The following is a 57,671-nucleotide window of genomic DNA, read 5'->3' on the forward strand; positions in this document are numbered from 1 at the left end:
CACGAAAATCACGTCATTAAAAAACTATGATTTTATTCACATCACGGGCTGCTTATTTTTCCCATGATAGTTATTCACATGTTACTCCACGCTTAGTCACGACTTATCAAGAGTCTCATGTGAATAAATTAAAAGATAAATAATAACAATACATTAACTAGAGTGAGGTATCCCTATGGATATACGAAACTCAGTGATATTAATCACCTCTGCAGGCTCAGGGCTAGGCAGTACATTGGCAGTGCACTTTACCTCTTTGGGGGCACGCGTTGTTGTCGCGGACACAGATTCGATAGCGCTTTTGGATACAGTGAAACGTTGTCGGACTCTGTCTGATGGTATTTATTATTATCCGCTACCGGATCACTCTTCTGAGAGTATCCAGTCTTTGTTTAACTACATCGATGAGCGGTTCCCGAATGGTGTTGATGTACTGATCAACAATTGGCCCAGCATGCCACTACCAAGGCTGTTTGGCAGTGAACAGGGAGAGGAGTTCACTCACAAGCTGTCGTCGTTGGCTTCTTCGTTATACGGTTACGGGAAAGCCAGTGCTCTGAGAATGCGCATGCATAAAAAACCGGGAGTCATTGTAAACCTGACGTCTCACCAGCAGCAAACTCTGCCTGAAGGGCTTGAGAATGTGTCGGCGATGATCGTTGGATTTACTCAGACATGGGCTAAAGAGCTCGACCCGTTTAACATCCGAGTTGGGGGGGTTATACCCGCTCAGTTTCGCACTAGAGACAGTGCCAATGGTGATTGGGCATACGTGCAGGATGAGATGATTAGAAACACTGAATATATAGTCTCTAACGACTATTTTAACGGACGGGTAATGGCTGCTGAAGCATAGCCTGCTGAAGAGCAACATCCGACGTTAATCAGGAACGATATGTAATGAAATAGAAAAAGCTCCACCAGAGGTGGAGCTTTGTTTTTCCCGTTAAAGGTTATCGAGTGCTAGCGAAAACCTTTTTACATCTTGCTTACGCTTCAGCTTTAGCTTTCTTTGGTGCCTTCGCTGCTGCTTTAGGTGCTGCTTTCGCTGCTACCTGATCGGCTTTCTTCTTGATTACCGTAGTACCTTCGAACGTTTCACCTTCAATGTATGGCTTACCGTAGTATGCCGCTAGCATAACTTCTTTAAGCTCAGAGATTAGAGGGTAACGTGGGTTCGCACCAGTACATTGGTCATCAAACGCGTCAACTGCTAGGCGGTCAACTACTGCCAGGAAGTCTGCTTCGTTTACACCCGCAGCCTGAATAGACTTAGGAATGTCCAGGTTAGTTTTCAGTTCATCTAACCAGCTTACTAGGCGTTCAATCTTCTGAGCAGTGCGGTCACCAGGCTGAGACAGCTCTAGGTGGTCTGCAACTTCTGCGTAACGACGGCGTGCTTGTGGACGGTCGTATTGAGAGAATGCAGTTTGCTTAGTTGGGTTGTCGTTAGCGTTGTAACGTACCACGTTGTCAATCAACATTGCGTTAGTCATACCGTGTGCAAGGTGGAACTCAGCACCGATTTTGTGAGCCATTGAGTGACAAACACCTAGGAATGCGTTAGCAAACGCGATACCAGCGATAGTTGCAGCGTTGTGAACCTTCTCACGAGCGATTGGGTCGTTTGCACCGTTCGCGTAGCTTGATGGTAGGTACTCTTTCAGCATCTTAAGCGCTTGTAGAGCTTGACCGTCAGAGTATTCATTCGCAAGAACGGATACGTAAGCTTCAAGTGCGTGAGTTACTGCATCGTAACCACCGAATGCACATAGAGACTTAGGCATGTTCATTACTAGGTTAGCATCAACAATCGCCATTTGAGGTGTTAGCTCGTAGTCTGCTAGTGGGTACTTAGCACCAGTCTTGTCGTCTGTAACAACCGCGAATGGAGTAACTTCTGAACCTGTACCTGAAGTTGTTGGGATACATACCATTTCAGCTTTCTGACCCATTTTAGGGAACTTGTAGATACGTTTACGGATGTCCATAAAGCGCATTGCAAGGTCTTCAAATGCTGTTTCTGGGTGCTCGTACATTACCCACATGATTTTCGCTGCATCCATCGGAGAACCACCACCTAGTGCGATGATTACGTCTGGCTGGAAGCTGTTCATTGCATCAGCACCTTTCTGTACAGCAGACAATACTGGATCCGCTTCTACATCAAAGAAAGTTTGCACTTCCATGCCGTTGGCTTTCAGGATGTTGATGGTTTCATCAGCATAACCGTTGTTGAATAGGAAACGGTCAGTTACTAGGAACGCACGCTTCTTACCTTCTAGGTCACCTAGTGCTACAGGTAGGCTGCCGCGACGGAAGTAAACAGATTTTGGTAGTTTGTGCCACAACATGTTTTCAGCTCGCTTAGCTACAGTTTTCTTGTTGATTAGGTGCTTAGGACCTACGTTCTCAGAGATTGAGTTACCACCCCAAGAACCACAACCTAGTGTTAGTGATGGTGCAACATTGAAGTTGTACAGGTCACCGATACCGCCGTGAGTTGTTGGAATGTTGATTAGAATACGTGCTGTTTTTAGCTTGTCACCGAAGTAACGAACACGGTCTGCATTCTTATCTTGGTCAGTGTACAAGCCAGATGTGTGACCGATACCACCAATCTCAACCATAGTAACCGCTTGAGCAACTGCGTCTTCGAAGTCGTCTGCACGGAATAGACCTAGAGTCGGAGACAATTTCTCGTGAGCGAATTCATCGTCGTAAGAAACTTTACCCAGACCTTCACCAACTAGCACTTTCGTGTCTGCTGGTACAGTAACACCAGCCATTTCAGCGATTGCCGGAGCAGGCTGACCAACGATTTTCGCGTTTAGGTTGCCATCGATAAGAAGAACTTTACGTACTTTCGCTGCTTCGTCTTTGCTTAATACGTAAGCTTTGTGAGAAGCAAAACGCTCTTTCACTTCGTCGTAAACTTCATCAACAACGATTGCAGCCTGCTCAGAAGCACATACTACGCCGTTATCGAATGTCTTAGACATTAGGATAGAAGCAACAGCACGTTTGATGTCAGCACTTTCATCGATAACTACAGGAACGTTACCTGCACCTACACCGATTGCTGGCTTACCAGAAGAGTAAGCAGCTTTAACCATGCCTGGACCACCAGTAGCAAGGATAAGAGCGATGTCGTCATGCTTCATTAGCGCGTTAGAAAGCTCAACAGAAGGTTGGTCGATCCAGCCGATGATGTCTTTTGGAGCACCTGCTGCTACTGCTGCTTCCAGTACCAGTTTCGCTGCATCGTTAGTTGAGTTTTTCGCACGTGGGTGTGGCGAGAAGATGATTGCGTTACGAGTCTTCAAAGAGATTAGAGACTTGAAGATTGCTGTAGACGTTGGGTTAGTTGTTGGAACGATACCGCAAATGATACCTGCTGGTTCAGCGATAGTCATAGTACCAAGGCTTTCGTCTTCATCCAGAATGCCACAAGTTTTTTCGTCTTTATACTTGTTGTAGATGTATTCAGAAGCGAAGTGGTTTTTGATTACCTTGTCTTCAACAATACCCATACCAGACTCTTCTACCGCTTGCTGAGCTAGAGGGATACGAGCTTGGTTAGCCGCTAGAGATGCAGCGCGGAAAATTTTATCTACTTGCTCTTGAGAGTAAGTAGCAAATTCTGCTTGTGCCGCTTTAACGCGAGCAATCATTGCATCTAGTTCAGCCAAATTAGTTACAGGCATAATGAATCTCCTAAAATAGAAAAATATTAAAAACTTTTTATTAAGGTTGCTGCCTTAAGCTTTTAACGTTCAGTCAATCACTTATCAAACTACAGACTTAGTAAATTGCTTTCAGGACTGAGTATATTATTTCAAGGTATGAAAAAAATTGACTCAGATCAGTTCTGAAAAACTAAATACTACTTACTGGGTAGACAGGTTTGTAAAACAATTTTAAATGATTGATATATTTAAACTTTTAATCACAATGACAATGTGATTAAAAAAGAATCAAACAGTCTAGTGAATACAAAAAACTACAACACACTGTAATAAAATTTCATTTCAGCTCAAATTAGCAACAAGAACAGCCTGTTTTTTCGTGTTACACGCAACTGGTTACCTAATCATTTGAGCATTTCAAACAGATGAAGATGTTCGTTTTTTCACAATTTTTCATATTCGTACAAAACACATTTCATTTCCACCAATTTCACTTCCTGTAACACATACGTTACCCGATTCTAAAGACCTCATTTATATCGTTAGCTAACAGAGGAATTTGTTAGAAATCACTTGGTATTTAGAAGATAATTCCCTTACATTTACCACCCTTTTTAAGGTGGTATTTAGATACCTCTTTTTTCCACTTAAATCGCGTTTGAAGTTTTAGAGCTTGTACACAATGCAGACATTTGAAATCGCAATTTATTTGCAGTTCTTTTTAGGTCTTATAGCCGCAGTGAACCCAGTTGGCATCATGCCCATTTTTGTTTCTTTAACAGGGCATATGTCGCCAGAAGAAAAAGTGAAAACCGCCACCACTGCGAATATCGCAGTCGCGGTCATCCTTATTGTTTCTTTACTGGCTGGGCAGGCATTGCTGGATATGTTCAGTATCTCTTTGGATTCGTTCAGAATTGCTGGCGGGCTGCTGCTTATGAGCATCGCATTTTCGATGATGAGCGGTAAGCTAGGTGAAGATAAGCAGAACAAACAAGAGAAATCTGAATACGTGAGCCGAGAGCAAATTGGCGTAGTGCCACTGGCTATGCCTCTAATGGCAGGACCTGGCGCTATCAGTTCAACGATTGTATTTGGGGCGCGCTACCCAACATGGATGGACACATTTGCCATTGCAGGTACAGTGATCATTTTTGCGTTTTGCAGTTGGCTACTGTTTCGTTCAGCCCCTTTTATTGTGAGATTCTTGGGTCAGACAGGAATCAACGTAATCACTCGTATTATGGGTTTGATCCTAGCCGCTCTGGGGATCGAGTTTATCGCCAACGGCGTAAGAAACCTGTTCCCGGGTCTTGCCTAGTATCCAGTTCCCCCGACTTGCCTTAAAAGGCTAACTTTGAGGTAAGTCGCCAGTTTCGCAGATGTGGACTTTTTATATCGTCGCTTTGAGTTACTATACTGCCATTCTCTATCGTTATAGAAAGACAGTTATAAAAAGTCCATGCCCAAACACTCGTTGAAACATCACCTTTACGTCATCATCTTTGGCACGCATACAACCGCAGGTAAGCTCTTTGATATCGCCTTGATCGTTGCGATTCTGACTTCCCTCACAGTGCTTGTTATCGACTCTACCCTTCCTCAAGACAGCGTATGGGCAAATCGACTTCTGTACGCCGAGTATGTGTTTACTGCGCTTTTTACTATTGAATACTTGCTGCGACTCTACTGTTCCCCCAAGCCCAGTGCTTATGCGAAAAGTTTTTATGGTGTAATCGACCTTCTCGCCATATTGCCTACGTACTTCGTGCTACTTTTCCCATCCGCATCATTTATTGCAGTTGTGCGCCTTCTAAGGGTAATGCGGATTTTCCGAATCCTTAAATTGGTTCGCTACCTGCAAGACTCTAACCTGCTCTTACGTTCCCTTCTGATGTCCAGACGGAAGATTCTGATCTTCTTCAGTACAGTGGCCATTCTGGTCACTATCTTTGGTTCACTGATTTTTGTGATAGAGGGACCAGAGAACGGATTCACGAGCATACCGCAAAGCATCTACTGGGCGATTGTGACCATCACAACGGTTGGTTACGGTGATCTCGTTCCCCAGACACCTATTGGAAAAGCAATAGCCTCGCTTACTATGCTACTTGGTTATTCTATTCTGGCGGTTCCAACCGGAATCATTACGGCGGAACTGAACAGTGAAATGAATGCTCACCGGAATCTGGTTAAGTGTCCGAATTGCTCTCGAAATGGTCATGAGTCTGACGCGTTATATTGTAAGCATTGCGGAGGAGAGCTGGCATCGCCAGATGCGCGAGTAGTTCCTGTGGAGAATGAGGATTCTGAACTGCACTACTAGGTCAGTTAACAGCCTTGAGTAACGCTCTCTACCTGAAAGCTGTCCCCTGAATACATGGGGGCAGTGTATTTCACGTAGCATTGAGTACTTTCGATACCATTTCTACTCGGATGTTCGACCCACTCAGAACGTGTAAGAAGCCACGAGTCCTGACGATCGGTGTGAATGGCATGGTGAGCCACCCAAACCCAGGTTTTGTCGGTATGTCGATAGCCCATATCTAAATCAATAAAATTGGCTAAACCACCAATCCGTACACTTGGGTAACCGTACTGAAGCTGTCCATAACCCGGCAACATTCCAAATTCTTCCAAATCGGTTCCCTGTTTATGAGACTCAAGGTAGGCATTTTCCGCGGCATGAATTACTTTGCTGGCAAGCCCTTCGATCAGAGCCTGATTGTATTCACTTTGCATGCTAAAAAACTTGGGGGCTGCAGTCATAGCCATGATGGAAAACACCGCTGTGCTCATTAACCCATCAAACATTGAAAAGCCAAAACTTCTCTTACGCATTGCCATTTCCTTAAGCTTCCCACCTATACCTTCTAACTTGAGTATAGTTGGATGTTAAAAAATGCCAGTCAGAAGCAGGTAAGTACAAAGAAATAATAAAGACAGGATAGGTTTAAGATCTGGTTAAAAACCATTTCTCAGAAATAACTTTTAAGAAAATAAAAAAGCGCCTCTCAAATGGAGGCGCTTTTGAGAAATTATATCTCTATGAAAATATTACTTTTCTGCAAGAATAATACGAAGGGTTCTGCGTAGAGGCTCTGCTGCGCCCCAAAGTAGCTGGTCACCCACAGTAAATGCATTCAGGAAGTCATCACCCATCGACATTTTACGCAGTCGACCAACAGGGATAGACAGAGTGCCGGTAACTTTCGCAGGTGTCAGTTCTTGTGCCGTAATGTCACGGTCATTTGGAACCACTTTCACCCAGTCATTATGAGTGGCGATCATCTCTTCAATTTCATCCATTGGGATGTTTTGCTTCAGTTTGATGGTCAGTGCCTGAGCATGACAGCGCATTGCTCCGATGCGAACACATGTACCGTCAATCGGGATTGGCGTGTCCTGAGAGCCTAAGATCTTGTTGGCTTCTACACCCGCCTTCCACTCTTCCTTGCTTTGACCGTTATCGCGCTTCACATCGATCCATGGAATCAGAGAGCCCGCTAGTGGCACACCAAATTGATCCGTTGGGAAAGATGACGAGCGAAGAGTTTCTGCAACTTTCTTATCAATATCAAGAATAGAGCTTGCTGGGTTTGCCAGCTCAGTGCTTACAGAATCGTTGATCACACCCATTTGAGAAATCAGCTCGCGCATGTTTTTCGCGCCAGCACCCGATGCTGCCTGATAAGTCATGGCACTCATCCACTCAACATGACCTTTCTCATAAAGACCACCTAACGCCATAAGCATTAAGCTAACCGTACAGTTACCACCAACAAATGTGTTGGTGCCATCATGAATCCCCTGCTGGATTTGCGCAAGGTTCACAGGATCTAGTGTAATGATGGAATCTTCAGCCATGCGAAGAGTAGATGCAGCGTCAATCCAGTAGCCTTTCCAGCCTGCCTGACGAAGCGCCGGGTACACTTTCTCGGTGTAGCTGCCGCCCTGACAAGTAATCACAGCATCAAGCTGTTTTAGGCTTTCAATATCAAAAGCATCTTGCAGAACACCCGCGTCTTTACCGAAATTTGGGGCAGGAATACCTACTTGTGAGGTGCTGTAAAATACTGGTTCGATAACATCAAAGTCTTTCTCTTCGACCATACGTTGCATCAAAACCGAGCCGACCATACCACGCCAGCCTACAAGACCTACTCTCATCATTACACTCCATGTCTTACTCAAATTAAACTCCCCCATCTATAAGATTTTCTGAGGATGAAAACAAGCCTTTTTGAGCGAAAAAGGGAAAAAAGAGCAGTTAAGGGGGGATTTTTACAGGTTTACTGTTTTCGAAGGGATTTTCAGGAGGGATTCGAAATGAAAAATGCGTCCAGAGAACACCCCTCTGGACACTGATATTTATACCGCATTCACAGTGCCTAAATAAGATTCCACATCGTCAATCGTGGTCTTTAAGCTCTGTTCCAATGCAACCATATCACTTTCAGAAGGTTTAGAACCCTGCTTTAAGCCATGCTCAATGCTTGCAGTGATGTCTTTCAGGGCATTAGCACCTAAATTACCCGCGACACCTTTTAAGCTGTGGGCAATTCGATGAGCCTGTTCAGAATCTTGGTTAAGTGCCTCTTTCAGCTTGTTTACGTCTTCGCTGTGATCCTGTAGGAAAACATTTAAAACCATGAGTACAGACTCTTCGTCATGATCAAAGGTTTCAAGCATCATCTCAGGATCAAACCCTCTGCTATTGGTTGGCACCGGTTCAGGTGACTCCATCACAGGCGGCTCTTGGATTGGTTCTGGCTCCTGCATGACTTCAACCGGCTCTTCCAACTTAACGGGTTGTTCCTGTTTAACTGGAGCAGTCTGAGTTTCCTTGCTGGTTGAATCTGGGATGTTTGAACTTTGTCTTTCTGTGCTTTGGGCTTCTGTATGTTGAGGAACCGCCACACGATTAAATCCGATCCATCCTATGGCGAGCAAAAATACGCCACTCAGCACAAGACTGATGGTAAACATCCTTTGAGCAACATGCTGAAATTCAGTCCTTACCATTCCAATTTCGCGCACAACTGAGTGTTTCAGAATCTCTTCTGTAACATAACTGAGTTGGGCGTGTTCAGCCAAAATCAGAGAAGCTTTAGACAATAACCCCTGAATCTGATTCTTATAGGGAGAATCGAATCGCTCAGAGCGCAACATGATCGACTCTAGCGTCATGTAGTTTGGTGGGTTGAGGTTAGAATCGGCGTAAAAAGAGCTGAACAGATAAGCGCCAAGCTCATCGTACAAAGCGACCAACTCTTTTGGTGTCCCCTGACTGTTTTTGGTATTCAGGATTTGCTCAGATAAACCACGAATATCCAGTGCGACAGTAAGGTAGTTTTCAGCACGCTCGATAAAGCGGTCAGATAGATACACAAGTTGCGCCGTTTCTGGGCTCCATATCCCGTGCTCTGATTCGGATTCGATTTGCACTTTAACCGATTTAATCAACTCCAGGTTCAGAGATAATTGTTCAATATGTTGCGCCCGGATAGGGTCTGGAAAAGAGAGTGTATAACGAAATTCTTCTATCTGATTTGATAGTAAACCTAGCGAATCCGCTTCTTTGCGAAGTTGAATGTGCTGGAAATAGAGGATGGATGAAATAACGCCCCAAACCAATAGGAATGCGACAATGATGTACCTACGATTTCTAATGCTACTTTCTTCCATAAAATAGCTCTTCAGCCTACGTTAAGTCATTGAAAATAAGGTGGCATTAGCCACCTTATCACCGATTTACTTTATGAGCGACGCGTCAACTGATCTCGCAAATTAGGCGGTGTCCCTTTGATCGTCAGCGTATCCGTTTCCGGATCGTAAAAAATACGCTCTCCAAGAAGCATGCTATCAAAGTTGATGGTCACGCCTCCACCAGCACCAACAAACTTGGTCAGCTTGCGTACTGTTGAACGGTCTCCGGGAAAACTCTCTTCAAGATCATAGCCTTGCTCTTGAGTGTAGTCTAAGAAACTGGTTCCATCATTGCTAGTTGGCAATTCGCCAGACAGCTCACGAATTTCAACTTCATCGCCAGATTTGATTTGCTCGTTACAGTAATCGAACACCTGCTTACGGTACTGAGTGGCTTCTTCTTTCTCCAGCTTAGAATCGCTACAGAAGTCCTCAACGGCCTGCATGAGTACCTGATTCTGCACTTTCGTGTCCAGTCCAACATCAGCCTGAAGGAAATCCAGGAAGAAGTCCGAAACTTTACGTCCGACACGACCCTTGATAAAGGTGAGATAGCGATTGGATTCTTCATCAGTGGCATAGGTAGAAAGGTCAATCCTTGCCGCAATATCCATCTTACTGATATCCAGATAGTCTGTAGCACTGATTTCCAGACCTTCTGTCACTTTCAGGCTTTCATTTGACGGAAGCAGACCAACAAACAGGTACTCTGTCGCAAGCGACTGATATTCAGCAAAAACCAAGATCCCTTCGTCCGCAAACGGGTATTTAGAAAGCTCTTCTTTAAGCCGTGTTGCACTAATTTGCGAAAATTCGTAAAAGCTCTTCTCATTTTGGCGAAGTTCTTGCAACCATGTTTTAAAGTCGCTGTCTGGTTTAAAAGTACCGAAGCCTTTTCCTGCTTTGCTATTGAAAACCCGATGAAGCTCGGCAACAAGGTTCTCTGATGAACCTTCATTAGGAAGCGATTCCTGACGGAAATTGACCGTCAGCTCTTCTTGCTCGTTTTTAACCAGCTTATGAAGAATGACGTTAGAAAGATGCAGACTCATAGTAATTTTGTTTATGTTCTAGTTTCAGTTGAGAGGGAGAGTAGGTTATCATAAGCCGCTTTTACTATCATTATCAGAGTCTATATGCCGATTACATCAAAATACAGTGACGAACAGGTTGAAACTATCTTGGCTGAAATTGCAGCAGTGCTAGATAAAAACGGCGCAAATACAGAGCTTTCACTTATGATCGCAGGAAATATCGCAACGAATGTCTTAAATCAAAACGTTCCTGCTTCACAACGCAAGGCAATTGCTGAAAAATTCGCTCAGGCACTTATTTCATCCGTTGAAAACGACGTAACTCACTAATAAAACAAATAAGACTGAAAACATAAATGGTAGATAGCGAAAATACATACAGTGAACGCGTTTCTCGTCTTGTGAGTTGGGGGCACTGGTTTGCCTTTTTTAACATTATTGCCGCCATGCTTATCGGCACGCGATACATTACCCAGTCGCCTTGGCCTGACACCTTACTTGGTCAGGTTTATCTGGCAGTATCCTGGCTTGGACACTTTGCGTTTCTGATTTTTGCTATCTACATATTAGTGCTATTCCCCCTCACCTTTCTGGTGCCATCGCGCAAATTATTCCGTTTCTTATCAGCCTGTTTCGCGACGGCTGGTTTAACTGTTCTTCTGCTTGATACGCAGGTTTATCAGAACCTTCACCTTCACTTAAATCCCGTAGTCATAGATTTATTGATGAGTGAAGAAGGGAATTTCACACCAGAATGGCAACAGTTCTTTATTTTTGTACCAATCATCTTTTTGATGCAGTTGGCGCTTGCTGAGTGGGTTTGGCGTAAAAAACGCAAACTGGCTCATAAACACATTGGTAAACCTTTAGCCGCCGTTTTCTTTGTCTGCTTTATTGCCAGCCACCTGATTTACATTTGGGCAGATGCGTATTTCTATAACCCGATTACCAGCCAGAGAGCCAACTTCCCGCTGTCTTACCCGATGACAGCAAAAAGCTTTATGGAAAAACACGGGCTGTTGGACAAAGAAGACTATCTCGACAGGCTGGACAGTTACTCTGGTGACGTGAAGCTGGTGCAATACCCAATTGAACCACTGACTTACGAAAGCAGAGGCAACAAGCTAAATGTTCTGATGGTGATGGTAGATAACCTTCGTGCCGACGCTGTTTCAGCTGAAGCCATGCCAACATTACATGCTTTTGCAGACCAGAATCTCAACTACACCAACCACTACAGTGCCAGCAATGATATGTATGGCGTGTTTGGTCTGTTTTACGGGTTACCAAGCAGCTATGCAGAAAGCATAAAAGCGCAGGGCGACGCGCCGCTCTTTATTCAGCACCTACAAAAGAAAGATTACAACTTCGGTCTGTTCAGCGGCGACAACTTTGCTGACAAGCTGTACCGTGATGTCGTGTTTACAGATTTACTGGCTCAGGATCTTCAACCTCTTGAAAAAACCAACGACACGCAAGCTATTGAAAACTGGAAAGCATGGCTACAAGCCAAACCAGATGAACCTTGGTTCAGCTATCTGGAGCTCAACAGCCTGGCAGACTTCGAAGCAACACACGCCACCATTCCGGGCAGCCAGTTGGAAGCTCAACTAAAAGATGGTTACATGAAGTCGACGCTTCAAGCCGACGAGTCACTCAAGAGCATACTGGAAGAACTTGATAGCCTGAACCTAACTGAAAAAACCGTGGTAATCGTCACCTCAAATCACGGAACTGAGTTTAATGAAACCAAGAGCAGCTCTTGGGGTTCAAGTACCAACTACAGCCGCTTCCAGCTTCAGGTGCCAATGATTATTCAATGGCCGGGGAAAGAAGCAGCCAAAATCGAAACGAAAACCAGTCATCTGGATTTATCTCCGACCTTAATGCACCAGATTTTGGGCGTCAGCTCTAACCCTACTGACTACAGCAGCGGAAGAAGCTTATTTGATACCGATGAAAGGCTGTGGATCATCGCGGGTAACCGCCGAGAAGTCGCCATGATTACCGACGACGAAACGACGGTAGTGGATAAGTTTGGTAACTACAAAGTCTACGACGCAGATTACAACCGCAAACGCGAAGACAACCCTAAGCTTTCTATCCTGATGCAGGGCTTAACGGAGCAGAAAAGGTTCTACACTGAGCAGTAAGTCGAATAAATATCAATCACTTGCTCATGTTAATGATTGAAAACCATTGACTCACCCTCTTGAAAGGGATTACATTGGTTTTATCGGACTGTAGCGCAGCTTGGTAGCGCACTGTCATGGGGTGTCAGGGGTCGCTGGTTCAAATCCAGTCAGTCCGACCATGTTATAAAAAACCGCTGTTTTTACAGCGGTTTTTTGCGTTTGGGCTAAGACAACTGTTTTAGTACCTCATTGACTTTATCCACTGCCTCCATTTGCGGCATATGTCCAACATCTGGCAGAAGTTCAATTCGAATTTGAGTACCTAAGCTCAAATCCTCGACTTCTGGTGTAAGAGGCACTATCTGATCTTGTTGCCCCCATATCACGGTGACTGGCAGTACTAGATTTTGAAGTTGTTCAACCAAGTTAATCGTCTGCTGACCGTTGACTGACATGGCTTTACGGAGAGTATGCAGGGCTTCCTCAACACCATCCAACCGCTTGTACTTCAATAAATCATCGACCATAGAGCGATTTACCAAGCTTTGGTCAGCGAACAGCAGCGAAACGGTTATTTTCATGGCTTTGCGATAATCTGCCTCGGAAAACTTAACTAGATAATCTTCATTGATTTTCGAGGTTAGCCCAGCAGGAGACAGCAAGGTCAGCGATACTGCCAAACTGGGGTTCTCAATGGCAAACTTCGCCGCCAGTAACCCACCCATGGAATGCCCGACAAGATGACACTGACTGATATTTTTAGCGCTGACGAACTCGGAAATGGTTTGGCTCAGACATTCGATCGGGTCGCCATTGAGCGCCTTTGTCGATTGCCCGTGCCCTGGCAAGTCCAACGCATACACCGGATTGGCAGACACCTCAAGGTTGAACAACCAGTTGTCGAGATCGCCGCCAAATCCGTGAATAAACAGCAAAGGCGTGCCTTCACCGTCTCGATGCACATAACGAATAGTGCCCGTGCTCAGTTCGATGTATTGGGAACGAAGTGCCTCTTCGACTTCCTCCTCCTCGTCGCCCACAGTGGATTCAAACAGCTCAATATAGGCATCAATCTCGTCCTCCGATACTGAATCGTCAGCTAGCACGCCCAGTAAAGCCTTCACATCGTAAAGTTCACCTTCTTCCGCCACTTTACGCCTGAGCAAACCCGCATCGGGCGCTTCCACCATGCTGGCGATTTTGTCAGTCTCAACATCCATGATCGCCTGACCGACTTCAATGTTGTCCCCTACTTCCACCAGCCACTCGTTGAGGGTGCCTTCGGTCATGGAAAGTCCCCATTTGGGCATAACAATGGGGATAATCGCTGTGTTCTCTGAACTCATAGCCCCTCCTTCATCACGTGCTCAATGCGTTTCAAAATCGTATCGGCACTCGGCACATACGCATCTTCAAGGCTGGGAGAAAACGGGACGGGCGTATGAGGCGCAGTGACCATTTGTGCAGGTGCTTTCAGATACGAAAACCCTTGTTCAAAGACTTTGGCGCAGATATCGGCGGCTATAGAGCACCTTTCGTTGGCTTCATCTACGCACACAATGCGACCCGTGACTTCGACACTTTCCAGCACTGTATCCATATCGATGGGAGAAAGTGTTCGCAAGTCGATGACCTCACACGAAATGCCCTTTTTCGCTGCTAGGTTCGCAGCCTCCATTGCTCGGTGGACGGTTAACCCGTAAGAAACCAGCGTAACGTCGTTCCCTTCTCGCAGTACATTAGCTTCACCAAATGGGATGGCATAAGCCTCTTGAGGCACATCGTCTTCCATCTGATAAAGGCTTTTATGTTCCAAAAAGATGACCGGATCGTTATCGCGGATGGATTGCGCCAGCAGCCCCTTGGCGTCGTAGGCATTTGACGGGCATACCACCTTCACCCCCGGTAAGTTAGTAAACATCGGGGTCAACATCTGGCTGTGCTGTGCCGCAGCGCGAAAGCCAGCACCACACATAGCGCGGATGACGACAGGCGTCTCCGCTCGGCCACCAAACATATAACGAAACTTCGCCGCCTGATTGAGGATCTGGTCGTAACACACGCCAATAAAATCGATAAACATCAGTTCGGCTATCGGTCTTAACCCACAGGTTGCCGCCCCAATCGCCGCGCCTACATAAGCGGATTCCGATAACGGGGTATCGACCATCTGTTTCGGGTGTTTAGCATAAAGCCCTTTGGTGACTCCCAGCACGCCGCCCCAAGCGTCTTCTTCGCCCGGTGCGCCCGTGCCGCCGACGATGTCTTCCCCCATCATCACCACATTTTCATCTCGCGTCATTTCCAGGTCGACCGCTTCATTGATCGCGTCTTTAAAGGTTAATTGTCTGCTCATCTTTCACTCCTTGAATTCGATTAGTAGCTCACGTAAACATCGCGGTGCAGCGCATCTGGCGACGGTTCAGGTGCATCTTTCGCTTGCTGAACCGCATCATCAATCAGCGCCAACACTTCGCTATCAATGGCAGAAAAATCGCTTTCTTCTACTAAACCAGCTTTGAGTACCTGCGCTTTAAATTTCTTGATGCAGTCATGATTTTCCCGCAAATCTTCAACCTCTCCTTTAGGGCGATAGGTTTGCGCGTCCCCTTCAAAGTGCCCATAGAAGCGAACGGTTTTGCACTCCATTAGCGATGGACCTTCGCTGTTTCTGGCTTTCTGAATGATTTCGCCTGCCGCTTCATATACCGCGAAGAAGTCGGTGCCATCTACGCTAATACCCGGTAAACCAAACCCTGTTGCCCGATCGATGTAAGATTTAGACGCCACCGCCCAATCCACCGCAGTCGACTCGGCATAACCGTTATTTTCAATGATGAAAATGACTGGTAACTCCCAAATCGCAGCCAGGTTTAAGCTTTCTAAAAACATACCTTGGTTGGATGCACCATCGCCGGTAAAGCTGATGCCCACACCGTCGTGACCTAAATGTTTCGCAGCCAAACCAGCACCACATACTAAAGGCGACCCTGCGCCCAAGATCCCGTTAGCTCCCATCATGCCTTTTGATAGGTCGGCAATATGCATGGAACCGCCTTTCCCTTTGCATGCACCCGTTTCTTTTCCGTAGATCTCCGCCATCATGGCGTGTACATCTACCCCTTTGGCGATACAGTGCCCGTGCCCACGATGGGTAGACGCAATTCGGTCTTTATCGTGAAGATGCATCATGATCCCCACTGCGACCGACTCCTCCCCCGCGTACAAGTGGACAAATCCCGGGATGTCACCCCGCGAAAAGTCCACATGCAGACGTTCTTCAAACTCTCGAATGGTTTTCATCATTCGATAAGCGTCGAGCAATTTCTCTTTGCTCAGTGATTCGCTGATACTAGGCATCACATTCTCCTTGTTGATTACGCAAAAGCATCCTTGCAGCGCATGCGTTCATGCAGGCTTCTACATTGATGGTAAAAAAAGCATTAGGAATAAGTTCGAGGGTCACATCGTCTTGCGCTTCGACGATGTGTTCTCTCTCGCCATCCAAAGCAATGGCGACGCTGCCATAGTCAACGGTGACGGGCTGATTCGGGTTCAGAGTTGAAAGGGTTTGAATCGCAACGGGCAAAAACGCACCGGGGATCAGTGGCACGGTCAGACAAGATGCGTTCGCATCACCTGATAATTCGGCAAACCGCCCGCACGGTTCAGTGCGTTCAACGGTTGCACTCAAACCAATGATCGAAGAAAGCCCAACCTGCATGGCAGACGCAAAGGTCACGTATACCGCGCGTAGCGTATCCGGTTGCCACACGGCTTTGCTGCCGACAAATCGATCAGAGGTGATCGCCACATCCACCAGCGCGATGTCTTCTATTGGTACAGTTTTGCCTTCTGCGCCAGATTGAGATTTCTCTTGAATACGAAGCCGCAAAAGCTTATTGGGCGAAAGCGCAGTCTCTTTCGGGATTTGACCACTGGCGTACAGTGCCGTCGCCAAGCCAATCAAGCTCGGCTCTATGGTTTCGGGAAAGGCGTTATTGGTGCCCGTGGAATAACCGGTAATGGGTGTGTTTCTGGCATGTTTCACCACCAGCCGATGCGTTCCATCTCCACCTAGCACCACTATTGTGCTAACCTTAAAATCTTCGCACTCACGTGCCGCATTGATGGTGTCTTGCTCGGTTCCAGTTATCGGGATAGGCAGTAATTTGAGTTCCGGAAAGCCTTGTTGCTCTCTCATTTTTTTAGATCCAGCTTGTCTAGATCTGGCTGGTTTAGCTAAAGCAGCTTGCCCGCGATCCACCTCTCGCTGCACCATGTCCGACAGCCCGGTTTTATCGGGCATCATCCACACCTGATGCACGCCGCCAGCTTTCAAACCGGACAGTATTTTCAATACGATACTCACGCGATCATTCAGCGTCAGGCTTCCGGAAGCCGCGACGACACGTCTTATGTCTCTCGCCGATACGGGATTGGCAATCATGCCAACAACACCTTGATTCACAACATCTCTCCTTGATGGCTCTCATCAATATAGCAAGCGAGATGCCGACTTTGAAATAAACTTATCTACATGATTTTTATGAATAATCTTAAAACCCGAGAAAAAAGTTTGTAGCACCGCCACGTGGTGCTGCAACAGGTGTTGCATGAGGGCGTTTCAAGGTTGAGAAACTGGAAAAACTGCCGATTTCGACGCTGTTCAAAGGTGCAATCGAATCCCTTCAGTGCTAGATCTTAATTCACTAAACCGAAAGGAATCGGTCATGAGAAGTTCAGAAACCAAAGCGATCAGAAACAGCACTTTTATCCGCTCTCACATTCAGGAGGTAGAAAGTGCCGTAAGCGGAAACGAGGTAGAGCGCGACCACATGATCCTCAATTCATGGAAGCGCTGCGTCGAAACCCACCGTCTGGAGCCTTCAAGCTTAAAAGAAGCCTACATACTGCCCGGCTATGAGCTCAAACTTCATCAGGAACGAACCGATCGATTAATTCACACTGCTCGCCATGCCCTAGAAATGCTGTACAAGCAGATATCGGGGCAGAACTACGTGCTGCTCCTGACCGATCACGAAGGCGTCACCGTCGATTACATTGGCAACACTTCTCAACAGAGTGAGCTGAAATCTGCCGGGTTGTATTTGGGGTCGTCTTGGTCGGAAGAACGGGCAGGCACCTGTGGCGTTGGGTCTTGTATTTACACTGGTCAGTCAATTACGGTTCACCAGACCGACCACTTCGATGCCACGCACGGGCAGCTTACGTGCAGCGCTTCCCCCATTTATGGTGTGGATGGGCACCTCGCTGCGGTGTTGGACATTTCAGCCCTACACTCGCCCGAGCCAAAAAGCAGCCAGTGGCTTTCATTGCAGTTGATTCGCAACGTCACCAAACGTATCGAGATGACCACCTTGCTCACCAGTTTTCGCCACCAGTGGGTACTGAAGCTGAGTAAAACCCCCGAGTTTTTAGAACTCGACCCAGATTGCGCCCTCGCGGTGAATGACGACGGTCAAATTGTGGGTTTAACCCATTCGGCTTACGGCATATTAATGAAAGGGTATTCCGCCACAGCCAATCCGTTAAACGCCCATCAACTCGGCGGTGTGCCATTAGATAGCCTGCTGGACTTGGACATCAATGACCTGCCGAAATACTCAAGGCGCTACTGCCCCAATCCGGTTGCCGTTACTACCCAATCGGGTGACTTGCTCTACATTCAGGCGATTGAACCCGTTCCGGTCACACCCAAATCCGTTCCTACAGAACGCCCCATCGCCAAACCGCTTGAAAGGCTGTTCTTTCGCGACCCGATCATGAAATCGATGGCAGAAAAGGCTTCAACCCTTGCCAATTCCTCTATCTCGATTTTGATCTCGGGCGAAACGGGTGCAGGCAAAGAGTACCTTGCCAAAGCGATCCACGACGCTTCAAGAGGCAAGCGTCCTTTTGTGGCGATAAACTGTGCGGCGATTCCAGAAAGCCTGATTGAAAGCGAGCTGTTCGGCTACACCGCTGGCTCGTTTACGGGCGCAGACCGAAAGGGCAAAAAAGGGTTAATCGAACGCGCCAATGGAGGCACGTTGTTTTTGGATGAAATTGGCGACATGCCCCTCGCCTTGCAAGCCCGATTGCTGCGCGTGATTGCCGAGAAAGAAGTGACCCCTGTGGGCGGGCACACCCCCGTTCCCGTTACCTTTCGGGTATTGGCGGCATCGCACCAAAACCTTGAAGACTTAGTGAAGCAAGGGCGATTCCGAGAGGATTTGTACTACCGCATTTCCGGTGCCAAATTAGAGATGCCGCCCCTGCGGGTAAGAAAGGATATTAAATGGCTATCGAGCAAACTGTTGTTGGAATACGCCGACCAGCCCGTGCCCATCAGCCAGGGCACCACTCAACTGCTGAACAAGCATTACTGGCCGGGAAACATTCGCGAGCTGAGTAATGTATTGCAGTTTGCGCTGGCATTCAGCCAAGGGGAAAAGATTCACCCAGAGCACCTGCCCGACTCGTTCTCGAAATACCAACAGGACGCGCCCACCCTGCCCGTGGATACCCAACTTGAAACCCTGCTGAATAACCTGAACTGGAACATTACCGCAGCGGCCAACTACTTGGGGGTTAACCGCAGCACGGTACACAGACGAATGAAACGCTGTGGATTGATCCCACCCAACCGGCGATAAAACCCACAAACTGATCGCCACTCAACCAGCCGAACTTCTTTTTTGATGGTTTTGACGTTTTTTCAATCAAACAAACCACTTAGGGGTTTACAAGGTTTCCAACCCTAGCTAATATGCGCCTCAACAACGGAGAGATGGCTGAGTGGTTGAAAGCACCGGTCTTGAAAACCGGCATACGTTAATAGCGTATCTAGGGTTCAAATCCCTATCTCTCCGCCACATTCTAAAAAGCCGCTGATTTTTCAGCGGCTTTTTTTGTTTTTGAATTAACATTCAAGAAACTTTCTCACTGAGGATTTCAATTTGTTGCAACCAAGCGTCTATAATAGTCGGACTCTAGAGAGTAGAACTTTAAAGTCCTGATACTCAACATAACTAAGGTTTCTAAACTTAATAACTGTTTTTATATACATACTGAATATATACTTTTGAGTGTGTTAGGGTAATGTAGTAATACATAATCACTAACAATCATTTTCTTCGCGTTAAACTGCAACAACGTTACGCCAAGTTAAAGAAAAAATCGAGTATTCGGCGCACATACATTTTTTAATTTTCTGATATACTCCCCAACCAGTTTTTTAGGTAGTTGGATTAAATGATTAAAGCTGTTGATTTATTTTGTGGGGCTGGTGGACTAACTCATGGCTTAGAGCAAGCAGGGATAGACGTAGTCGCTGGTTATGATATTGAAGAATCATGTCGCTTCGCATATGAACAGAATAACGAATCAATTTTTATACAAAAAGACGTTGCCTTAGTATCCAAAGAAGAAATTTTTGAGCACTTTGAAAACGCGAAATACACCCTCTTAGCTGGCTGTGCTCCATGTCAACCATTTTCAAGATATAATGTAGGTAAAGACGCCACTAAGGATAAAAAATGGCCGCTCTTATATCACTTTGCAAGATTGATAAAGGATACCCTTCCTGATTTTGTAACAATGGAAAATGTACCCGACGTAGTACGACACTCGGTATACGACGATTTTGTCCAAGAGTTAAAGGAACTGGGATATCATGTATCAGCTCAAAAAGTCTTTTGTCCGGACTACGGAATGCCTCAAGAGCGTAAGCGCCATGTATTGCTAGCGTCTAGGATTGAATTAATCGAACTAATACCTGCAACACACAAAAAATGCGAGTATATTACTGTGCGGGATGCAATATCCAAGCTCCCTCGATTGCAAGCTGGCAAACAAAGCAAAAGCGATCCTTTACATAGATGCGCAAGTCTATCCGAAATCAATATGAAACGAATGAAAGCATCACGACAAGGCGGAACATGGATGGACTGGCCAGAAGAACTTAGAGCACCTTGCCACAGAAAATCAACTGGCTCTACTTATAAGAGTGTGTACGCTAGAATGTCATACGATGCCCCAAGCCCAACGATGACAACTCAATGTTTTGGATATGGCAATGGTCGTTTTGGACACCCAACTCAGAATAGAGCGATATCCTTGAGAGAGGCGGCTATCTTTCAAACATTTCCTCCAAACTACCAATTTACACCTGAAAATGAAACGCCGAGCTTATCTACACTTGGCAGAATGATTGGAAATGCTGTACCAGTAAAGCTAGGTGAAGTCATCGGCGTATCAATATTGAAGGGGCTAGTTTAAGCCTTGTACTCTCTCTTGAAGGTGTATTGTTCAAACGAATCAACTACAGTTTTGACATAAATTGAGGCCCGTTCACTCATATCTATGATGTCACTACTAGTGTTTTTACTTCCATAATCAGAAAAAGTAAACACACCATGAGCTAAGTTATTTCTAGCGTACTTAAACTTGTCGATATCTTGACCATCTCGACAAGTTGACGGGAAGACTGTACTTACATCATATTTACTTAAGATTTCCCTAATATTTTCTAACTTGATGTTCCCGTTGAATATTTTTCGGACGTTGAGAGATGTTGACGGGGCAGATAGGCTTAAAGGTCCGTCTGGAAGATTTTCTTTCAATTTTGAACCTGATTCGAAGTTCCTCAGCAGACCCCGTAAAATTTCAGTCTTTATGGTCTCTTTCAGATCATCATATCCCACCCCGGCATCAGTAATGTCATCATACAGCTCTTCAATACAACCACGCATAGAGGCCTCTATCTGATTGTAAGTAAGTAGGTAAACAACAGAGTTTAGAACATGTATTAATCTTTCTGAATAATCCAACTTACAGATTTCACCTGTTCTTTCGTCTAAAACATCAAGGCAGCGACCTTTATTCAAAGCATCAAGTAACTCATTAAATAGATCGATATCTTCTTGGCGAAGATCAAATTCATCTCGTGTTAAACTACTCATTACTCACCTATAAGTAGCTTATTTTTTACGAAATTAATTCTAGCTAATAGCTGTGTTGTATTATTAGCACTGTCAGCACCTACAACTGCTTGGAACTCATCAGAAAGGATCCATTCAGAGACTGGTACTGCGGGTTCCAAATCCGGGACTTCTTTAAGTGCATTACCAACACCAACTGCAATAGCTTCATAACGAGCTCTAGTAGTAGTTTTACTTGTGATTGTTTTCTTGAATCCCATATTTCCAAAGTACTGATCAACGAAATCAAGAACACGTTTAAACTCATTCTTATACTCTAGTAATCGGTCTTCAGAATGAGTTTCTGTTGCGTTACTAACTTTCGTCAAGTATGCGTCTAAAAATGGTTTTACAGTACCTTTGTAATTATCCAAATCGTACGAATAAGCAAAATAGCGTAAGACCAACTCTAGGTGATCTCTGTTTGCTTTTTTCTTGTCGGATAATGGAGCAAGTTTTGCAAATAGTTCACTCGTCGCTAAGTTTTCTAACACATCAGTGTAGAATGGCTTAGCTGCGTCTTCTGAACCGTGTCGAACCTCCATGCTCTCGAGGGGTTTGACACCAGAGTTAATGCGCTCAAATAGATCACGCCTATTACTTTCAGATACTTCACCGATAAGTTCAACAAAGCGGAGAGAAGTTCTCAATAATCGGCGTTGTCTAGCTTTAGGGAAATCTTCAAAACAGAACCCCTCAAGTTCTTTCAGTTCCTTAAGTTGTTCTAAGTGGAATTTATTGTTAACAAAGTAATAAAGAGTTCTTATACGCTGAGAGCCATCAATAATCTCAACACGACCATCTTTCTCAGGATCTTCATCATTAACATCCGAGATGTATAAGTATGGGATTGGAAAGCCAAGTAAAAGTGACTCTATAAATCTTGACCCAATCTTATTGTTATTTTCATCCCATTTATAATCTCGCTGATAATCAGGAATAAATAATTCATTCTCATCCTCTTTTAGACCATCTCCATACTTCTGAATTATAGTAGTGATGTCCCAATCTTTGACGTTGTATATGATGTCTCGCCCAAGCGTCCGAATCCTCGCTTCAGCCTTATCTTGAAGGACTTTGATTTGAGAGGTAATCTCAATTTTTCTTATCGAATCAGTTTCTGAATCCAACCGTTTTTTAAGTTTAAGTAGTTCTGGTAATTCTCTAGCCATTTTTCCAACTTACGATTTTAGTTAGTTTGACAACCATGGGGTTGTTCACAATTGTGTTTAGGTATACGCATCAAAAAAAAGTGATTGCGACTTTCTTACATTCTCGACCTATTGAGACCTAGGCAACGTATAGTAGTTAACCTATTTAGGTTGACACCACGTTCTTAACACCTAAAATCCCCTACCAACTATGGGGCTTTAACATGTTTAAGTCTGAACTTTTTATTACCTTCCGCACCTCGTGGTTAAATAATAAGCTCCATACTAAACTCAAATATCAATATCTTTTGAATTATTCATGAGTTCCAATTAAAGAACACTCAAAATGACCAATTTTCAACCAAGCTAAGCAGGTTTCATTTCAGTTTTGAGTAGCCATTAACATTTTAAATAACCATGACCTACATTTCTACTAGGTAAGTGAAATGAATAGCAATAATAGACTAAATCTAAAAAGTAATATAAGCATATGATATTAATAAAAATAAAACTCAAGTAAGTTGTTCAATTTGCACATCCCTATTGATTCCAAATTTCACTCTCCCCTCTAGGATTTCTCTCCCATTTCAGGCACTTTAGAGTTATATCAATAATAACGTCTGCCTCAATAAGGAAATTCTTTGGACTTCGAGCTCGATAACTTCAATGGCATCATCCTTTCTGCCGAAAATGTTCCTAATAGCAATGCCGTGTTTGCCAGTGAGCTGCGCGAGGTACTTGGCTATGCCACAGATAACCGCAAAAACCTGATTTGGTTAACCTTACCCATTGAGCAATCCCACCTTATTGGCGAAGCGACAGCGCAGGGTTTTACCTTTCACAACAGTGAAGAACGCACTATAACCCTTATTCACAAACCGAAGCCTGATACTTTTGTGCCGTTTATTCCTACCCACACCGTAGGTGCTGGGGCGCTGATTCAAAACGACCAGCAAGAGATTTTGCTGATCAAAGAACACGGCATGCAGGGTTACAAACTGCCCGGCGGGCATGTGGAACTGGGTGAGCCTATTGGTGAATCGGTGGTGCGAGAAGTGTGGGAAGAAACAGGGGTGACGGCAGAATTTGAGTCCATTTTGGGTATCACCACCAAGCACCCATTTCAGTTTGGTAAATCGAATATGTACATCGTCTGCAAACTAACAGCGACGGATGAAACCATCAACATTCAGGATGTCGATGAAATTGCCGAAGCGAAATGGGTTCCGGTGAATGATTTTTTGCAAGATGAAGTCAGCTACCCGTTTAATCGCCAAATGGTCGCAGCGCTGCTCAATCAAGACGGATTGGCACTGGTGGAATTGGCAGGCAATACTGGCAGGCACAAAAAACAAGAGACTTTCTTTGCTCAAACCAGCAGTGCGGTTCATTCACCGCTGTCGTTGAATTCCGAGCCAGCATTGAACCTGATGCCCGTTTTGCAGCAGCTGTTTATCCGTGAAGTCCAAGGAGAGCTGGTTGAGCAGCCTGAAATCAATTCCGATGCCCTGAACAGCGAACCATTCCAAAACTGGCTTGAATCGAAGCGTGGTTTCACGAGTCAAGATGTGGTGAATACCCGCTGGATAAAAACCTGTATTGGCGGTTACATTACCGAGGTGATGTTCCATGAAAACGGCACGTTAGACGAGTTTCGATTGTTCGACCGTTTCCAAACCCAAGGCACATGGCGGCTGGAACATGGGTTATTAGAAGTCAGTATTACCAAGGGCGATAACACCTATCAGTTCACCATTGTCGGTAATCAGGATCACAATGTTCACTCTGCGGTTGAGCACAAAAACGGCGAGCTGCATTCTTACTTGAAATTTGCACAAGTGAAATAAGGAGAGGCGAAATAGCGGGCGCTTACTCGGTAAATAGCGGATCGTCATCCAATACGCGCTTTTTGTATTGATTGGGGGTAATGCCAAACATGCCTTTAAAGGTTTTGATGTAGGAAGAGTCGTTCTCGTACCCGATTTGGCTCGCGACTGCTTGGATAGGCAGATCGTTATCCAGCAGCGCAAGGGAATGCACCATTCGGATGTGCTGACGCCATAAGGCAAACGACATACTGAATTCGCTGGCGAACAAGCGAGATAAGGTTCTTTCCGATGCGCCAACTTCTTCCCCCCACTCTGCCAGTGTCTGGTTTTGCGCTGGCGCTTCGCTTAGGCGTTCAAATATTGTTTTAAGCCGTCTGTCTCTTGGTAGCATCGTTTTAAACTGAAAGGGCTCTCCTAGCGAAAATTGGTCGTTTAATACCGCAACCAAATTGCGCAGTATGGAGTCTGATTCTGGTTTCTCACAAAAACGCTCTATCTCAAGCAGTAAGTGGCGTAAGAACGGAGAAAGCGACACTGCCTGAACCTCGGTTGGGCATCTTATATCTGACTCTGAATGTTCTGGGTTTAGCCGCGCAGGGTTGAGGTAAATACCAATAAACTGGGTGTCGCTAAGTGCTATGGATTCGTGCTCTACCCCTGCTGGCACAAACAAAATAGAGGTGTGCGGAACCAGAAATCGGGCGTGTTCGGTTTGGGTTTGCAGTAAGCCTTTTAGCGGAAAAATCACCTGATGCCAGTCGTGACCATGCCATGCATCCACGTAACCTTTTTCCATTGAGATGCGTTTGAACAGTGCCACACTGTGCTGCCGAACCTTTATGACTTGGTTAATGGAAACGTCTTGTCGGGTTGGCGTCATCATGTGTCTGGCTATCCTTATCAGCTTTGGTCTTCCACCACTAAGATTGTCCTGTAACTTAAAGGAGACAATCTATGAAAGTGCATTTTATCATCCACGAATATTTTGAAAGTGAAGGCTACTTCGGAACGTGGGCCAAAAACAACCGATTTACCACTCAATATTCCAAACGTTACCTTGGCGTCGCGCTACCCAGCAACAGCGACGAGTTCGATTTACTGGTAGTACTTGGCGGTCCGCAATCCCCCGCTACCACAACCCAAGAATGCCCCTACTTTGATGCTCAAAAAGAGCGTTCGCTTATCCTACACACCATTGAATCAGGCAAGCCTGTGGTGGGCGTATGTTTGGGGGCGCAGTTAATTGGCGAAGCGTTGGGAGCAAAACATCAAACCAGCCCAGAACCCGAAATCGGCAGCTTCACTATTCAACTCACCCCTGAAGGTATTAAAGACCCTTTACTGGCTGGCTTTAGCCTAGAAGAACAGGTCGGACACTGGCATGGCGATATGCCGGGGCTGACCGCCGATGCGAAAGTGCTTGCTGCAAGCCAAGGTTGCCCAAGACAAATTGTTCGCTATGGCGATCTGGTGTTTGGATTTCAATGCCATCTAGAATTTGTGCCGGAGCAGTTTGAAGCGCTGATTGAAAACAGCCAGAAGGATCTGACCTCGCTGAAAGACAAACCATTCGTGCAATCCCCAAGCGAGATCAAAGCCATGCCCACTCAACATATGAACGCCTTACTGGGGCAGTTCTTAGATGGGCTTGTAGCACTGTACCAAGCAACAAAAGCGGAACAAGGTTGATTCCCCATTAAGCCCATAACAGTAACACTCTGACATCACAGCAGTGCGAGGCGCCCGTACTTCTGCCATTCTTACCTTGGTTCTCCGTAAAGCCGATAGCTCCAGTCTTCGAGTTTTCCGGTTGATAAACGGCGTTCCACCAGCTTTCTCCATGAATCCACCAAAGGAGCATTCAGCAACAACTTAAGCTTTTCCTGCTCCAGACAACCAGTAAAAATCAAGCCCGTGACTCTGGATATCGGCCATTCTGGGAAAGGTCGCTCACATAAACAGATGTCGTCCCCCGCGCCAATATTGCCCTCGCGCAGGATTCGAAAATACCACCCTGTCCATAACGTTTCCTGAAGCAGAAGAGACATATCAGGGCGACCGAAACGGATATTGAGTTTCCAGCAAGGCATTCTTCCCTGAGAAACCTGAACTAAGCACTCACCTATCTGGTAAACGTCACCCAGACAAACGGAATTTTCATCCAGCCCCTGAGTACTCAGGTTTTCACCAAACACACCAACTCGATGAAACATAGGTGCATCACCCAGTTTGGCTACCCAGCGGTCGTAATGTTCGCTGGCATAGGCGTGAAGCGCTTTCTCCACTCCGCCGTGATAACGCTTGTCGGCTTGTTCATCGCCAACTAACCCCTGAAGATTGACCCAATGACGAGTATCCACAGGGTGTTTGTCTATGCCGCTGGTAACACCCTGTGTTATTGAACTGACCTTACCCGTCAGCAGCGATGTGACCGTTCCTACTTTGCGCATGCTCCTTCCCTCCATCCATTCACTGGCGAATACGAAATTACATTGAACCTAACGGCTGATATACCGGATTGATCGCCAGCACCTCAATGCGCGAATTCGTGCTTTTTAAGATTCTTTCTTCACTGTCGGATACGAATACCTGTCGCTCAAACCCGGCTGTCACGGGGAACGCTTCCAGCGCTATTTCGAGCTTTTCCTTACTGGCAGCCTGACTTAACGCTTCGATGTGAATGGAAAAAAGCGTCGTGTTGTTTTGGGAAATGTCCACGCGATATCTCATTGCTTCTCCTGCTTCTTACCAAAAAGCCGTGTTCTCAAAGGGTTGAGCTTACGGTTAAGAATTCTCTTAGTATGCTATTGCTCAACATTTAATATTAGGATACGTTATTCACCAATAGTGTACAACTAACGATTTTAAGAAACGAGTGAACATTTTTTAGCCAATAAGAAACATGAGAAGTTGTGAGGTAGAAGTGAGATGGGAAAGGTATACAGTTTCTCGGCGGGACCGGCGATGCTGCCTAGAGAAGTTCTCTTAAAGGCGCAAAGCGAATTACTGGACTGGCAGCAAACGGGTATGTCAGTTATGGAGTTCAGCCATCAAAGTGATGAGTTCGCCACTATTAGGGAAGAAACCGAAGCAAGGCTGCGAACCTTGATGTCGATTCCCGACGACTACCACGTGCTGTTTTCTCACGGCGGTGGCAGTGGTCAGTTCTCTGCGGTGCCATTGAATTTGATCGACCAGCGAGAAGCAATGAGCCGACAACGCGCCGACTTTCTGGTATACGGGCACTGGGCAAGCGGTGCTTATGAAGAGGCGAAAAAGTTTTGCCTGCCTCGTAAGCTGGATATCGCCTGTACCCGGGGAGGATTGCGCGCCATTTCACCAGAGCAAGACTGGCACATCGACCCGAGCGCCCAGTTTGTCTTTGTCTGCCCTAATGAAACCGTCAATGGTATCGAATATCACGCACTGCCTGAAACGAACGTGCCCATCGTGGCGGATATGTCGTCTTCGATTCTCTCGCGCCCTATCGATGTTTCCCGTTACGGTTTAATTTACGCCGGTACTCAGAAGAACATTGGTCCTTCTGGGCTGACGATTACCATTATCAGAAAAGATTTGATCAGGAATGACCGCCACAACATTCCAAAAATTCTGGACTATCGCCGTCAGGTTGAACAGCTTTCCATGGCGAACACGCCCCCAACTTTTGCCTGGTATCTGTGTGGGGAAGTGTTGAAGTGGGTAGAACAGCAAGGTGGTGTGTCAGCACTGTTTGCGCAAATCAGGCAAAAGCCAGCGCCTTATACCGATGTATTGATGAATCCGACTTGTACATCAATGACATTCACCCAGATTACCGCTCAATCATGAACGTGACGTTTCGGATTGCCTGCCCCAAAACGGAACAGCGATTTTTAGATCGCGCTCATCAGGCGGGACTGAAAGGATTGAAGGGGCACAAAGTGACCGGAGGCATTCGCGCCTCCATCTATAACGCGATGCCTTATGAAGGAGTGGAGGCGTTAATCCAGTTTATGAAAGCGTTTGAAATAGAGCATTCGCAGCGTGTGCACTCTGCGGTTAGTTCGACAAGTACCCCAACTGCTTAGAGATGTCTCGCGCTGCATTGCAGATCAAATCTAAGCTGCTTTGTTCTACGGTTTCAGAGCTGTCAAAACCGATAAGGATCAGGCTGGCTGCCATTTGCCCGACGGCGTCAAAAATAGGGGCGGCGACGGCTTTGGCACCGGGGATCACAGGGTTTACCTCTTCTCGCACCGAGACAAAATCGGCTTTAATCTGCTCGCAGCTTTCGGTAAAAGCTTGCCACTGCTGCGAACTGTCGCCCAGCTCTTTCTTAGCGAGAAATTCATACGCCGATGTCGGCAGGTTAGCCGCGAAACAGCGTCCCACGGCACTGCTGGTGACAGGTGCGTAAAAACCAATTTTGAAATTGACCGATACAGGGGACGGGTGATCGAGAAAGCGTATGATCATCGGCCCTTGAGTTGTCCAAACCGCCAACGCCGCCGCTTGCTGGCTGCTTTGCCTTAGTGCATGAAGAAACGGTTCGCAGGTTTGCACAATATCCGTTCTGCCAAGAATTTTTGCACCCAGCTCCAGCAACTTAGAACCGTGAAGGTAATTCCCCGATTCGTCTTGCACTACTATGCCCACCCTTAACAGACTTGCCAAGTATTTGTGCAGTTTGCTTTTCGACATCTCCAACTGCCCTGCGGCATCGCTCAGTGACATCGCCTGTTTTTGGTCGGCAAAAAAATCGATGATGTCGAACGCTTGTTCAACAGACTGAATGCCTTGGTTTTTCTTTTCCATAGTGTGTCTTCTGGGCGTACTCGAAAGAAGGATTGGACGAGGTACATACTACCGCGAGATGGGCGTTTTACAACGCTGAGTGTAAAGGCAAGAGCAAACAAAAGCCTCGGCATTCACCGAGGCATCGAAACTTGAGTTTACGCTTCAAGCCAGTTTTTGGATTCGTTTTCCCCTTGAACATAGCTGCCAAGGTGGGTGCTGAAGCGTTTGTTAATGGCGTCTTCAATCAAGGTACTTTTCAGCTCCGCTGGGTAAACTCTGAGGTTTTTGATGGTGTCTAGCCTTACCCATTCGACATCCTGGATGTATTCCTGATCGTTCAATCCGATAAGGTTTTCTTTGCTCGGTTCGCCTTCGTAGCTTTCAATCAGGTAGAAAAACTCGGCGTGATAACGCAGTGGGTGCTGCTCCTGAAACTCTCGCACACATATCAAATCGCCCACTTTTACTCGTAAGTTGGTCTCTTCACGAAATTCTCGACGCAGCGCATCTTTGGTAGTGGCGTCTTCATTTTCCATTCCACCGCCGGGTGGGATCCAATAAACACCAGTGTGGTCTTTGACTCTCACTAGGAGAATCTTGTCATCTTCGATAAGAATGCCTGCAGCTCGGATTCTGTGTTCCATCAATCATCCTTAAACACGTTAATGGCGGCTTGAATCAGCTGCCTGTGAATGGGAACCAAGTCTTGGTGCTCGGTTCGATAACCGCCGCCCACAACCGATGCGATGGGAATACCAGCGTTTTTAGCTGTTAAAAATATAAAATGGTCGCGTTGGTAAATACCTTCCGCGCTCACTTGCAAATAGCCTAGTTCATCATCGGTATGAATATCCACACCCGCATCGTAAATGATCAGATCCGGTTGATGAATGTTGATCGCCATCTCAACCACTTGCTTAAAGCTTGAAAGAAATTCCTCGTCTCCGATTTCGCGGGCAAGTGGCACATCCATATCCGACGTCGGCTTTCTGGCAGGGAAATTTTTATCACAATGGAATGACAGCGTGATGATGTCCTCTCTGCCTTCACATAGGGTTGCCGTTCCATCGCCGTGGTGGACATCGGCATCGACGATTAAGACTTTATCAATGTTCTCGTTTTTAAGTGCTTCATGCGCCGCCAGAACCAAATCGTTGATCAGGCAAAATCCGCTGCCAAAATCTTTGTGCGCATGATGGTAACCTCCACTCAAATGCAGCGCGATACCGTGTTCAATCGCCTGTTTCGCGGTTTCTACCGTGCCCCCTGCCGAGGTTAGAGTTCGGGTGATCAGTTGTTCACTCCACGGAAAACCGATTCGTCGCATTTTTGCTGCGGGCATTTCGCCAGAAAACAGCAGTTGAATGTACTCTTCATCATGCACTTCCAATACTTGCTCGGTGCTCAGCGCCGTTGGCTCCACAAAGGACAGACCTTCGCGCCACTGCGCATCGTGTTCCAGTGTTTGAACTACGTTTTCGTACAGTCTGCGGTATTTGGTTATCGGGTATCGGTGCTTCGGTGGAAGAGAAAGCTCTGAATAGATCGGATGATAAATAACCGGAATCATTAATAAATCGTTGTGAGATTGTTTGGAAAGATTGTATACCCAAGTGATATTGAGATTCTAGGAAGTTTATAGAGAAACTTAGCCTACTCCGTATTGATAATAGCTCTCATTTACAACCATATGCAATTCAACTAAAGTGATGCACCTTAACTGGTAATTGGAGGTTCAATATGGCTAAAAATCTGATGCTTATCTCAGGAACATTGTGCGGCGCATTCGCGGCCATCATTTTGTTCGCCATGATTTGCTTTGGTAGCTGGCTTGCCGTTACTCTACTTCTATTCAAGTAACCTCAATCGGAAGTCTTCATGTCACACGTTGTCATTACGGGCGCAAACCGTGGAATTGGTTTAGCCCTTGTTAAACAATACCTAGCATTAAATTGGACCATTACCGCCACCTATCGCTCTAAAGAGACCGCACAGGATCTTATTGAACTTGCCGATGCGAACCCTCAACTGACCGCTCAATTATTGGATGTGACCGACTACAACGCAGTATCGGAATTAGCGACTCAGTTAGGTACCGTCGATATGTTGATCAACAACGCAGGCTACTACGGTCCGAAAGGCTACGGGTTTGGTAATACTGACCCGGAAGAGTGGCGTAAAGTTATTGAAATCAACACCATTGCCCCCCTTAAGCTGGTGGAATTGCTGTATGACAACCTTAAAGATTCCGATGCCAAAACGGTGATCTGTGTGTCGTCGAAAGTAGGCAGTATGGCAGAGAATACATCCGGAGGCGGGTACATTTATCGCTCTTCAAAAGCCGCATTGAACTCGGTGGTAAAAAGCCTGCACAACGATTTAAGTGCTCAGGGTTTTAAGGTTGCCGCCGTTCACCCTGGTTGGGTACTCACCGAAATGGGTGGACCAAATGCCTTGATTACCACCGAGGTATCGGCTGAAGGGTTAGTGAAGGTGATTGCGTCCATCGACGAAGAAAAGAGTGGTGGCTTCTTCGATTACCAAGGCAATCCCATTCCTTGGTAAGCGTTCCCTGTTAATCGTCCAGCCAGCGCTTTAAATGCGACACCAGCTTTTGAGGAGCTTCAGAGAGTTGACGCCCGAGTCTGGTAATCAAATGCACCTCACCTTGTTTTAAGATGGGGTGTTCAACGGGCAGAGCGACCAATTGCCCGTCCGCTACTTCCCTCGCGACGACAAACTCAGGCAGCAAGGTGATCCCCATTCCTGAGCGGGCAAATTGCTTTAAGACGGCAATGGAGTCGGTGGTAAGTTTGGGGTGAATGCGAACCCGCTGCTGAAATTCTGCCATCCCGATAATCTGGCGAACGCCATAGTCTACGTCCTGTAACCCAATGGGGTAATCCAGAAGTGATTCAAAAGTGACCGCATCACGAATTTGAGTGAGGGGGTGATTCGGCGGAACTACAGCGCAGATAGGTCGCTGAACTCGGCTTTGGGTGCGAATATTGAGGTGCTTGCTCGGGTGAAACAACAACCCGATGTGCGCCTCGTCTTGCTCGACTTTTCGAATCACATCGTTTGATCCGCCAAGCATGACAGAATAGGTCAATTCGGGAAATTTGGCTTCAAATTGGGGAAGTGCTTCCGACATTAATTCGCCAACAAACCCTTCCCCCACAGCAAGTTTGATATGACCGCTTTGCAGCCCTTGTAACGCTTCAAGCTTTTGAAGACAAGCTTCCTGACTGGAGACGGTTTCGCGGTGGTACTTAAGCAGTACTTCACCCGCTTCAGTTGCCGCAACGCCTTTTCGGTGCCTTTCTAACAACACGCTTCCCAACTCTTCTTCGAGCATGGAAATCTGGCGGCTCACCGCTGACGGGGCAACGTTCAGTTTGTCTGCTGCTGCGCGAACGCTGCCCAGCTTGACCGCTTCGTAAAAATAGGCAACGCGCTTGTCGTTAATCGGCTTCAAAGCGTCGCCTTACTTGAGTTCCGATTTCACAAGCTCGACCCAGTAACTTGCGCCAAGGGCAAGAATATCGTCATTAAAATCGTAATGTGGATTGTGCAGTTCCGCGCTTTCTTCGCCAACACCGTTCCCCACCCAAATGTACGCTCCGGGTTTTTCTTGTAGCATAAAGGCAAAGTCCTCAGCGCCCATGCTCGGTGCCATGCAATGCTTAACATTGTCTGACCCCACCAAAGATTCTGCGACCTTTGAACACCTGTCGGCATACTCTGGCACGTTAATGGTCGGTGGATACATGCGGCGATAGTCGACTTCTCCATTCGCCCCGTAAGCTTCGCAAATATGATGAACCTGAGTGCGAATGCGGGATTCCAATAACTCTTGTACTTCGGTCGAAAAGGCACGACAGGTGCCAGAGAGAGTCACGCTGTCTGGGATGACGTTATAGGCTTCGCCCCCTTGCATCTTAGTAATGCTCACCACGCCCGATTCCAACGAACTGAGGGTACGCCCGACAATACTCTGTAGTGATGAGATAAGCTGACCCGCAATCACTACAGGATCGACGCCAAGATGTGGCATCGCCGCATGGCAGCCTTTGCCCGTGATGGAGATATCGAAAAGATCCATGGAGGCCATAACCGCATCAGAATGCACCGCGAATTTGCCGACTTCTAAGCCCGGCCAGTTGTGCATACCATAGACTGCATCAACGGGAAACTTCTCGAACAAGCCTTGCTCGACCATGGCTCTGCCACCCGCTTCACCTTCTTCGGCGGGCTGAAATATCACCACAACTGTGCCCGCAAAGTCACGATTCTCAGCCAGATATTTAGCCGCGCCAAGCAGCATAGCAGTGTGACCATCGTGGCCACAGGCGTGCATCTTACCTTCGTTTTTTGAGCGGTATTCAAAGTCGTTGGCTTCGGTTAAGTTCAGGGCGTCCATATCGGCACGCAGCGCAATGGCTTTTTCACCAGGCAAGTTACCTTTGATTGCCGTGACGACTCCGGTTCCACCTAAACCTTGGTCTACTTCCAGACCGAAACTTGTTAATAAGGTCGCCACTTTTTCAGATGTGCGATGCTCCTGATAAGCGGTTTCTGGATGGGCATGAATATCTCTGCGCCACTCTCGCATGTCATTGTGCAAGCTCTGTCCAATTGGCAATTCTGACTTCATGCTTATCTCTCTTCTTCCGGATATATTTCTATTATGGTATTACCCGCGAATTTAGCGGGGATTCGTACCCCGCCTTCCTCTGTCTGAACGTATGTTACGCCATTACTATCAAGATGTTGCATCGCTTTCTGCACAGAATGAGAACTTACGCGAATGGCAACACCCGTTGGCAGTTCACTTTCTTTACAAGGCAATGCCACGCCTTCAAAACGGCGACGCGCCCTTTCAGGTGACAGAACCTCAAATATGCCTCTGTCGGTCTGAACGTTTAAGTACCCCTCTTCAAGAGTGACCGCCTCTTCACCATAAATACCCTTGAACCTAGCTTCAAGATCAGCCGGGTCGCTCGCAATGTAGCTCACACAGGTAATGCCATTGGCACCATTGGGGTGGTTCATCCAGTCTTCGACCCACACCAGTTCGGGTTTGTGTTGGTGACAAAAGAAATGGGAAATAGAAGGGGTTTTGGAGTTAATCAGCATGACCAATGAGACAATCGCCTCTTCTTCCGTGCCATCTGGGCGGTGTGCTACACGGCGAAAATCGACAATGCCGTTATTTTCAACGCCACGCTCTTCCATCAATTGATGGTCTTGGCGTGCGTCTTCACTGTGCAGCGCCACCAGCGAAATACCTTCTCTTCTTTCTATGGAATCGCTAATGAAACGACCAAAGGCAAAGCCTCGCTCATTTTTCATATCGAGTTTGCTGTGATCATAAATGCTGATGAGTTCGATAAAGTTATCAGGAAACATCAAGAGATGGTTGTCGGTTCCCCATGGGTGGTGATGACGCGGGTTGATGTAAAACCCCAGCCTGGCGAAATCGTCACTGACTTTGTCCATATCTTTAACAGCAACCAAAGGATGGTCTATCCCTAAATGATTGTTACTCATGACTTGTTTTCCTTTCTTCCAACAGGTTGAGCCAATGTGCCCACGACGGTGGTGTTAGGCGCGACCGATTTGACGACCACGGCACCACCTGCCACTTTGGCATTCTGACCAATTTCAATGTTCCCAAAAATAACGGCACCCGAACCAATAAATGCCCCTTTACGGACTTTCGGGTGGCGGTCGCCCTCACCTTTCCCAGTACCACCTAAAGTGACACTCTGGAACAGGGTTACGTCATCTTCCACCACGGCAGTTTCACCAACGACAATCCCGACAGCGTGATCGAGAAAGATACCCTGACCGATTTTGGCAGCGGGGTGAATATCGACGCCAAATACCGCGACTACTTTCCCTTGAATGTAGTTTGCCATAGGTTGCATACCATTCTGCCAACAAAAGTGCGCAAAACGATAGCTCTGTAACGCTTGGTAGCCCCCAAAATAGAGCAGTGGTGTGGAATGGTCTTTAATACTGGCGTTACTTTCTAACTGACACAGCAAATCCTTGGTGAGCGCCTGAGCAATATTTTCGGATTGCTGCACCAGACCACAAAGAAAAGCGTGCCATTCGTGTTCATCGCCTTGGGTATCAACCAGTTTTTCTGCCAAAACCGAGCATAAAGCGTCGCTCAAACTGCCTCGGCTTAGAATGTGCTTTTGGTAGAAACTGGCAAGCAATGGCTGAGATTGCACAATGTCTCGCGCTTCTTGTTGAATGGTCACCCAAAGGTTATCGACATCAATATCGCGCTGGTAATCCGACATACCCTCTCCTTCTCTATTCGACCGAGTAGCCAAACGTCATGGCAGGATCTTGCGCGGTTTCTACCCAAACGCTCTTGGTTTGCATGTATTCCATAAGACCTGCATGCCCGCTGGAGCGACCGTAGCCGCTTTCCCCAAAGCCCCCAAATGGCGACATCACGTTGATCGCTTTGTAGCTATTGACCCAAAAAGTACCGGCATTCACTTGGGAGGCGATGCGGTGTGCTCGCCCAACGTCTTTGGTCCATACTGCACCCGCCAGTCCAAACTTGCTGTCATTCGCAATGGCGACCGCTTCTTCTTCGTCAGAAAACGGAATCACGGACACAACAGGACCGAATATCTCTTCCTGCGCCACCGACATTTGATTATTCACATTTGCCAGCACCGTGGGCGTATAGAAAAACCCTGACTCTCCTCCCTCGACGATGGCTTGTCTGCCACCAGCGGCGAGCGACGCACCGTCCGATATGCCTTGCTGAACCAGTGACTGGATATGGGAGAATTGAGGTGCATTATTGATGGGACCAACCATGGTGTCTTCCTGCCAGGGCAGCCCTTGCTGGATTTTTGTGGCAGCAGACGCCAGGCGCTCAGTCAGTTGATCGTATACCTTTTGTTGTACCAATAATCGCGCCCCAGATACGCAGCTTTGACCTGCCGCAGAGAAAACCGCCGCTTGTGCTCCGATGACGGCTCGGTCGAGATCGGCATCGTCGAAAACGATATTGGCAGACTTTCCACCCAGTTCAAGGACGCAAGGAATGACCCGCTGGGCGGCGGCAGAAGCGATAAGGCTTCCGGTTTTAGGCGAGCCAACAAAGACGACTTTTTTCGTTACTTTGTGCGCAATAGCGGCAGCCCCTGTGGTTTGTCCGAGTCCGTTGATCACATTCACCAGCCCTTTGGGTACTCCAGCCGTTTCAATCAATTTGACCAACGCGGTGGTGCTCAGTGGTGTGAGTTCACTGGGTTTGATCAGTACGCCATTGCCTGCGCATATGGCAGGTGCGATTTGCCAACCGCCAGTGAATATGGGAGCGTTCCAAGGCGTAATTTGAGTCACCACTCCATAAGGTTCGTGGCGAGTGTAATTCAGATGGCTGGTCGGGACAGGTATCACTTCTCCTGTGAGTTTGTCGCACCAACCGGCATAGTACTCGAACATCTCCGCCACTTTCGCGACTTCAATTCGGCAGTCCCGAACGGGCTTTCCAGCGGAAATGGATTCCAGCCACGCCAGATCATCCGCATGCTGGCGAATTGCTTCACCGCATTTCCACATTACCTGAGCACGGGCAAACGCAGTGAGGCTCCACCACGCTTTCTGAGCACGTTGCGCTGCATCCGCAGCGGCGTCCACAGGGCTTTCACCGGCATCTTTATAGGTAAGAAAGCTCCCGCCAGTCGCGGGGTTCGTCAGCGAGATGTCATCACCCTGACCTTGCACCAACTCTCCGTTGATCCAACTGCCAAATGCATCGCTGCCCAATAAGGTTTTAAGCAACGCCTGAACCTGAACACGACCATGTTCCTGAATATCTACTTTCATGATTCAGACTCCTTTTTCACGTATTGGGTAATACGATTAAAATCTTCACTGCCTTCGACCGACTCTTCGCTCTGAGACCAGATTTGGGTAACGTTCTCTGAGATGGGTAGGGACAATCCGCATTCGTCTAACAAAGCTTTGGCGAGCCCCAAATCTTTGCGCATCAGTTGCATGGTGAAACCAGAATCAAACTGCTCGTTCAATATCCAACGCGGAAAGTTCACTTCACTGATTGCACTTCGACCGGAACCCGCATTCAACCCCTCAATCAAAAGTGCAGGATCCAATCCGGCTTTTTCACCTAAAGTGATGGCTTCAGCAGTCGTCACCAGATGGGCGGCGCACAACAGGTTGTTTACTAGTTTCGCGACATGCCCGTTGCCCGACTCCCCTAAGTGCACCGCTTTTGCGCTTAACGCATCCAAGAATGGTGTGGCGCGCATCAACGCTTCTTCGCTACCACCCACGAGAATCACCATAGTGCCAGCAGACGCACCTGCTGCTCCGCCACTCAAGGGGCAATCCAGCATGGCGTGACCCAATCGGCTCAATTTGTCTGCTAACCTGCGGGTGACTTCTGGCTCGGAGGTTGTGGTGTCCATGATCAAAGTGTTTGGCTGAGCATGTTCAATAATGCCGCCTTCGCCTTCAATTACAGCCATCACGTGTTTCGCAGTAGGGAGGGAAAGAATAATGTTATTGACCGACTGGCAGAGCGATTCAATATCTTGCACCACCACAACCCCAAGAGTTCGAGCTGCTTGCTGTTGCTGCGCTGACGGGTCGAGACCAAATACTTCGAAACCTTCACGAGTCAGGGTTTCTGCCATGCCCAACCCCATGCTGCCAAGACCGATTAATCCAATACGTTTTTGAGTGTCCACTGTTACATTCCATTAACAACCATAGCTACATAGTAGGCGTTAATAAGAAATAGAAGAATGACAACATAGACACTTTATTGTTCTAATTTTGGCAACACTAAATTGCACAACTCTGCAAAGTGAGTTACGGGGGTAAATGTGGGTGGACAAAATGCGGAAAGAAAAAGAGACGTCACTGGAACGCCCCTTTGATTGGTATTATGAAACGCTGTTACGCTTCAAACAAATAGAGGTAGTCGCCGTAGCCTTGGCTATCCATTTGCTCAACTGGAACAAATTTCATCGCGGCGGAGTTCATGCAGTAACGCAGACCTGTTGGTTGCGGTCCGTCTTTAAACACATGACCTAGGTGAGAATCACCAAACTTGCTGCGAATCTCGGTTCTTGGGTAAACCAGTTTAAAGTCGGTTTTCTCTACCACATAGCTGGTGTTGATCGGCTTGGTAAAGCTTGGCCAGCCGGTGCCCGATTTGTATTTGTCGGTAGACGAAAACAGAGGCTCACCAGTAACGATATCAACATAAATACCCGCTTCTTTGTTATCCCAATACTTGTTGTTAAATGGGCGTTCTGTGCCGTCTTCTTGGGTTACGTAGTATTGAAGTTTGGTCAGCTTCCCTTTGATTTCCTCGTCCGAAGGCTTTTCGTATACCTTGGCAGTAGGCGCATTTTTCGCATTAATCAACTGGCGCAATGTTTTGGGGTTGGCTTTGCGATCATCACCAAACACTTCGTCTAAATACTGGTCGCGACCCGAAGCGAAACGGTAGTATTTGTATTTCAGGCTGCTCTTTTTGTAATAGTCTTGATGGTAGGCTTCCGCTGGATAAAACTTATCAAACTCGATCAGTTCGGTTTTCAAAGGTTTTGGGAAGATCATCGCCTTGTCGATTTCCATCATAAATTGCTCGGCAATCTGTTTTTGCTCGATATTGTGATAGAAAACTGCAGGCCGGTAGTGCACACCGCGATCAACGAATGATCCTTTGTTGTCTGTTGGGTCGATATGGCGGAAAAAGTGATCCAACACTTCTTCATAGCTCACCACGTTCGTATCGAACTTAACGCTAATGACTTCGATGTGCCCCGTTCTTCCAGAAGCGACTTGTCGATAGGTTGGGTTTTCTTCTTTGCCACCAGAATACCCAGACACTACATCCAGCACACCCGGCAGTTTTTCTAAATCGGATTCAGTACACCAGAAACAACCGCCCGCTAACGTTGTGACTTCCGTTTTACCCGATGCGACTTTGGCTTCCATCGTATCTGCGGTTCCGGTTTGACTGAGTAAGATAAACAGCACTGGGACAGAGAATCCCACCAATAGTTTTGAGACTGTATTCATAACTTCCTTCAACGGCTTTTTTATCAATGGAGTTACTTAAAAAGACAGACCTATCGGGGAAAAAGTTACAACGGGAATGAAAAATTCTCTGTCCGCCAGGGGGCAGTGAACACCTAAGACTTTTTCGACCCAGAGCTGCGTTTTCTCGTTGAACCTGGCTTCTTCGCCGAACTTTTACCTGTGCTGCGGCGCTTTTTGTAGGCTGGGCGTTCGACTTTAGGTAGGTGCCTGAGCGATTCAGGGACAGGACCAAACTTCACTTTCTCCATCAGGGTATTGATCTTGGTTTCAAGTGCTTGCATGAAAGGCTGATACGCCTGATTGCGTTCCGCCATGCCCTGCAACTGATGCTCCCAATGGGCGGTCATGTCTGGGTAAGTGGAGTCGTTGGGCAGCGCATGCACCAGTCCCCGACCCGCAGGCGAACTGAGAATGGATTTACCTTGTCGAGTCAGTAGCTTTCGTTTAAACAGGGTATCCAGTATTCCGGCGCGAGTCGCCTCCGTACCTAAGCCGTCAGTCTCGCGCAGAATCTTTTTCAATTCTTTATCTTCCACAAATCGGGCAATTCCCGTCATGGCTTGCAACAATGTTGCTTCGGTAAAATGCTTAGGTGGCTCGGTTTTTCTGTCTTTTATCTGCCCCTCTCGGCAGGTTAATACGGTTCCTTCTGGCAGCGGTGGCACCGTATCGACGCCATCGTCCTGTTCTGTCTTCTCTTTGCCCATCAGAACTTTCCAACCCGGCTCGACCAGTTGCTTTCCCGATGCTATGAAAGTGCCGCCTGCGATATCAAAAATTAACTTAGCCTCGGCGTACACCGCTGGTGGGTAAAACTGCATCAGGTATTGTCTGGCGATCTGCTGATAGATTTTCATTTCATTGCCAGAAAGCGCATTGACCGAAGCTTTTTTTGGCGTTGGAATGATGGCGTGGTGAGCATCGACTTTGCTGTCGTTCCACGCTTTGGATTTACGAGAAAGATCCGCCCCCTGAACCGCTTGGGACAATTCACCGCAGTTGTTGGCAATGGCATCCGATACGGCTTTCGCCTGCCCAAAATGTTCCATGGGCAAATAGCGGCTGTCGGATCGAGGGTAAGTGATCAGCTTGTGCTTTTCATAAAGCGACTGACAGACGTTAAGCACGTCTTGAGCACTCATACCAAATCGCTTGGCGGCATCAATTTGGAGTGCCGAAAGGGAATAAGGCAAAGAGGCAGCTTGCTTGGTCTGCTTCTGCTCTGATTTGGTAACAGTTGCTGGCTGACCCGCAATGCGCGAAGCTACGTTTTCCACCAGCTTTCGGTTCAGGACTCGCCCTTCTTCATCCTGCCAGGGTTTGCAGGCTTCGCTTGGTTTCCAACGAGCTCGGATGTCAAAGCTGCCATTCTGGTCTTGATAAGGGATAAGGGCATGAAGGGTGAAATAGTCTCGCGGGACAAAATTTTCGATTTCTTCGTCTCGGCGAACCACCAAACCCAGCACCGGGGTCTGTACACGCCCTACCGATAATACCCCCTGATAACCGGCTTTTTGACCAAGCAATGTGTACGCGCGTGACATGTTCATGCCATACAGCCAATCGGCACGGGAACGAGCCAGAGCTGAGACAGACAAAGGAATGAAATCTCGGTTACTACGAAGTTGCGAGAGCGCGCGCTTTACCGCAGGCAAGTTCAGGTCGCTGATCAGTAACCTTTCCATGTTCTCTTTTTTGCCTTTAGGGACTTTGCAGTAATCAATCACTTCATCCACCAGCAACTGACCTTCGCGATCAGGATCGCCTGCATGAACGATGTGGCTGCTTTCTTTTAAGAGCTTTCGGATCACCGTGAGCTGTTTGCTTGAAGTCTTGCGAGGTCTGAGTTGCCATTGGTCTGGAACAATCGGCAGGTCATTCATGTTCCATTTTTTGTAACGCTCATCGTAGGCGTCGGGTTCCACTTGCTCCAGCAAATGACCAATGCACCAAGTCACGATGTCACCATTACCACACCGAATACACCCGTTTTCATTCTTTTGAGGTTTTGGAAGTGCCGCAGCAATCGCGCGCCCTAAACTGGGTTTTTCGGCAATGATGAGTCGAGACATAAATGGATGAAGTTCACTAGATAAAACAAAGCCACATTATCTAATGTGGCTTTGAGAATGCAAGGAAAGAAACTGTATTTTTATACAGTTATAAAAATTCCACGAACTGACTGAGATCACGCTCTGGCACTTTCATTGGCGTACAACCTGGGGTGCCCACATAAAGGAAACCGACGATCTCGTCTTTGCCTTCTAACCCAAAGGCTTCATGCACTTTCGGGTGGAACATCCAGCTACCTGAACGCCAGAATGCCTGAAAACCTTGCGCGACCGCTGCCATCTGCATAGCTTGAACTGCGCAGCCTGCAGAAAGGTATTGCTCCAGAGCAGGCACTTTTTCGTTTTCTGTGACCTTGGCGATCACCGTGATCACCATAGGAGCACGGAAAGGGGCATTTTTCAGTTTTTCGATGACAGCTTCTTCGCTATTTTCTGCTTCGGCCGCAGAAACCAGAATGTCAGCCAGTTTTGCCAAACCTTCACCTTGTGAAATCACAAAGCGCCAAGGCGTTAAGCCAGCATGGTCAGGCGCTCGAAGCCCGGCTTTAATGATGTTTTGAAGTGCTTCACCTTCTGGTGCAGGAGCAGAAAGCTTGGCAATTGAGCGACGATTCAGTAAGAGGTCTAACGCTTCCATTTGAAGTCCTTATTCGTTTTTTCCAAATGTAGCACAATCCAGCAAAAATTTAGCCCCTGCGAGTGAGGGGCTAATTGGATTTGAATTTGAGAGCTTAAATAGCCACCGCAAGCTTCACACCTTGTCGAATAGCGCGTACCGCGTCCAGTTCACCGGCATGATCCGCACCACCGATAATATGAAGTTTATCACCCAGCTTGCTCCAATCTGATTCAAATGGGCGAACGGACTCTTGTCCTGCACAAACGATAACTGTATCGGCATCTAGAAGCTTTTCATCACCTTTGTGCTCGATATACAGACCTTTGCCATTCAGGCGTTGGTACTTCACGCCACCAATCAGGTTCACTCCGCGTTTTTCCAGAGTACGTTTGTGGATCCAGCCTGTGGTTTTGCCCGGTCCTTTCCCCACTTTGCCTTGGCGGCGTTGAAGTACCCAGACGGTTTTGTCGCTTACCGAATCTGGGTAAGGGAACAGCCCGCCGGGATGTTCGATATTCTTGTCAATGCCCCATTCGTGCAGCCAATCGTCCAAATCGTGGCTATTTGGTTCAGTTAGCATAGTGGCGACATCGATTCCGATGCCTCCTGCTCCGATAATTGCGACTTTTTCACCTACTGGTGTCTTTTCACGAATCAGTGTCTGATAATCCACCACTTTCTCGGCATTATCGAAACCCTCAATGTTGACTTCACGGGGAGCTACGCCTGAGGCCATAACCACTTCGTCGTAACCTTCCAGCATGTCAAAGGTGACTTCGGTTTCCAGCTTGAGGTTGACGCCCGTGGTGTCAATGCGATTAGCAAAGTAGCGAATGGTTTCGCGAAATTCCTCTTTTCCGGGGATTTGCATGGCCAGACGGAACTGCCCTCCAATGCGATCGTTTCTTTCGAACAGGTCAACATGATGACCCCGCTCGGAAGCCGTAGTTGCAAACGACAGACCAGCAGGACCTGCGCCCACGACGGCAATTTTCTTTTTCTTGGTCGCAGGTTGCACCACAATTTCTGATTCGTAGCATGCTCTTGGATTCACCAGGCAGCTTGCACGCTTGCCTTTAAAGACGTTATCCAGACACGCTTGGTTGCAACCAATACAGGTGTTGATCAGTTGGCTTTGATTGGCTGCCGCTTTATTGACAAAGTCTGGGTCGGCTAAGAATGGTCTTGCCATGGACACCATATCAGCTTGCCCCGATGCAATGATTTTCTCGCCTTCGTCTGGCGTGTTGATTCGGTTACAGGTGATCACAGGAACATTGATGTGTGGTTTCACTTTCTCGGTCACCCAGGCAAAGGCACTCCGCGGAACCTGTGTGGCAATGGTGGGGATTCGCGCTTCGTGCCAGCCGATTCCAGTATTGATGATGGAAACGCCGGCTTTTTCCAGCTCTTTGGCCAGCATGATCACTTCTTCAAACGTGCTCCCCTCTTCAACCAAATCCAGCATGGAAAGCCGAAAGATGATGATGAACTCTTCACCCACTTTTTCACGAATTGCTCTCACCACTTCTAACGGAAATCGCATCCGATTTTCGTAGGTTCCACCCCATTCGTCATAACGCATGTTAGTGCGCTTACAGATGAACTGGTTAAGGAGATAACCCTCTGAACCCATCACTTCCACGCCGTCGTATCCCGCTTGTTTGGCAAGAGATGCAGAATTAGCGAAAGCATCGATGGTTTTTAGAATCTGACGATGACTCATCTCGCTTGGTGCAAACTTGGCTATAGGAGCACGAATACCCGAAGCGCTCTGAGAGAATGGGTGCATGGCGTATCGACCTGCGTGCAGAAGTTGCAGCGCAATTTTTCCTCCATGCTCGTGCACTGCATTTGTGACTACCTTGTGTGCATTGGCATGTTTGGGTTTACTGAACTCTGCGCTGAACGGGTGAAGCCTTCCACGCAGGTTTGGCGAGAATCCTCCAGTGACGATCAGACCGACTCCCCCTTTCGCACGCTCGGCATAGAAGGCTGCAAGCTTATGTAAGCCTTTCTTATCCTCTTCCAGACCAGTATGCATTGAACCCATCAATACTCGGTTTCTGAGCTGGGTAAAACCCAGATCCAGCGGTGAAAGTAAATTTGAATACATAGGGAGAGCTCACTTTAGTTTTATTGTAATGGTCTGACCACTCTAGAACCCTTAAAACAAAAAATCAAACACCTGTTTACATTTATTCAACAACGATCAATCTTCTGTGTTTTTCTGCCTCAAGATGACGTAGGATGGAGAAATTACATAAGTACTTGTATTGGAAAGACATGAAAAAGTTATTTCGAGTTATAGGTCTGATTTTTAAGTGGATATGGAAGGCAATTTCCTTCCTGCGTCTCGCGATTATCAACCTGTTCTTTTTGTTTTCCCTGGCGATCATCTACTTCGTCTATACCCAAGCAGATACAGAAGGTCCTGTTGTTCAGGAACGTTCAGCATTAGTGATGAATTTATCTGGTCCTATCGTTGAACAAAGCACCTACGTCGCACCAATGGATTCCTTTACGGGTTCGCTGTTGGGGAACGAATTACCAAAAGAAAACGTTTTGTTCGAAATCGTTGATGCCATTCGATATGCACAAAATGACGATCAGGTATCTGGATTGGTTTTGGCTCTTCGTGAAATGCCAGAAACGAATCTGACTAAGCTGCGATACATCGCTAAGGCGATCAACGAATTCAAAACCTCTGGCAAGCCTGTTTACGCGGTTGGCGATTTCTACAATCAGAGCCAGTATTACTTAGCCAGCTATGCAGATAAGATCTACATGGCACCTGATGGTGCAGTGCTACTCCAAGGTTATGGCGCTTACAACCTGTACTACAAAGACATGCTGGAGAAACTGGACGTTAACACGCATGTTTTCCGCGTTGGCACCTACAAATCCGCCATTGAGCCATTCACTCGTAATGACATGTCCGATGAAGCAAAAGAGTCGGCTTCCCGTTGGCTTACTCAGCTTTGGGATGCCTTTGTTCATGATGTCGCCTTAAATCGTAAGATTGAAGCGGCAACACTGGCACCAAGTGAAGACGAAATGCTGAATCTGCTTCAGGAAGCGAAAGGTGATTTAGCCTTACTTTCCCATAAAGTAGGGTTGGTTGATGAACTAGCAACTCGCCAGCAAGTGCGTAAAGCGCTGGTCGAAGAGTTTGGCAGTAACGGTAATGATAGCTTCAACCATGTGGGTTACTACGAGTACCTAGCCACCATGAACCCATTGCCTAGCTTTGCTGCTGACGACGTCGCTATTGTGGTAGCCAGCGGCGCTATTATGGATGGTTATCAGCCTCGCGGAACTATTGGCGGCGATACGGTCGCATCACTACTTCGCGACGCCCGTATTGACGACAAAGTGAAATCCGTCGTATTGCGCGTTGACAGCCCTGGCGGCAGCGCATTTGCATCTGAAGTGATTCGAAATGAGGTTCAGGCTCTGCGTGATGCAGGAAAACCAGTTGTGGTTTCCATGTCTAGCCTAGCTGCATCGGGTGGTTACTGGATTTCGATGAGCGCAGACAAGATTGTTGCTCAGCCGACGACGCTAACGGGTTCTATTGGTATCTTTAGCGTGATTACAACCTTTGAAAAAGGCTTGAATAATCTTGGTATCTACAATGATGGTATTGGTACTTCGCCATTCTCTGGTGTAGGCATTACACGTGGACTGACTCCTGCGGCTTCTGAAGCCATTCAGCTTGGTATAGAACACGGTTACCAGCGCTTCATCGGGCTGGTTGGTGAAAACCGTGAAATGAGTATTGAAGATGTAGATAAAGTTGCTCAGGGTCGTGTCTGGACAGCAAAAGACGCCATGTCGTTTGGTTTGGTTGATCAGATGGGTGACTTTGACGACGCCGTTAAACTGGCTGCCGAACTCGCTGGTCTTGAGTCTTACAATATCTACTGGGTTGAAGAACAGCTGTCTTCAACTGAGCAGTTCATTCAGGAAATCATGAAGAACATCTCTGTAAAACTGGGCATTGATATGAACAGTATGGTTCCTGAGTCGCTGCGTCCGGTAGCAAAACAGCTATCACAGGACTTCAGCGTTATGCAAAGCTTCAATGACCCCAAAGGGCATTACGCATTCTGCTTAAACTGCCAAGTTCAATAGGCATCTCTTCAATCAAAAAATAGACGCTTCGGCGTCTATTTTTTTAGGTAAGAGCTACCCAACAATAAAAGAGAATCCTTCTGGGGTTTTGCCTAAAATCAGATATAATCCCCGCCAACACCATGACGTATAACAACTAGAAACGTAGCCCTATGCCAAAGAAACACATTTACATCGCTTACACTGGTGGCACCATTGGAATGCAGAAGTCTGACCAAGGGTACATCCCAGTCGCCGGGTTTATGGAAAAACAGCTACAGAGCATGCCGGAATTTCATCGCCCTGAGATGCCGGATTACACCATCCATGAATACGACCCTCTGATTGATTCTTCCGACATGACTCCGATGGACTGGCAACAGATCGCGGATGACATTCATGATAACTACGACAAGTACGACGGTTTCGTGATTCTGCATGGTACAGACACCATGGCATACACCGCTTCTGCGTTGTCTTTTATGCTGGAAAACCTAGGTAAACCTGTCATCGTGACAGGCTCTCAGATTCCTTTGGCAGAGCTGCGTTCGGACGGTCAAGCTAATCTGTTGAATGCCCTTCATATTGCGGCAAATTACCCAATCAATGAAGTGACGTTGTTCTTCAACAATCAGCTGATGCGTGGCAACCGAAGCACCAAGTCTCATGCTGATGGCTTCAACGCGTTTACTTCTCCTAATCTCCCTGCACTGCTTGAAGCGGGTATCAATATTCAGGTAAGCAATCACGTTGAAGTGGACAAGAAACCAGAAGGTGATTTCAAGGTTCATAAGATCATCCCGCAGCCTATCGGGGTAATCACTATGTACCCTGGTATTTCTCATGAAGTGATTCGAAATACCTTACGCCAGCCTGTGAATGCCATGATTCTGCTGACCTTTGGCGTGGGCAACGCTCCGCAAAACCCAGAACTGCTCGCACACCTGAAAGAAGCGTCTGAACGTGGGGTTATTGTGGTAAACCTTACCCAGTGCTTAGCCGGTAAAGTGAATATGGGTGGTTACGCGACGGGTTGTGCGCTGGCAGAAGCCGGAGTCATCAGCGGATACGATATGACCCATGAAGCGGCGTTAGCTAAACTCCATTATCTGCTAAGTCAGAATTTGGGCTATGAGGATGTGAAAGCGGAAATGCAAAAAGTGCTGCGCGGTGAAATGAGTCTTTAAAGCAAACGTAACTTATTCAATACAAACGTAAAGAGGAGGCGACCGCCTCCTCTTTTTCATTCGTCTTTGTCTATTTTTATTCGGGCGATTTCATCTTCCTTCTCGGAAAATTCTTTTTTCAGCTCAACCTTTGACTTGAACTCTATTTCGCCACCCGCGGCAACCGTCATGTGTTGCGCCTCGTTGTTATGCTTGGATTGATATAGCATAACGGCTTGCATGCAGGAGTCTCGCTGTTCTTGGTTTAACGGAGTACCATCTGGCCATTTCCCTGTTTCTACTGCATAATTTAAGCGCTCGTATACCTCGGGCGTCATTGCTTCGATAAGTTGCTCTACATTCACTTTCTTTCCTAATTATAAGCAAATAGGTTTTGAATAAGACCATATCCGGCTACTATGCTTAGTCAAGTAATGGACAACAAATTAGAGCCTTAGATCACAAGCGGGATACCAATGCTAAATACTCGACTTCTAATCTGTATCGCTTCAGCTTCAATGCTTTCAGGATGTTTTGAAGCCCACCAAAATACCGGGGAATTGTGCGAAGCAAACCCTACTCTTCGATGCGAAAAACTCAACATGCGTGACGGACAATGCCGCATTCCAAGAACCGATTTAATCTGGCACCGTTACGACGCATTGCGTAACAACACAGTAGATAAGATGCTCAAAGAATTTGAGATCTTACATGAATATCAACAATGTCTTGAGTTAGCAGCTCAGATTCAGCCTATTGACCAAAGTGATCTAAAAGAAAGGCGATTCAATGCTCTCGTTCATACCTATGATGAACAAAAGCGCATCCTTCACGATTTGAAATCCTCCAAAGACCCTTATGCTTTGTATTTTCGCTGGACTCAGGGCGATGATGATGCCCAGAGAGAATTTCTGCAATTAGAAGGTACAGCAAAACTTAATACGGCTAAGCTGCAATACGCATTGGCAACTTACTATGCCAATAGAGATAAGCAGAAAACACTTACCCTGCTCGAAAACGCGCTGACTCTGACCAAAAAAGGGCAGCTGAATAATGAAGTGATTAAGTCGCTCGCCAGTACCAACCAGTCATTGGGCAATCTGGAATACGCTTATATATGGGCAATGGTCGGCAAGGAGTACGAAATCCCAGTATCCTCAGATCGTAACTTGAGAAGGCTGTATCCATTCCCGGAGGAAAAACTGGGTAAACTCAATGATCTGGCAGATGATGTGGTTGATGCAATCAAAGATGGTCAGTACAAACCATCTTTGATTCCGGAAATCGATGCTCTGAGGAAATGGTAGGGTGTGAACTTTCGTTTCCGTATATGAAAGTTTTTTTCAAAGGTGATGTGTTACGCATCACCTTTTTTATTATTGTTGAAAATTAACGACACAGAGTTAACGCAAAAGCGTTCACCTGTGGTTTTAGGTCCATCAGGAAAAACGTGACCTAAATGGCTATCACAGGCAGCACAACGAATTTCTACCCTCTTCATTCCGTGACTCAGATCTTCCAGATATCGTATTGCTGTATCATTGATAGGGGCATCAAAGCTGGGCCAGCCACACCCCGAGTCATACTTGTTATCTGAGTGGAAAAGTGGAATTTCACAGCAGGTACACAGGTATTCACCGCTCTGTTTATTATGAAGTAATTTTCCAGAAAAAGGGGCTTCAGTCCCTTGCTGGCGACAAACACGAAATTCCTCATCGCTCAGTTGTTCTCTCCATTCTTTCTCCGTTTTTTCAACTGGTTGCACCTTTTGGTTCACGTTTATATTTCTCCATTTTTCTTATTTTTTATTCATTTCATTAAACAAAGTCTTGCCTAAGACTGGGGTTGTAGCACATACTTCGTAACCGAAATATGACCCGTGCGTCATTTTTGACACACTGATGTTGACTGAACACTTCTGCGCATGATTGCTGGCGCTAGATCCACGCAGTCATGTGTAAAAAATATACGTTTGCAAAGATATGTTAAAAAAAGCATCGCTTTTTTTTGACTTTAGACAAGTTAACCTTGATTATCTGTTGCAGATTTTGACTGGATTCTGTAATTTTACTACCAGTTATCTTTAATCAGAAATTAAGTTGTGGAGCAACTATAATGACTATCAAAGTAGGTATTAACGGTTTTGGCCGTATCGGTCGTTTCGTATTCCGCGCTGCTCAAGAGCGTGCTGACATCGAAGTTGTAGGTATTAATGACCTAATCGACGTAGAATACATGGCATACATGCTTAAGTACGACTCAACTCACGGTCGTTTCAACGGCACTGTTGAAGTTGAAGGCGGAAACCTAATCGTTAACGGCAAAACTGTACGTGTAACAGCAGAGCGCAACCCAACTGAACTTCAGTGGGACCAAATCGGTGTTGACGTTGTTGCAGAAGCAACTGGTATCTTCCTAACTGACGAAACTGCTCGCCAGCACATCACTGCAGGTGCTAAGAAAGTTGTTCTTACTGGCCCATCTAAAGACGCAACTCCAATGTTCGTTATGGGTGTAAACGACAGCACTTACGCTGGTCAAGACATCGTTTCTAACGCATCTTGTACTACTAACTGTCTAGCGCCTATCGCTAAAGTTCTTAACGACAAGTTCGGTATCGAATCTGGTCTTATGACTACAGTTCACGCAACTACTGCTACTCAGAAGACTGTAGACGGTCCTTCTGCTAAAGACTGGCGTGGTGGTCGTGGTGCTTCTCAGAACATCATCCCATCTTCAACTGGTGCTGCTAAAGCTGTAGGCGTTGTTCTTCCAGAACTAAACGGCAAACTAACTGGTATGGCTTTCCGCGTACCAACTGCTAACGTTTCTGTAGTTGACCTAACAGTTAACCTGAAAGAAGGCGCATCTTACGAAGCTATCTGTGCAGCAATGAAAGAAGCTTCTGAAGGCGACCTAAAAGGTGTTCTAGGTTACACTGAAGACCAAGTTGTTTCTCAAGACTTCATCGGCGAAGTTCAAACTTCAGTATTCGATGCTAAAGCTGGTATCGCTCTAACTGACAACTTCGTTAAAGTTGTATCTTGGTACGACAACGAAATCGGTTACTCAAACAAAGTTCTTGACCTAATCGCTCACATCTCTAAGTAAGCATTAGTTAAAGACTTTCTTTGATGAAAGATTGAAAAAAGGCGACCATTGTGTCGCCTTTTTTATTATGTACTTAGGGTTCATAGCCCTAGGTTCAACCCCTCTATTTGCAATAAAGAAAACAGGAAAGAAGATGGAATTACGTACTCTGCCCGCTCTGACTGTACTCTCAGATAATGTTTCGATTGTAGAAAAAGACAATGTAAAAATTGTTCGTGTTATTCACGAAAAAGCAGAAGCGGGAATCGCATTGCATGGCGGTCACGTTGTTTCTTTCAAACCCATCGGTCAGCAGGACCTGATCTGGATGAGTAAAGAAGCTAAGTTTGATGGAAAAGCTGCACTTCGAGGCGGCGTGCCTGTTTGCTGGCCATGGTTTGGTCGCATTGCTGCACCTGCACACGGCTTCGCTCGTTCCAGCCAGTGGGATCTGGTTGAGCATCGTGAAAACGAAAACGGTGTCATCGTTAGCCTCAGTCTAAAGCCTAATGCCGAAACCAAAGCAATTTGGGATTTCGACTTCGAAGCGATTCTGAATGTAGAGATATCAGACACTCTCACCATTACGTTGGATGTAAAGAATACAGACAGCAAAGCGTGGACTTTCTCTGGAGCACTTCATACATATCTCAATGTGGGTGATATTCTGAATACCGAGACCACTGGCATGGGCGCTGAGTACATCGACAGCCTCCAGGACGACAAAGTCTGCCAGGGCGGTGAAGTACTCAAACTGACTGACACCATTGATCGCGTTTACACTCAACCAGAAGCACAAATCCGCGTGTCTGACTCTTCATTTGATCGCACGATTGTTATCGAGAATCAGGGTCATAACTCCGCAGTACTTTGGAACCCTTGGAAAGAAGGTGCTGAAGGTATGGGAGACATGCAGGACGACGGTTACCAAACCATGCTGTGTGTGGAGTCCACACTACACGCACCTAGCATTGAAGAAGGTAAAACTCTGCAGCCTGGTGAAAGCCATCAGTTAGCGACCACGATTTCACTCGCAAATTAGGGTCTGTTGCCCTTTAAAGATGAATGACTGAAGCGACCATAGGGTCGCTTTTCTTTTTCCAATTCCTAATCCATTGATCTCTTTTATAAATTAAGCCTTGCCATTTACCAGTTTCATTGTTAAGACTGTATTTTCAAAAATACATTAAAGCGTTTGTAAGATCAGATAATCGTTCACTCGCCTGATGTTCTAGACTTTCAGTGTCCTTTACACATTCTATATCCCCAACAGATATAGCTTTGTACCACTTCCAGTCACAAAACGTCACAACCAGTTTAATCAGATTGCAATACACTCGGTTGTAATAAGTCAAGGAGAGGAAATGCATCTAATGGATTCAGCTAATCAATATAATTTGATGCTTGTTGAAGACGATATGGAACTGGCTGGATTGATCCAGGACTACCTCGAAAACCACGAATTCAATGTCACTCATGTCGCGAATGGAAAAGACGCTGCCGACAGAATCTTGACCGATCAACCTGACATTGTGATTCTGGATGTGATGTTACCGGGTCAGTCTGGCATGGATGTGTGCAGACAAGTGCGCTCTGGTTACAGTGGGATGATACTGATGCAAACAGCATTGGATGACGATATCGATCAGATGATGGGGCTGGAGCTAGGGGCAGACGACTACATAGTAAAGCAGGTTCAGCCCAGATTGCTTCTTTCCCGAGTACGAGCCCTGCTAAGGCGCAGCCAGCGTTCTAGTCTAACTGCTGAATCCTCACAGATCATGAACTTTGGTGCGTTGAAAATAGATTTACAAAAACGTCAGGTGATGCTGAATGGTCAGGAGATTCAACTCACTACCGCCGAATTTGAGTTGCTGCATTTGCTGGCTCAAAACTCTGGTCAGGTAGTATCTCGTGACGACATAGTGCAGCAAATTCGTGGATACGAATACGACGGTTTAGATCGTTCAATCGACCGAAGAATCTCCAGACTAAGGCGAACATTGCTGGACGACCCCCATAACCCTCAGATAATCAAGACCATTCGTGGTAAAGGTTATCAGCTTTGCGCCAGCAATCATTGATCGGAGACCATCATGATAAAAGCATTTTCAATACTTTGGCTGGTCATTCTGATTCCTATCGCGCTGGTATTCAGTCCATTTGGTTCTGTGCCTCTCAATGAGATTGGCAACAGCATGGCGCACAAATTTTATACCGAAGTCTACGGTCCCACACTATACACTCTCGAAGATGATCTTCTCAAACTGCCCAAAGAAGAATGGAAAAGTTACTCTGACGAACTTCAACCTGAATTCGGTCACAAACTGGATGTGGTCTCGATTGTTGATTTTCCCTTCACAGATTCGAACAAAGCACTCATTAGTGACGGTGAAATGATTTATCACATTGGTGACCCACCCGCGCTAATGAAACGCGTTGGAGAAAGTGATCAGGCGGTTTATTTTGCAGTAGAGTTAGCCGTCCATGAAGCCGGAAAAATGGCCGCAAAAGGTCCACTTCATTTGCTGAGAAGACAGATACTGGAGTTGCCAAAAGAGCAGCGTGAAGAAGGGCTTCGTAAACTCACCGAGACTTTGCCTGTTATCGCCACTTTTGAAAAAATCGATAGCGTTAAACTATCCGAAGAAGAACAGAAAAAGCTTCTGGCGGGTGAAATAGCCGCAGAGCTCAGCGAAAATGACGAGATTGTTTTTTATGCGCTAATCGAAGAGGGAATTGTGCTCAAAATTTTCGAGCATAACTCGACTAAGCTGCAGTTACAGTTCTCAAGTTACATCATCATGGGCATCATGGCTTGCATAGCCGCTGGTATGTTCCTGTGGGCCATACCTCTGTGGCGAGATCTGAAAAGGTTAGCGGCAACCACCAATGCATATGGAAGAGGTGAGCTTCAGTCCCGGGCCAAAATTTCCCGTATGTCTGTAGTCGCGCAGTTAAGTGGTTCTTTCAACAAAATGGCGGACAATATTGAAAAGTTAATATTGGGTCACAGAGAACTGACCAATGCCATTGCACACGATTTAAGAACACCTCTTTACCGTCTGCGTTTTGCTTTTGAAATGCTGAACGATAACAAACTCAGTGACGAGCAAAGAGCAAAATATAACGGGGTAGTCGAGAAAAGTATCGATGATCTGGACCACCTGATTAACCAAACCTTAATTTTGTCTCGCTACTCTCGAGTGCCGAGCGCTGAACAAATCGCCCCTTGCATACTTGAGCCGGTTTTACGCTCTGAAATCAATCACTTTCAGTTGGAGCACCCTGAGCTCTCCGTTAGTTTTCAATGCTCTTCATTGCTGAAGGAAAGCGAAGTCATGGTGGATCAACGAGCCATGATACGAGCTCTGAACAACTTGCTCGCCAATGCGGCTCGGTTTGCAGAAGAAACCATTCAGGTGACACTTGAGCGTCACCCAAACAACTGGGTACTCATTGTTGAAGATGACGGGATTGGTATACCTCAAGATATGTGGCAGTCCATCTTCGATCCCTTTACCCAAGTCAATAATGAACAGCGAGATACAAGCACAGGGCATGGATTAGGTCTGGCAATAGTCAAACAGATTGCGCATTGGCACGAAGGCGAAGCTAACGTATCACAATCTGAATTAGGTGGTGCGAAATTCATCATCACCTGGAATAAGCCCTTAACAAGCGATTCACCAAACCAAGCACAAGCGGTCACAAACCGTCACATTTCGTCTACAAGTGAGCATGGATGAGTGAACAGGAATTAATCAAACTAGAATCTCTAATCACAGAAAGTAATAGGTACAAGGATGAAGAATTTACATAAGTCCATCGGGTTGTTCTGCTTAACACTGAGTGCACCCACTCTCGCGTCGTATGAGGAAACACCTTTTGAACCTGGATGGCAGTTTATCCTTTCTGCAAACCTTGGTTACGGTTCCGAAACGTCGCAATCTAACACCCATGATGACAACAAAACTGCCGACTCATTAGACAGCAACGGCAAATCGGTTTCCACGTTTGCCCCCTTCCCATTTATTCGGGTGGAATACACACTCGATAGTGGGTACACACAATTTTACCTTGGTCAGAGTGAAGATCAGGTAACCAGCGAACAGTTTCAAGCCGAGCTAGGTGTGAACCACTATCAGGAAGGCATTGGCTTGCTAACTGCCGCGTACTTCCCGAAAGTTCCGGGTGTGAGTGAAGTATGGGAAGACCCCTACCTGATTGGTAGCGAAAGAAAGACCACACATTCTAACGCTCACGGCGGTCGAATCGCTTACTCACCAGATACTGCATTGCCGCTAACATTGCGTTATGCGTTCGTAACCTATGATGTCGACGACGAAAAATCTGGGCAAAGTCAGGGGTTGACCTCTGCCGAGCAGAAGAAGCTAGACAGAAACAGTGATTTTCAGCGATTTGGTGTTGAAACCCTCGTACCGCTTGGTGATTCTTTCGCGATTATGCCTGCTGTTAGATATACGCTCAGGGACGCCAAAGGGGACGCTCACAGTTTCAAAGAGCTGTCGGGAGAGTTGGCATTTCAGTACGGCTACGAACAACATAGCTTTGTGTTGCAAACAGGTTTAGCCAAGCGAAACTTCGATACACTGAACCCTGTGTTCGACAAAAAACAAGATACAACGGTTACTAATCTGTTTGGTATCTACACCTACAATGAACCTTTTGGCTATGAGAACTTTAGCCTGAGCGTTATTGGTGGTGTGAGTAACGAAGACTCCGACATCAACTTCCATGATACAAAGAGTCAGTACATTGCTACAGGTGTCATTTATTACTTCTAATAAGTAAACCTGTAGAAACCACAATGGTGACGACATTCTGTCGTTGGTCTAGGGTTTGTTCCTCTCAAGCAGAGCTTACAAACCCTATTTTTAAGGAGGAAATCTATGCGTAAAATAACCATTTTGACCATCTTTGTGTCTCTGACACTGGCACTGACAGGTTGCAGCCGATTTCCTCAGGACAACATCTTAGATTTTCTGCCCGTATCCGCACCTTCTCTGGAAAAAGTTATTCCTGCGTTTCAGGGGGAGTGGTTTGGAAACATGATGAAAGGCGAAGCGGGTGAAGACGAACATGTCACTTATCACATTTCATCGGGCAGTCTAGCAAAAGAAGTCACCAAAAACGTGGTGACCAAAGTAAGCGTATTTATGGTTACAGCGCGATTACCTGCACCACAGAAGCAGCAGGAACGAATACAAAAACTTATTCACGAATTGCGCGAATAACTCGGGTCTTACTATGGAAAAATTCGATACTCAAGTCTTCATAGAAGGCTTGGGTATTTTTTATTTAGGTTCTTCCCTGCCAGACACTTTTTATTTATCGCTATTGCCGCTAAACTTTGCCCCCAATTTGCGTCTTTGAGTTTGACATGACATATCAGTGCCCCCTTTGCCAAAACGATTTGGAGTTGAATCAACGAACCTATCGCTGCGAGAACAACCACCAGTTTGATGTCGCGAAAGAAGGCTACGTTAACCTGATGCCAGCGCATCATAAACGCTCCAAAGATCCTGGCGATAACAAAGAGATGACGCAGGCACGCAGGCGCTTTCTTGATAGCAGGCACTATCAGGTTTTGCGTGAGTCTGTCGCTCAAACGTGCAGCCACTGGGTAAACAGCTCACAAGGGCAACTATTGGATATTGGCTGCGGAGAGGGTTACTACACCGATTTAGTGGAAAAACACCTGGCAGATAAACTTTCTGAGCCTCGTGTTTTCGGTTTAGACATTTCCAAAGTCGCCATTCGTTACGCTGCTAAACGTTATACAAATTGTCATTTCAGTGTCGCTTCCAGCCACCGCCTTCCGTTTAGCGACGAATCTTTAGATGCGGTGCTGAGAATCTATGCCCCATGTAAAGCAGAAGAGCTAAACCGGGTTATCAGTGACAAAGGCGTGTTGATTACGGTTACTCCAGCAGCGCGGCACCTCTTTCAGTTGAGACAGGGGATTTACGATGAAGTCAGGCTGCATGACGAATCACCCGAAATGCTGGAAGGCTTTACCCTTGTCGACGAGAAAAAAATTCATTACACCATGCCTTTAAAGGGCGGTGATGCTTTGGATTTGCTTCAGATGACACCATTCGCGTGGAAAGCAACAGACGAGTTCCGACAAACGCTGTCTGCCTCAGAGTGTTTTGACTGCGAAGCCGACTTTATGATTCGTGTTTATCAAAAAGGTTAAGGGCTGCTGACCTTTTATTTATTACCCCTAATTCCCCGAATTTTGAAGGGTTAGAAAGTCAGCAATTTATGATAAAGTCTGAACATACTGTATATCGTCACTGAACATTATTTTGAGCGTAACGGACCCTTCACTCAATCGGATTGAGAAACTGCTTAGCTATATTCATAGCAATGTTGACCTGCCTTTGACCTTGGAAGATTTATCCAAACAAAGCTGCTGGTCTCGCTGGCAGTTACAGAGGGTTTTCCATTCAAAAACCGGGCTCAACGTAGCGCAATATGTGCGAGAAATTAAGCTCAGTCTGGCCGCAGAACAGGTATTGAGCTCTCAGGATAGAGTGGTCGATATTGCATTAGCCTTTGGCTTCAATTCAGAAATCAGTTTCTCCCGTGCCTTTAAACAGCATTTTGGTCTCAGCCCAAGAGCATACCGTCAACAGGGGAACCGCAATGGCATCAAGATCCCCTTGGTTCGACCCAGCGCCTCTGCCCCGAAGTTTCAACCTGATAGCGACTATTTCCAGATTCGAATTGAGCACCGTGAAGCCTCAACCCTATATGGTATTAAACAACCCATAAAAGGTCTGTTTGCTGAAACACCAGATTTCAAACAAAAGGTTCCTGAGATATGGGAAAACCTGCACACGAATAACAAAGAAGTTCGTGGTTTATCCCCACAGCTCGGTGTCATTGATGTCACTCATAGCGTTATGGGAGAGGAAGGGCTTGAATACTGGGCAGGGCTAGATTCCGAAACTCTAAGTCAGCGCTCGAAAGACAAACTCACTCCACTCCTTATTCCAGAGCACGATTACGCCGTGCTGCCTGTACATGGACCGATCGATAGGCTGAGCGATTTGGTCGAGTGGTTTATTCTTTTTTGGTTACCCGATTCTGGGTATCAGGGTGTCGATGGGTATGAGATCGAACTTTACGATCACCGCTTCAATGCAA

Annotated in this window: 50 protein-coding genes, 2 tRNA genes and 2 pseudogenes (1 of these 54 running past the window's edge); 25 read left to right on the forward strand and 29 right to left on the reverse strand. The window is 46.6% G+C overall.

Translation table 11 applies throughout. The features are described from left to right. The first annotated feature begins 175 nt into the window (after positions 1-175). Entirely contained in the window at positions 176-856 is a 681-nt protein-coding gene (locus tag RH89_RS12040) for an SDR family oxidoreductase (RefSeq protein WP_004402149.1), read from the forward strand. A gap of 133 nt (positions 857-989) precedes the next feature. Here the strand turns inward: RH89_RS12040 and adhE are convergent, their stop codons facing one another. After that, the gene (gene adhE, locus RH89_RS12045) at positions 990-3,707 is read right to left on the reverse strand and encodes a bifunctional acetaldehyde-CoA/alcohol dehydrogenase (RefSeq protein ID WP_004402150.1); all 2,718 of its coding nucleotides are present in this window, start codon (positions 3,705-3,707) and stop codon (positions 990-992) included. 664 nt (positions 3,708-4,371) lie between these two features. Here adhE and RH89_RS12050 point away from each other — a divergent pair. Together RH89_RS12050 and RH89_RS12055 are read left to right on the forward strand one after the other, a co-directional pair. Next, complete coding sequence (locus RH89_RS12050) at positions 4,372-5,010, forward strand: YchE family NAAT transporter (RefSeq protein WP_004402151.1); 639 nt, start codon at positions 4,372-4,374, stop codon at positions 5,008-5,010. 141 nt (positions 5,011-5,151) lie between these two features. Further along, entirely contained in the window at positions 5,152-6,015 is an 864-nt protein-coding gene (locus RH89_RS12055; RefSeq protein WP_004402152.1) for an ion transporter, read from the forward strand. A 5-nt stretch (positions 6,016-6,020) separates the two neighbouring features. Here the strand turns inward: RH89_RS12055 and RH89_RS12060 are convergent, their stop codons facing one another. The 4 genes from RH89_RS12060 to yejK all read right to left on the reverse strand — a co-directional run bounded on the left by RH89_RS12060 (position 6,021) and on the right by yejK (position 10,450). Continuing rightward, entirely contained in the window at positions 6,021-6,530 is a 510-nt protein-coding gene (locus tag RH89_RS12060) for a hypothetical protein (RefSeq protein WP_004402153.1), read from the reverse strand. Between the two features lie 216 nt (positions 6,531-6,746). Next, positions 6,747-7,859, reverse strand: coding sequence for an aspartate-semialdehyde dehydrogenase (asd, locus tag RH89_RS12065; protein ID WP_004402154.1), 1,113 nt, complete (start codon positions 7,857-7,859; stop codon positions 6,747-6,749). Between the two features lie 201 nt (positions 7,860-8,060). Beyond that, positions 8,061-9,377 (reverse strand): Hpt domain-containing protein, encoded by a 1,317-nt coding sequence (locus RH89_RS12070; RefSeq protein ID WP_004402155.1) that lies wholly within the window; start codon positions 9,375-9,377, stop codon positions 8,061-8,063. A 71-nt stretch (positions 9,378-9,448) separates the two neighbouring features. After that, on the reverse strand, positions 9,449-10,450 hold the full coding sequence (gene yejK / locus RH89_RS12075; RefSeq protein ID WP_004402156.1) for a nucleoid-associated protein YejK: 1,002 nt from the start codon (positions 10,448-10,450) through the stop codon (positions 9,449-9,451). Positions 10,451-10,534: 84 nt separating this feature from the next. Between yejK and RH89_RS12080 the strand changes: the two genes are divergently transcribed. From RH89_RS12080 to RH89_RS12090, 3 genes are all read left to right on the forward strand, one after another. Next, positions 10,535-10,762 carry a YejL family protein gene (locus tag RH89_RS12080; RefSeq protein ID WP_004402157.1) on the forward strand — a complete coding sequence of 76 codons (228 nt, stop codon included), beginning with the start codon at positions 10,535-10,537 and terminating at the stop codon, positions 10,760-10,762. Between the two features lie 26 nt (positions 10,763-10,788). After that, complete coding sequence (locus tag RH89_RS12085) at positions 10,789-12,585, forward strand: DUF3413 domain-containing protein (RefSeq protein ID WP_004402158.1); 1,797 nt, start codon at positions 10,789-10,791, stop codon at positions 12,583-12,585. An 84-nt stretch (positions 12,586-12,669) separates the two neighbouring features. Next, positions 12,670-12,746: transfer RNA gene (locus RH89_RS12090), tRNA-Pro, on the forward strand. A gap of 45 nt (positions 12,747-12,791) precedes the next feature. Here the strand turns inward: RH89_RS12090 and RH89_RS12095 are convergent. From RH89_RS12095 to RH89_RS12110, 4 genes are read right to left on the reverse strand one after another with little or no spacing between them, the layout of a single operon-like run. Next, entirely contained in the window at positions 12,792-13,913 is a 1,122-nt protein-coding gene (locus RH89_RS12095) for an acetoin dehydrogenase dihydrolipoyllysine-residue acetyltransferase subunit (RefSeq protein WP_004402159.1), read from the reverse strand. Beyond that, complete coding sequence (locus tag RH89_RS12100; protein ID WP_004402160.1) at positions 13,910-14,923, reverse strand: alpha-ketoacid dehydrogenase subunit beta; 1,014 nt, start codon at positions 14,921-14,923, stop codon at positions 13,910-13,912. The genes RH89_RS12095 and RH89_RS12100 overlap by 4 nt, the downstream gene beginning before the upstream one ends. A gap of 20 nt (positions 14,924-14,943) precedes the next feature. Continuing rightward, a complete protein-coding gene (locus RH89_RS12105) occupies positions 14,944-15,927 on the reverse strand; it encodes a thiamine pyrophosphate-dependent dehydrogenase E1 component subunit alpha (RefSeq protein WP_004402161.1) in 984 nt (327 codons plus the stop codon). Continuing rightward, complete coding sequence (locus RH89_RS12110; protein ID WP_004402162.1) at positions 15,920-17,038, reverse strand: NAD(+)/NADH kinase; 1,119 nt, start codon at positions 17,036-17,038, stop codon at positions 15,920-15,922. Before RH89_RS12110 ends, RH89_RS12105 begins: the two co-directional genes overlap by 8 nt. A gap of 262 nt (positions 17,039-17,300) precedes the next feature. On the opposite strand from RH89_RS12110, the gene RH89_RS12115 reads away from it, so the two are divergent. The 3 genes from RH89_RS12115 to RH89_RS12125 all read left to right on the forward strand — a co-directional run bounded on the left by RH89_RS12115 (position 17,301) and on the right by RH89_RS12125 (position 20,850). Continuing rightward, on the forward strand, positions 17,301-19,226 hold the full coding sequence (locus RH89_RS12115; RefSeq protein ID WP_004402163.1) for a sigma-54-dependent Fis family transcriptional regulator: 1,926 nt from the start codon (positions 17,301-17,303) through the stop codon (positions 19,224-19,226). Positions 19,227-19,354: 128 nt separating this feature from the next. Beyond that, positions 19,355-19,445, forward strand: a tRNA-Ser gene (locus RH89_RS12120). 379 nt (positions 19,446-19,824) lie between these two features. After that, positions 19,825-20,850, forward strand: a complete 1,026-nt coding sequence (locus RH89_RS12125; RefSeq protein WP_004402164.1) for a DNA cytosine methyltransferase — start codon at positions 19,825-19,827, stop codon at positions 20,848-20,850. Here RH89_RS12125 and RH89_RS12130 read toward each other — a convergent pair. Further along, on the reverse strand, positions 20,847-21,533 hold the full coding sequence (locus tag RH89_RS12130; protein ID WP_004402165.1) for an MAE_28990/MAE_18760 family HEPN-like nuclease: 687 nt from the start codon (positions 21,531-21,533) through the stop codon (positions 20,847-20,849). The genes RH89_RS12125 and RH89_RS12130 overlap by 4 nt on opposite strands. Beyond that, complete coding sequence (locus tag RH89_RS12135; protein WP_004402166.1) at positions 21,533-22,723, reverse strand: DUF262 domain-containing protein; 1,191 nt, start codon at positions 22,721-22,723, stop codon at positions 21,533-21,535. Before RH89_RS12135 ends, RH89_RS12130 begins: the two co-directional genes overlap by 1 nt. 620 nt (positions 22,724-23,343) lie before the next feature. Here RH89_RS12135 and RH89_RS12140 point away from each other — a divergent pair. Beyond that, positions 23,344-24,078, forward strand: a pseudogene (locus tag RH89_RS12140) (NUDIX hydrolase); the annotation flags it as partial. A 54-nt stretch (positions 24,079-24,132) separates the two neighbouring features. Then, a complete protein-coding gene (locus RH89_RS29210; RefSeq protein ID WP_174277954.1) occupies positions 24,133-24,549 on the forward strand; it encodes a hypothetical protein in 417 nt (138 codons plus the stop codon). A gap of 22 nt (positions 24,550-24,571) precedes the next feature. On the opposite strand, the gene RH89_RS12145 is transcribed toward RH89_RS29210, so the two are convergent. Beyond that, a complete protein-coding gene (locus tag RH89_RS12145; RefSeq protein WP_038145722.1) occupies positions 24,572-25,411 on the reverse strand; it encodes an AraC family transcriptional regulator in 840 nt (279 codons plus the stop codon). 74 nt (positions 25,412-25,485) lie between these two features. On the opposite strand from RH89_RS12145, the gene RH89_RS12150 reads away from it, so the two are divergent. Then, positions 25,486-26,220 (forward strand): glutamine amidotransferase-related protein, encoded by a 735-nt coding sequence (locus RH89_RS12150; RefSeq protein ID WP_004402169.1) that lies wholly within the window; start codon positions 25,486-25,488, stop codon positions 26,218-26,220. A 71-nt stretch (positions 26,221-26,291) separates the two neighbouring features. Here the strand turns inward: RH89_RS12150 and RH89_RS12155 are convergent, their stop codons facing one another. Both RH89_RS12155 and RH89_RS12160 read right to left on the reverse strand, forming a co-directional pair. Then, on the reverse strand, positions 26,292-26,981 hold the full coding sequence (locus RH89_RS12155) for an MOSC domain-containing protein (RefSeq protein ID WP_004402170.1): 690 nt from the start codon (positions 26,979-26,981) through the stop codon (positions 26,292-26,294). A 37-nt stretch (positions 26,982-27,018) separates the two neighbouring features. Continuing rightward, complete coding sequence (locus RH89_RS12160; protein WP_004402171.1) at positions 27,019-27,261, reverse strand: hypothetical protein; 243 nt, start codon at positions 27,259-27,261, stop codon at positions 27,019-27,021. Positions 27,262-27,459: 198 nt separating this feature from the next. Here RH89_RS12160 and serC point away from each other — a divergent pair. Then, positions 27,460-28,601: pseudogene (serC, locus tag RH89_RS12165) on the forward strand (3-phosphoserine/phosphohydroxythreonine transaminase). On the opposite strand, the gene RH89_RS12170 reads toward serC, so the two are convergent. The 3 genes from RH89_RS12170 to RH89_RS12180 all read right to left on the reverse strand — a co-directional run bounded on the left by RH89_RS12170 (position 28,573) and on the right by RH89_RS12180 (position 30,880). Then, positions 28,573-29,328, reverse strand: a complete 756-nt coding sequence (locus RH89_RS12170; RefSeq protein WP_004402174.1) for an IclR family transcriptional regulator — start codon at positions 29,326-29,328, stop codon at positions 28,573-28,575. The pseudogene serC and the gene RH89_RS12170 sit on opposite strands and share 29 nt — an antisense overlap. Before the next feature lie 137 nt (positions 29,329-29,465). Then, positions 29,466-29,954 carry an NUDIX domain-containing protein gene (locus tag RH89_RS12175; RefSeq protein WP_004402175.1) on the reverse strand — a complete coding sequence of 163 codons (489 nt, stop codon included), beginning with the start codon at positions 29,952-29,954 and terminating at the stop codon, positions 29,466-29,468. Further along, positions 29,954-30,880 carry a histone deacetylase family protein gene (locus tag RH89_RS12180; RefSeq protein ID WP_004402176.1) on the reverse strand — a complete coding sequence of 309 codons (927 nt, stop codon included), beginning with the start codon at positions 30,878-30,880 and terminating at the stop codon, positions 29,954-29,956. Before RH89_RS12180 ends, RH89_RS12175 begins: the two co-directional genes overlap by 1 nt. Before the next feature lie 308 nt (positions 30,881-31,188). Here RH89_RS12180 and RH89_RS12185 point away from each other — a divergent pair, with 308 nt between their 5' ends. Continuing rightward, positions 31,189-31,875: an SDR family oxidoreductase gene (locus RH89_RS12185; protein WP_004402178.1), complete on the forward strand. Its 687-nt coding sequence runs from the start codon at positions 31,189-31,191 to the stop codon at positions 31,873-31,875. Between the two features lie 10 nt (positions 31,876-31,885). Here RH89_RS12185 and RH89_RS12190 read toward each other — a convergent pair whose 3' ends face one another. From RH89_RS12190 to RH89_RS12235, 10 genes are all read right to left on the reverse strand, one after another. After that, positions 31,886-32,788, reverse strand: a complete 903-nt coding sequence (locus tag RH89_RS12190; protein WP_004402179.1) for a LysR family transcriptional regulator — start codon at positions 32,786-32,788, stop codon at positions 31,886-31,888. 9 nt (positions 32,789-32,797) lie between these two features. Beyond that, positions 32,798-33,967, reverse strand: coding sequence for a M20 aminoacylase family protein (locus RH89_RS12195; protein WP_004402180.1), 1,170 nt, complete (start codon positions 33,965-33,967; stop codon positions 32,798-32,800). A 2-nt stretch (positions 33,968-33,969) separates the two neighbouring features. Next, positions 33,970-34,863, reverse strand: coding sequence for a VOC family protein (locus RH89_RS12200; RefSeq protein ID WP_004402181.1), 894 nt, complete (start codon positions 34,861-34,863; stop codon positions 33,970-33,972). Further along, complete coding sequence (gene epsC, locus RH89_RS12205; RefSeq protein ID WP_004402182.1) at positions 34,860-35,627, reverse strand: serine O-acetyltransferase EpsC; 768 nt, start codon at positions 35,625-35,627, stop codon at positions 34,860-34,862. The genes RH89_RS12200 and epsC overlap by 4 nt, the downstream gene beginning before the upstream one ends. A gap of 13 nt (positions 35,628-35,640) precedes the next feature. After that, a complete protein-coding gene (locus RH89_RS12210) occupies positions 35,641-37,179 on the reverse strand; it encodes an aldehyde dehydrogenase family protein (protein WP_004402183.1) in 1,539 nt (512 codons plus the stop codon). Beyond that, a complete protein-coding gene (locus RH89_RS12215) occupies positions 37,176-38,063 on the reverse strand; it encodes an NAD(P)-dependent oxidoreductase (protein ID WP_004402184.1) in 888 nt (295 codons plus the stop codon). Before RH89_RS12215 ends, RH89_RS12210 begins: the two co-directional genes overlap by 4 nt. Before the next feature lie 211 nt (positions 38,064-38,274). After that, a complete protein-coding gene (gene msrB, locus RH89_RS12220) occupies positions 38,275-39,408 on the reverse strand; it encodes a peptide-methionine (R)-S-oxide reductase MsrB (RefSeq protein WP_004402185.1) in 1,134 nt (377 codons plus the stop codon). 113 nt (positions 39,409-39,521) lie between these two features. Further along, a complete protein-coding gene (locus RH89_RS12225) occupies positions 39,522-41,501 on the reverse strand; it encodes a DNA topoisomerase III (RefSeq protein WP_004402186.1) in 1,980 nt (659 codons plus the stop codon). 88 nt (positions 41,502-41,589) lie between these two features. Then, the gene (locus tag RH89_RS12230; RefSeq protein ID WP_004402187.1) at positions 41,590-42,138 is read right to left on the reverse strand and encodes an NAD(P)H nitroreductase; all 549 of its coding nucleotides are present in this window, start codon (positions 42,136-42,138) and stop codon (positions 41,590-41,592) included. Positions 42,139-42,232: 94 nt separating this feature from the next. Then, entirely contained in the window at positions 42,233-44,236 is a 2,004-nt protein-coding gene (locus tag RH89_RS12235; protein ID WP_004402188.1) for an NADPH-dependent 2,4-dienoyl-CoA reductase, read from the reverse strand. A 170-nt stretch (positions 44,237-44,406) separates the two neighbouring features. On the opposite strand from RH89_RS12235, the gene sppA reads away from it, so the two are divergent. Together sppA and ansA are read left to right on the forward strand one after the other, a co-directional pair. Continuing rightward, the gene (gene sppA / locus RH89_RS12240; RefSeq protein ID WP_004402189.1) at positions 44,407-46,257 is read left to right on the forward strand and encodes a signal peptide peptidase SppA; all 1,851 of its coding nucleotides are present in this window, start codon (positions 44,407-44,409) and stop codon (positions 46,255-46,257) included. A gap of 152 nt (positions 46,258-46,409) precedes the next feature. Continuing rightward, positions 46,410-47,423 carry an asparaginase gene (ansA, locus tag RH89_RS12245; protein ID WP_004402190.1) on the forward strand — a complete coding sequence of 338 codons (1,014 nt, stop codon included), beginning with the start codon at positions 46,410-46,412 and terminating at the stop codon, positions 47,421-47,423. A gap of 56 nt (positions 47,424-47,479) precedes the next feature. Here ansA and RH89_RS12250 read toward each other — a convergent pair whose 3' ends face one another. Further along, positions 47,480-47,767, reverse strand: a complete 288-nt coding sequence (locus tag RH89_RS12250) for a YeaC family protein (protein ID WP_004402191.1) — start codon at positions 47,765-47,767, stop codon at positions 47,480-47,482. Between the two features lie 111 nt (positions 47,768-47,878). Here RH89_RS12250 and RH89_RS12255 point away from each other — a divergent pair, with 111 nt between their 5' ends. Continuing rightward, positions 47,879-48,709, forward strand: coding sequence for a DUF2989 domain-containing protein (locus tag RH89_RS12255; RefSeq protein WP_004402192.1), 831 nt, complete (start codon positions 47,879-47,881; stop codon positions 48,707-48,709). Between the two features lie 50 nt (positions 48,710-48,759). Here the strand turns inward: RH89_RS12255 and msrB (RH89_RS12260) are convergent, their stop codons facing one another. Continuing rightward, positions 48,760-49,179: a peptide-methionine (R)-S-oxide reductase MsrB gene (gene msrB, locus RH89_RS12260; RefSeq protein WP_004402193.1), complete on the reverse strand. Its 420-nt coding sequence runs from the start codon at positions 49,177-49,179 to the stop codon at positions 48,760-48,762. Between the two features lie 338 nt (positions 49,180-49,517). On the opposite strand from msrB (RH89_RS12260), the gene gap reads away from it, so the two are divergent. The 8 genes from gap to RH89_RS12300 all read left to right on the forward strand — a co-directional run. Beyond that, a complete protein-coding gene (gap, locus tag RH89_RS12265) occupies positions 49,518-50,513 on the forward strand; it encodes a type I glyceraldehyde-3-phosphate dehydrogenase (protein WP_004402194.1) in 996 nt (331 codons plus the stop codon). A gap of 133 nt (positions 50,514-50,646) precedes the next feature. Beyond that, positions 50,647-51,534: a D-hexose-6-phosphate mutarotase gene (locus RH89_RS12270; protein ID WP_004402195.1), complete on the forward strand. Its 888-nt coding sequence runs from the start codon at positions 50,647-50,649 to the stop codon at positions 51,532-51,534. 331 nt (positions 51,535-51,865) lie between these two features. Next, positions 51,866-52,576 carry a winged helix-turn-helix domain-containing protein gene (locus RH89_RS12275; protein WP_004402196.1) on the forward strand — a complete coding sequence of 237 codons (711 nt, stop codon included), beginning with the start codon at positions 51,866-51,868 and terminating at the stop codon, positions 52,574-52,576. Between the two features lie 12 nt (positions 52,577-52,588). After that, complete coding sequence (locus tag RH89_RS12280; RefSeq protein WP_004402197.1) at positions 52,589-54,241, forward strand: ATP-binding protein; 1,653 nt, start codon at positions 52,589-52,591, stop codon at positions 54,239-54,241. 57 nt (positions 54,242-54,298) lie between these two features. Beyond that, positions 54,299-55,300: a DUF2860 family protein gene (locus RH89_RS12285; protein WP_004402198.1), complete on the forward strand. Its 1,002-nt coding sequence runs from the start codon at positions 54,299-54,301 to the stop codon at positions 55,298-55,300. Between the two features lie 105 nt (positions 55,301-55,405). Continuing rightward, positions 55,406-55,750 carry a hypothetical protein gene (locus tag RH89_RS12290; RefSeq protein ID WP_004402199.1) on the forward strand — a complete coding sequence of 115 codons (345 nt, stop codon included), beginning with the start codon at positions 55,406-55,408 and terminating at the stop codon, positions 55,748-55,750. A 146-nt stretch (positions 55,751-55,896) separates the two neighbouring features. Continuing rightward, positions 55,897-56,715, forward strand: coding sequence for a 23S rRNA (guanine(745)-N(1))-methyltransferase (gene rlmA / locus RH89_RS12295; protein WP_004402200.1), 819 nt, complete (start codon positions 55,897-55,899; stop codon positions 56,713-56,715). A gap of 112 nt (positions 56,716-56,827) precedes the next feature. Beyond that, a protein-coding gene (locus RH89_RS12300) for an AraC family transcriptional regulator (protein WP_004402201.1) crosses the window boundary here: on the forward strand, positions 56,828-57,671 show its 5' portion. It continues 53 nt past the right edge of the window; only the first 844 of its 897 coding nucleotides appear in the window; the start codon lies at positions 56,828-56,830; the stop codon falls past the right edge of the window.

This window comes from Vibrio nigripulchritudo ATCC 27043 (assembly GCF_000222685.1).
In the GTDB taxonomy this organism is placed as follows: Bacteria; Pseudomonadota; Gammaproteobacteria; order Enterobacterales; family Vibrionaceae; genus Vibrio; species Vibrio nigripulchritudo.

Coding starts and splice junctions, on each gene's coding strand:
- RH89_RS12040 (WP_004402149.1), top strand. CDS start 176: ATGGATATACGAAACTCAGTGATATTAATCACCTCTGCAGGCTCAGGG.
- adhE (WP_004402150.1), bottom strand. CDS start 3,707: ATGCCTGTAACTAATTTGGCTGAACTAGATGCAATGATTGCTCGCGTT.
- RH89_RS12050 (WP_004402151.1), top strand. CDS start 4,372: ATGCAGACATTTGAAATCGCAATTTATTTGCAGTTCTTTTTAGGTCTT.
- RH89_RS12055 (WP_004402152.1), top strand. CDS start 5,152: ATGCCCAAACACTCGTTGAAACATCACCTTTACGTCATCATCTTTGGC.
- RH89_RS12060 (WP_004402153.1), bottom strand. CDS start 6,530: ATGCGTAAGAGAAGTTTTGGCTTTTCAATGTTTGATGGGTTAATGAGC.
- asd (WP_004402154.1), bottom strand. CDS start 7,859: ATGAGAGTAGGTCTTGTAGGCTGGCGTGGTATGGTCGGCTCGGTTTTG.
- RH89_RS12070 (WP_004402155.1), bottom strand. CDS start 9,377: ATGGAAGAAAGTAGCATTAGAAATCGTAGGTACATCATTGTCGCATTC.
- yejK (WP_004402156.1), bottom strand. CDS start 10,450: ATGAGTCTGCATCTTTCTAACGTCATTCTTCATAAGCTGGTTAAAAAC.
- RH89_RS12080 (WP_004402157.1), top strand. CDS start 10,535: ATGCCGATTACATCAAAATACAGTGACGAACAGGTTGAAACTATCTTG.
- RH89_RS12085 (WP_004402158.1), top strand. CDS start 10,789: ATGGTAGATAGCGAAAATACATACAGTGAACGCGTTTCTCGTCTTGTG.
- RH89_RS12095 (WP_004402159.1), bottom strand. CDS start 13,913: ATGAGTTCAGAGAACACAGCGATTATCCCCATTGTTATGCCCAAATGG.
- RH89_RS12100 (WP_004402160.1), bottom strand. CDS start 14,923: ATGAGCAGACAATTAACCTTTAAAGACGCGATCAATGAAGCGGTCGAC.
- RH89_RS12105 (WP_004402161.1), bottom strand. CDS start 15,927: ATGCCTAGTATCAGCGAATCACTGAGCAAAGAGAAATTGCTCGACGCT.
- RH89_RS12115 (WP_004402163.1), top strand. CDS start 17,301: ATGAGAAGTTCAGAAACCAAAGCGATCAGAAACAGCACTTTTATCCGC.
- RH89_RS12125 (WP_004402164.1), top strand. CDS start 19,825: ATGATTAAAGCTGTTGATTTATTTTGTGGGGCTGGTGGACTAACTCAT.
- RH89_RS12130 (WP_004402165.1), bottom strand. CDS start 21,533: ATGAGTAGTTTAACACGAGATGAATTTGATCTTCGCCAAGAAGATATC.
- RH89_RS12135 (WP_004402166.1), bottom strand. CDS start 22,723: ATGGCTAGAGAATTACCAGAACTACTTAAACTTAAAAAACGGTTGGAT.
- RH89_RS29210 (WP_174277954.1), top strand. CDS start 24,133: ATGCCCGTTTTGCAGCAGCTGTTTATCCGTGAAGTCCAAGGAGAGCTG.
- RH89_RS12145 (WP_038145722.1), bottom strand. CDS start 25,411: ATGACGCCAACCCGACAAGACGTTTCCATTAACCAAGTCATAAAGGTT.
- RH89_RS12150 (WP_004402169.1), top strand. CDS start 25,486: ATGAAAGTGCATTTTATCATCCACGAATATTTTGAAAGTGAAGGCTAC.
- RH89_RS12155 (WP_004402170.1), bottom strand. CDS start 26,981: ATGCGCAAAGTAGGAACGGTCACATCGCTGCTGACGGGTAAGGTCAGT.
- RH89_RS12160 (WP_004402171.1), bottom strand. CDS start 27,261: ATGAGATATCGCGTGGACATTTCCCAAAACAACACGACGCTTTTTTCC.
- RH89_RS12170 (WP_004402174.1), bottom strand. CDS start 29,328: ATGGAAAAGAAAAACCAAGGCATTCAGTCTGTTGAACAAGCGTTCGAC.
- RH89_RS12175 (WP_004402175.1), bottom strand. CDS start 29,954: ATGGAACACAGAATCCGAGCTGCAGGCATTCTTATCGAAGATGACAAG.
- RH89_RS12180 (WP_004402176.1), bottom strand. CDS start 30,880: ATGATTCCGGTTATTTATCATCCGATCTATTCAGAGCTTTCTCTTCCA.
- RH89_RS12185 (WP_004402178.1), top strand. CDS start 31,189: ATGTCACACGTTGTCATTACGGGCGCAAACCGTGGAATTGGTTTAGCC.
- RH89_RS12195 (WP_004402180.1), bottom strand. CDS start 33,967: ATGAAGTCAGAATTGCCAATTGGACAGAGCTTGCACAATGACATGCGA.
- RH89_RS12200 (WP_004402181.1), bottom strand. CDS start 34,863: ATGAGTAACAATCATTTAGGGATAGACCATCCTTTGGTTGCTGTTAAA.
- epsC (WP_004402182.1), bottom strand. CDS start 35,627: ATGTCGGATTACCAGCGCGATATTGATGTCGATAACCTTTGGGTGACC.
- RH89_RS12210 (WP_004402183.1), bottom strand. CDS start 37,179: ATGAAAGTAGATATTCAGGAACATGGTCGTGTTCAGGTTCAGGCGTTG.
- msrB (WP_004402185.1), bottom strand. CDS start 39,408: ATGAATACAGTCTCAAAACTATTGGTGGGATTCTCTGTCCCAGTGCTG.
- RH89_RS12225 (WP_004402186.1), bottom strand. CDS start 41,501: ATGTCTCGACTCATCATTGCCGAAAAACCCAGTTTAGGGCGCGCGATT.
- RH89_RS12230 (WP_004402187.1), bottom strand. CDS start 42,138: ATGGAAGCGTTAGACCTCTTACTGAATCGTCGCTCAATTGCCAAGCTT.
- RH89_RS12235 (WP_004402188.1), bottom strand. CDS start 44,236: ATGTATTCAAATTTACTTTCACCGCTGGATCTGGGTTTTACCCAGCTC.
- sppA (WP_004402189.1), top strand. CDS start 44,407: ATGAAAAAGTTATTTCGAGTTATAGGTCTGATTTTTAAGTGGATATGG.
- ansA (WP_004402190.1), top strand. CDS start 46,410: ATGCCAAAGAAACACATTTACATCGCTTACACTGGTGGCACCATTGGA.
- RH89_RS12255 (WP_004402192.1), top strand. CDS start 47,879: ATGCTAAATACTCGACTTCTAATCTGTATCGCTTCAGCTTCAATGCTT.
- gap (WP_004402194.1), top strand. CDS start 49,518: ATGACTATCAAAGTAGGTATTAACGGTTTTGGCCGTATCGGTCGTTTC.
- RH89_RS12270 (WP_004402195.1), top strand. CDS start 50,647: ATGGAATTACGTACTCTGCCCGCTCTGACTGTACTCTCAGATAATGTT.
- RH89_RS12275 (WP_004402196.1), top strand. CDS start 51,866: ATGGATTCAGCTAATCAATATAATTTGATGCTTGTTGAAGACGATATG.
- RH89_RS12280 (WP_004402197.1), top strand. CDS start 52,589: ATGATAAAAGCATTTTCAATACTTTGGCTGGTCATTCTGATTCCTATC.
- RH89_RS12285 (WP_004402198.1), top strand. CDS start 54,299: ATGAAGAATTTACATAAGTCCATCGGGTTGTTCTGCTTAACACTGAGT.
- RH89_RS12290 (WP_004402199.1), top strand. CDS start 55,406: ATGCGTAAAATAACCATTTTGACCATCTTTGTGTCTCTGACACTGGCA.
- rlmA (WP_004402200.1), top strand. CDS start 55,897: ATGACATATCAGTGCCCCCTTTGCCAAAACGATTTGGAGTTGAATCAA.